59 protein-coding genes, 1 tRNA gene and 2 pseudogenes (1 of these 62 cut by a window edge) are annotated in these 54,133 nt (G+C 70.1%); 27 read left to right on the forward strand and 35 right to left on the reverse strand.

All coding sequences use genetic code 11. The features are described from left to right. From N5096_RS01630 to N5096_RS01645, 4 genes are all read left to right on the forward strand, one after another. A partial coding sequence (locus N5096_RS01630) for a hypothetical protein (protein ID WP_267662599.1) occupies positions 1-328 on the forward strand: 328 nt, incomplete at its 5' end. A 115-nt stretch (positions 329-443) separates the two neighbouring features. Next, on the forward strand, positions 444-1,292 hold the full coding sequence (locus N5096_RS01635) for a TatD family hydrolase (protein WP_267662600.1): 849 nt from the start codon (positions 444-446) through the stop codon (positions 1,290-1,292). Between the two features lie 171 nt (positions 1,293-1,463). Next, complete coding sequence (locus tag N5096_RS01640; RefSeq protein WP_267662601.1) at positions 1,464-2,045, forward strand: DUF2150 family protein; 582 nt, start codon at positions 1,464-1,466, stop codon at positions 2,043-2,045. Positions 2,046-2,182: 137 nt separating this feature from the next. Beyond that, on the forward strand, positions 2,183-2,665 hold the full coding sequence (locus N5096_RS01645; protein WP_267662602.1) for a DUF456 domain-containing protein: 483 nt from the start codon (positions 2,183-2,185) through the stop codon (positions 2,663-2,665). Positions 2,666-2,752: 87 nt separating this feature from the next. Here the strand turns inward: N5096_RS01645 and N5096_RS01650 are convergent, their stop codons facing one another. From N5096_RS01650 to N5096_RS01670, 5 genes are all read right to left on the reverse strand, one after another. Next, entirely contained in the window at positions 2,753-3,568 is an 816-nt protein-coding gene (locus N5096_RS01650; protein ID WP_267662603.1) for a DUF63 family protein, read from the reverse strand. Next, the gene (locus N5096_RS01655) at positions 3,568-4,017 is read right to left on the reverse strand and encodes a universal stress protein (RefSeq protein WP_267662604.1); all 450 of its coding nucleotides are present in this window, start codon (positions 4,015-4,017) and stop codon (positions 3,568-3,570) included. The genes N5096_RS01650 and N5096_RS01655 overlap by 1 nt, the downstream gene beginning before the upstream one ends. A gap of 108 nt (positions 4,018-4,125) precedes the next feature. After that, entirely contained in the window at positions 4,126-5,046 is a 921-nt protein-coding gene (locus N5096_RS01660; RefSeq protein ID WP_267662605.1) for a DNA adenine methylase, read from the reverse strand. A gap of 44 nt (positions 5,047-5,090) precedes the next feature. Further along, the gene (locus tag N5096_RS01665; RefSeq protein ID WP_267662606.1) at positions 5,091-5,393 is read right to left on the reverse strand and encodes a hypothetical protein; all 303 of its coding nucleotides are present in this window, start codon (positions 5,391-5,393) and stop codon (positions 5,091-5,093) included. A gap of 114 nt (positions 5,394-5,507) precedes the next feature. Then, entirely contained in the window at positions 5,508-5,912 is a 405-nt protein-coding gene (locus N5096_RS01670; protein ID WP_267662607.1) for an abortive infection protein, read from the reverse strand. Between the two features lie 241 nt (positions 5,913-6,153). Between N5096_RS01670 and N5096_RS01675 the strand changes: the two genes are divergently transcribed. Beyond that, the gene (locus N5096_RS01675) at positions 6,154-6,432 is read left to right on the forward strand and encodes a hypothetical protein (RefSeq protein WP_309243295.1); all 279 of its coding nucleotides are present in this window, start codon (positions 6,154-6,156) and stop codon (positions 6,430-6,432) included. Positions 6,433-6,548: 116 nt separating this feature from the next. Here N5096_RS01675 and N5096_RS01680 read toward each other — a convergent pair whose 3' ends face one another. Beyond that, entirely contained in the window at positions 6,549-7,586 is a 1,038-nt protein-coding gene (locus N5096_RS01680; RefSeq protein ID WP_267662608.1) for an NAD(P)/FAD-dependent oxidoreductase, read from the reverse strand. Positions 7,587-7,672: 86 nt separating this feature from the next. Next, on the reverse strand, positions 7,673-8,206 hold the full coding sequence (locus N5096_RS01685; protein ID WP_267662609.1) for a universal stress protein: 534 nt from the start codon (positions 8,204-8,206) through the stop codon (positions 7,673-7,675). Positions 8,207-8,732: 526 nt separating this feature from the next. Between N5096_RS01685 and N5096_RS01690 the strand changes: the two genes are divergently transcribed. The 3 genes from N5096_RS01690 (at position 8,733) to N5096_RS01700 (ending at position 11,142) form a co-directional block, all read left to right on the forward strand. Beyond that, on the forward strand, positions 8,733-9,365 hold the full coding sequence (locus N5096_RS01690) for an L-lactate permease (protein ID WP_267662610.1): 633 nt from the start codon (positions 8,733-8,735) through the stop codon (positions 9,363-9,365). A gap of 1 nt (position 9,366) precedes the next feature. Beyond that, entirely contained in the window at positions 9,367-9,549 is a 183-nt protein-coding gene (locus N5096_RS01695) for a hypothetical protein (RefSeq protein ID WP_267662611.1), read from the forward strand. 201 nt (positions 9,550-9,750) lie between these two features. Continuing rightward, positions 9,751-11,142, forward strand: coding sequence for an MFS transporter (locus tag N5096_RS01700; RefSeq protein WP_267662612.1), 1,392 nt, complete (start codon positions 9,751-9,753; stop codon positions 11,140-11,142). 21 nt (positions 11,143-11,163) lie between these two features. Here the strand turns inward: N5096_RS01700 and N5096_RS01705 are convergent, their stop codons facing one another. Further along, positions 11,164-11,790 (reverse strand): methyltransferase domain-containing protein, encoded by a 627-nt coding sequence (locus tag N5096_RS01705; protein WP_267662613.1) that lies wholly within the window; start codon positions 11,788-11,790, stop codon positions 11,164-11,166. Between the two features lie 115 nt (positions 11,791-11,905). After that, entirely contained in the window at positions 11,906-12,745 is an 840-nt protein-coding gene (locus N5096_RS01710; RefSeq protein WP_267662614.1) for a DUF7260 family protein, read from the reverse strand. Positions 12,746-12,912: 167 nt separating this feature from the next. Here N5096_RS01710 and N5096_RS01715 point away from each other — a divergent pair, with 167 nt between their 5' ends. After that, positions 12,913-13,656 (forward strand): competence/damage-inducible protein A, encoded by a 744-nt coding sequence (locus N5096_RS01715; RefSeq protein WP_267662615.1) that lies wholly within the window; start codon positions 12,913-12,915, stop codon positions 13,654-13,656. A gap of 40 nt (positions 13,657-13,696) precedes the next feature. On the opposite strand, the gene N5096_RS01720 is transcribed toward N5096_RS01715, so the two are convergent. The 3 genes from N5096_RS01720 to N5096_RS01730 form a co-directional block, all read right to left on the reverse strand. Next, positions 13,697-14,764, reverse strand: coding sequence for a hypothetical protein (locus tag N5096_RS01720; RefSeq protein WP_267662617.1), 1,068 nt, complete (start codon positions 14,762-14,764; stop codon positions 13,697-13,699). After that, the gene (locus tag N5096_RS01725) at positions 14,761-15,744 is read right to left on the reverse strand and encodes a S49 family peptidase (RefSeq protein ID WP_267662618.1); all 984 of its coding nucleotides are present in this window, start codon (positions 15,742-15,744) and stop codon (positions 14,761-14,763) included. Before N5096_RS01725 ends, N5096_RS01720 begins: the two co-directional genes overlap by 4 nt. A gap of 150 nt (positions 15,745-15,894) precedes the next feature. Continuing rightward, positions 15,895-16,680, reverse strand: a complete 786-nt coding sequence (locus tag N5096_RS01730; RefSeq protein WP_267662619.1) for a TSUP family transporter — start codon at positions 16,678-16,680, stop codon at positions 15,895-15,897. Positions 16,681-16,833: 153 nt separating this feature from the next. Here N5096_RS01730 and N5096_RS01735 point away from each other — a divergent pair, with 153 nt between their 5' ends. The 3 genes from N5096_RS01735 to N5096_RS01745 all read left to right on the forward strand — a co-directional run bounded on the left by N5096_RS01735 (position 16,834) and on the right by N5096_RS01745 (position 20,770). Then, entirely contained in the window at positions 16,834-18,294 is a 1,461-nt protein-coding gene (locus N5096_RS01735; protein WP_267662697.1) for a dihydrolipoyl dehydrogenase, read from the forward strand. Positions 18,295-18,441: 147 nt separating this feature from the next. Continuing rightward, positions 18,442-20,157, forward strand: a complete 1,716-nt coding sequence (locus N5096_RS01740) for a hypothetical protein (protein WP_267662620.1) — start codon at positions 18,442-18,444, stop codon at positions 20,155-20,157. Between the two features lie 256 nt (positions 20,158-20,413). Continuing rightward, entirely contained in the window at positions 20,414-20,770 is a 357-nt protein-coding gene (locus N5096_RS01745; protein WP_267662621.1) for a DsrE family protein, read from the forward strand. 43 nt (positions 20,771-20,813) lie between these two features. On the opposite strand, the gene N5096_RS01750 is transcribed toward N5096_RS01745, so the two are convergent. The 6 genes from N5096_RS01750 to N5096_RS01775 form a co-directional block, all read right to left on the reverse strand. Further along, positions 20,814-21,533, reverse strand: a complete 720-nt coding sequence (locus tag N5096_RS01750; RefSeq protein WP_267662622.1) for an SDR family NAD(P)-dependent oxidoreductase — start codon at positions 21,531-21,533, stop codon at positions 20,814-20,816. 75 nt (positions 21,534-21,608) lie between these two features. Further along, positions 21,609-21,914: a DUF7999 family protein gene (locus tag N5096_RS01755; RefSeq protein WP_267662623.1), complete on the reverse strand. Its 306-nt coding sequence runs from the start codon at positions 21,912-21,914 to the stop codon at positions 21,609-21,611. 121 nt (positions 21,915-22,035) lie between these two features. After that, positions 22,036-23,529, reverse strand: coding sequence for a carotenoid oxygenase family protein (locus N5096_RS01760; protein WP_267662624.1), 1,494 nt, complete (start codon positions 23,527-23,529; stop codon positions 22,036-22,038). 51 nt (positions 23,530-23,580) lie between these two features. After that, positions 23,581-24,009 (reverse strand): dCTP deaminase/dUTPase family protein, encoded by a 429-nt coding sequence (locus tag N5096_RS01765; protein WP_267662625.1) that lies wholly within the window; start codon positions 24,007-24,009, stop codon positions 23,581-23,583. Positions 24,010-24,019: 10 nt separating this feature from the next. Next, the gene (locus N5096_RS01770) at positions 24,020-24,232 is read right to left on the reverse strand and encodes a hypothetical protein (RefSeq protein ID WP_267662626.1); all 213 of its coding nucleotides are present in this window, start codon (positions 24,230-24,232) and stop codon (positions 24,020-24,022) included. Next, positions 24,196-24,270 (reverse strand) — tRNA-Val (locus N5096_RS01775). The genes N5096_RS01770 and N5096_RS01775 overlap by 37 nt, the downstream gene beginning before the upstream one ends. A gap of 206 nt (positions 24,271-24,476) precedes the next feature. Between N5096_RS01775 and N5096_RS01780 the strand changes: the two genes are divergently transcribed. Next, positions 24,477-25,613, forward strand: coding sequence for a M24 family metallopeptidase (locus tag N5096_RS01780; protein ID WP_267662627.1), 1,137 nt, complete (start codon positions 24,477-24,479; stop codon positions 25,611-25,613). Between the two features lie 18 nt (positions 25,614-25,631). Here N5096_RS01780 and N5096_RS01785 read toward each other — a convergent pair whose 3' ends face one another. From N5096_RS01785 to N5096_RS01815, 7 genes are all read right to left on the reverse strand, one after another. Further along, the gene (locus N5096_RS01785; protein WP_267662628.1) at positions 25,632-27,017 is read right to left on the reverse strand and encodes an NAD(P)/FAD-dependent oxidoreductase; all 1,386 of its coding nucleotides are present in this window, start codon (positions 27,015-27,017) and stop codon (positions 25,632-25,634) included. 31 nt (positions 27,018-27,048) lie between these two features. Then, entirely contained in the window at positions 27,049-27,945 is an 897-nt protein-coding gene (locus N5096_RS01790) for a glycerophosphodiester phosphodiesterase (RefSeq protein ID WP_267662629.1), read from the reverse strand. Next, entirely contained in the window at positions 27,942-28,070 is a 129-nt protein-coding gene (locus N5096_RS01795) for a hypothetical protein (RefSeq protein ID WP_267662630.1), read from the reverse strand. Before N5096_RS01795 ends, N5096_RS01790 begins: the two co-directional genes overlap by 4 nt. Positions 28,071-28,083: 13 nt before the next feature. Next, on the reverse strand, positions 28,084-28,740 hold the full coding sequence (locus N5096_RS01800) for an AIM24 family protein (protein ID WP_267662631.1): 657 nt from the start codon (positions 28,738-28,740) through the stop codon (positions 28,084-28,086). 95 nt (positions 28,741-28,835) lie between these two features. After that, positions 28,836-29,501, reverse strand: a complete 666-nt coding sequence (locus N5096_RS01805) for a cytochrome c biogenesis CcdA family protein (RefSeq protein WP_267662632.1) — start codon at positions 29,499-29,501, stop codon at positions 28,836-28,838. A 16-nt stretch (positions 29,502-29,517) separates the two neighbouring features. Continuing rightward, the gene (locus tag N5096_RS01810; protein WP_267662633.1) at positions 29,518-30,060 is read right to left on the reverse strand and encodes a TlpA family protein disulfide reductase; all 543 of its coding nucleotides are present in this window, start codon (positions 30,058-30,060) and stop codon (positions 29,518-29,520) included. Next, positions 30,057-30,749 (reverse strand): SCO family protein, encoded by a 693-nt coding sequence (locus N5096_RS01815; RefSeq protein ID WP_267662634.1) that lies wholly within the window; start codon positions 30,747-30,749, stop codon positions 30,057-30,059. Before N5096_RS01815 ends, N5096_RS01810 begins: the two co-directional genes overlap by 4 nt. Positions 30,750-30,957: 208 nt before the next feature. On the opposite strand from N5096_RS01815, the gene N5096_RS01820 reads away from it, so the two are divergent. The 3 genes from N5096_RS01820 (at position 30,958) to N5096_RS01830 (ending at position 35,626) form a co-directional block, all read left to right on the forward strand. Continuing rightward, a complete protein-coding gene (locus N5096_RS01820) occupies positions 30,958-31,164 on the forward strand; it encodes a cold-shock protein (RefSeq protein ID WP_004595330.1) in 207 nt (68 codons plus the stop codon). Between the two features lie 214 nt (positions 31,165-31,378). Continuing rightward, positions 31,379-32,086 (forward strand): DNA repair and recombination protein RadB, encoded by a 708-nt coding sequence (gene radB / locus N5096_RS01825; protein ID WP_267662635.1) that lies wholly within the window; start codon positions 31,379-31,381, stop codon positions 32,084-32,086. Positions 32,087-32,251: 165 nt separating this feature from the next. Beyond that, positions 32,252-35,626 (forward strand): S8 family serine peptidase, encoded by a 3,375-nt coding sequence (locus tag N5096_RS01830; RefSeq protein ID WP_267662636.1) that lies wholly within the window; start codon positions 32,252-32,254, stop codon positions 35,624-35,626. A gap of 61 nt (positions 35,627-35,687) precedes the next feature. On the opposite strand, the gene N5096_RS01835 is transcribed toward N5096_RS01830, so the two are convergent. Then, positions 35,688-36,827 carry a CBS domain-containing protein gene (locus tag N5096_RS01835; RefSeq protein ID WP_267662637.1) on the reverse strand — a complete coding sequence of 380 codons (1,140 nt, stop codon included), beginning with the start codon at positions 36,825-36,827 and terminating at the stop codon, positions 35,688-35,690. Positions 36,828-37,191: 364 nt separating this feature from the next. Between N5096_RS01835 and N5096_RS01840 the strand changes: the two genes are divergently transcribed. The 4 genes from N5096_RS01840 to N5096_RS01855 all read left to right on the forward strand — a co-directional run bounded on the left by N5096_RS01840 (position 37,192) and on the right by N5096_RS01855 (position 41,541). After that, positions 37,192-37,881 carry an HAD family hydrolase gene (locus N5096_RS01840; protein ID WP_267662638.1) on the forward strand — a complete coding sequence of 230 codons (690 nt, stop codon included), beginning with the start codon at positions 37,192-37,194 and terminating at the stop codon, positions 37,879-37,881. Between the two features lie 463 nt (positions 37,882-38,344). Further along, on the forward strand, positions 38,345-39,604 hold the full coding sequence (locus N5096_RS01845) for an MFS transporter (protein WP_267662639.1): 1,260 nt from the start codon (positions 38,345-38,347) through the stop codon (positions 39,602-39,604). A gap of 98 nt (positions 39,605-39,702) precedes the next feature. Then, positions 39,703-40,482, forward strand: coding sequence for an aldo/keto reductase (locus N5096_RS01850; RefSeq protein WP_267662640.1), 780 nt, complete (start codon positions 39,703-39,705; stop codon positions 40,480-40,482). A gap of 105 nt (positions 40,483-40,587) precedes the next feature. After that, positions 40,588-41,541, forward strand: a complete 954-nt coding sequence (locus tag N5096_RS01855) for a bifunctional methylenetetrahydrofolate dehydrogenase/methenyltetrahydrofolate cyclohydrolase (protein WP_267662641.1) — start codon at positions 40,588-40,590, stop codon at positions 41,539-41,541. Between the two features lie 501 nt (positions 41,542-42,042). On the opposite strand, the gene N5096_RS01860 is transcribed toward N5096_RS01855, so the two are convergent. Continuing rightward, on the reverse strand, positions 42,043-43,467 hold the full coding sequence (locus N5096_RS01860; protein ID WP_267662642.1) for a bifunctional metallophosphatase/5'-nucleotidase: 1,425 nt from the start codon (positions 43,465-43,467) through the stop codon (positions 42,043-42,045). Positions 43,468-43,723: 256 nt separating this feature from the next. Between N5096_RS01860 and rpl7ae the strand changes: the two genes are divergently transcribed. From rpl7ae to ndk, 4 genes are read left to right on the forward strand one after another with little or no spacing between them, the layout of a single operon-like run. Then, a complete protein-coding gene (gene rpl7ae, locus N5096_RS01865; protein ID WP_123112610.1) occupies positions 43,724-44,086 on the forward strand; it encodes a 50S ribosomal protein L7Ae in 363 nt (120 codons plus the stop codon). Positions 44,087-44,092: 6 nt separating this feature from the next. Then, entirely contained in the window at positions 44,093-44,317 is a 225-nt protein-coding gene (locus N5096_RS01870; protein ID WP_267662643.1) for a 30S ribosomal protein S28e, read from the forward strand. Between the two features lie 3 nt (positions 44,318-44,320). Continuing rightward, positions 44,321-44,509 (forward strand): 50S ribosomal protein L24e, encoded by a 189-nt coding sequence (locus N5096_RS01875; protein WP_267662644.1) that lies wholly within the window; start codon positions 44,321-44,323, stop codon positions 44,507-44,509. Beyond that, entirely contained in the window at positions 44,510-44,989 is a 480-nt protein-coding gene (gene ndk, locus N5096_RS01880; RefSeq protein ID WP_267662645.1) for a nucleoside-diphosphate kinase, read from the forward strand. A 199-nt stretch (positions 44,990-45,188) separates the two neighbouring features. Here the strand turns inward: ndk and N5096_RS01885 are convergent, their stop codons facing one another. Next, positions 45,189-45,446, reverse strand: coding sequence for a hypothetical protein (locus N5096_RS01885; RefSeq protein WP_267662646.1), 258 nt, complete (start codon positions 45,444-45,446; stop codon positions 45,189-45,191). Between the two features lie 186 nt (positions 45,447-45,632). On the opposite strand from N5096_RS01885, the gene N5096_RS01890 reads away from it, so the two are divergent. Then, on the forward strand, positions 45,633-46,829 hold the full coding sequence (locus N5096_RS01890) for an alpha-hydroxy-acid oxidizing protein (RefSeq protein ID WP_379789809.1): 1,197 nt from the start codon (positions 45,633-45,635) through the stop codon (positions 46,827-46,829). Positions 46,830-46,887: 58 nt separating this feature from the next. On the opposite strand, the gene N5096_RS01895 is transcribed toward N5096_RS01890, so the two are convergent. Continuing rightward, positions 46,888-47,643 carry a DUF2064 domain-containing protein gene (locus tag N5096_RS01895; RefSeq protein WP_267662648.1) on the reverse strand — a complete coding sequence of 252 codons (756 nt, stop codon included), beginning with the start codon at positions 47,641-47,643 and terminating at the stop codon, positions 46,888-46,890. 75 nt (positions 47,644-47,718) lie between these two features. Beyond that, entirely contained in the window at positions 47,719-48,306 is a 588-nt protein-coding gene (locus N5096_RS01900; protein WP_267662650.1) for an NUDIX hydrolase, read from the reverse strand. Between the two features lie 140 nt (positions 48,307-48,446). Between N5096_RS01900 and N5096_RS01905 the strand changes: the two genes are divergently transcribed. After that, positions 48,447-49,856, forward strand: a complete 1,410-nt coding sequence (locus N5096_RS01905) for an ATP-binding protein (RefSeq protein ID WP_267662651.1) — start codon at positions 48,447-48,449, stop codon at positions 49,854-49,856. A gap of 62 nt (positions 49,857-49,918) precedes the next feature. Here N5096_RS01905 and N5096_RS01910 read toward each other — a convergent pair. The 3 genes and pseudogenes from N5096_RS01910 to N5096_RS01920 form a co-directional block, all read right to left on the reverse strand. Next, positions 49,919-50,338 (reverse strand): annotated as a pseudogene (locus N5096_RS01910) (zinc ribbon domain-containing protein); the annotation flags it as partial. A 64-nt stretch (positions 50,339-50,402) separates the two neighbouring features. Next, positions 50,403-50,822, reverse strand: coding sequence for a metal-dependent hydrolase (locus N5096_RS01915; RefSeq protein WP_267662652.1), 420 nt, complete (start codon positions 50,820-50,822; stop codon positions 50,403-50,405). A gap of 163 nt (positions 50,823-50,985) precedes the next feature. Beyond that, positions 50,986-51,618, reverse strand: a complete 633-nt coding sequence (locus tag N5096_RS01920; protein ID WP_267662653.1) for a class I SAM-dependent methyltransferase — start codon at positions 51,616-51,618, stop codon at positions 50,986-50,988. Between the two features lie 82 nt (positions 51,619-51,700). Between N5096_RS01920 and N5096_RS01925 the strand changes: the two genes are divergently transcribed. Beyond that, complete coding sequence (locus N5096_RS01925) at positions 51,701-52,360, forward strand: GNAT family N-acetyltransferase (RefSeq protein WP_267662654.1); 660 nt, start codon at positions 51,701-51,703, stop codon at positions 52,358-52,360. Between the two features lie 41 nt (positions 52,361-52,401). Here the strand turns inward: N5096_RS01925 and N5096_RS01930 are convergent. Both N5096_RS01930 and N5096_RS01935 read right to left on the reverse strand, forming a co-directional pair. Next, positions 52,402-53,489: pseudogene (locus N5096_RS01930) on the reverse strand (AI-2E family transporter). A 98-nt stretch (positions 53,490-53,587) separates the two neighbouring features. Further along, positions 53,588-54,133 carry the 3' portion of a DUF6149 family protein gene (locus tag N5096_RS01935; RefSeq protein WP_267662656.1) on the reverse strand. 51 nt of this gene lie beyond the right edge of the window, so only the last 546 of its 597 coding nucleotides appear in the window; the start codon falls outside the window, past its right edge; the stop codon is at positions 53,588-53,590.

Consider the following 54,133-nt stretch of genomic DNA (forward strand, 5'->3'; position numbering starts at 1 on the left):
ACTCAACACCGTCTTGCTCAACTATCCGCATAAACACCGCCTCGACGCGCCGCTAAACTACAACGGATGGACCACCGACAGGGCGAGAGCGAAGCTCTCTTGCAACCGGCGCGTAGCGCCGGTGACGAGGCTGGGGAGGCGTGAGGTGCTGTGCGGAGCGGTGTGGGGTGGGACTCAAAGGGGCAGTCGCGAGGGCGAAGCACGGCGCAGCAAGTACCGCAGCGAGGAAGCGAACGCGACCGAGCGAGGAACACGGCAAGCCGCGCGAGCCGTCGCGACTGGGGCTTTGGAGGCGTTCACCGTCGATTCACAGTTACCGATCGCGTAGCACCGAGCGACTGGGGCTTTGGAAGTGTTCTCCCCGTCACTGACAGTAACGATTTATGAACAGACTCGATCCCGCGTTCGTTGTTTATAAGCACCAGCCACCACGTCTCTCACGTATGACCGACGACCTCGACACGCCGGTGCTCGACGACCACCTCCACCTCGACCCGCGTCACGGCCGCGGGGTCGACGCCGTCGAGGACTTCGTCAGGCTCGGCGGCACCCACCTGCTCGTGGTGAACAAGCCCTCGTGGCACCTCGGCGTCGAGCCCGACGAGCCCGCCGACTTCCGGCCCGTCTTCGAGGAGACGCTCGACGCGGTCGACGCCGCGAACGAGGTCCTCCCCGGCCGCGCGTGGCCCGTCCTCGGCGTCCATCCCGGTCTGATCAGCCGGCTGGTCGACGAGCGCGGCTTCTCCCCGGGGGACGCCCGGGACCTGATGTGCGGCGGGCTGGAGGTCGCGAGCGAGTTCGTCGCCGACGAGCGGGCGCTCGCGCTGAAGTCCGGGCGCCCGCACTACGACGTGAGCGACGCGGTCTGGGACGGCTCGAACGCCGTCACCCGGCGCGCGTTCGAGCTGGGCGCCGCGCTCGACTGCGCCGTCCAACTCCACACGGAGGCGAGCGAGGACCTGAGCGATCTGGCCGCCGTCGCCGAGGAGTCCGGGCTCGACCCGACGAACGTCGTGAAACACTACGCCGAAGGCCGGCTCGCGGGCCCCACACCGAGCGTGATGAGCGAAAAGGACCGGCTCGAGCGCGCCGCGGAGTCCGGCGAGCCGTTCCTGATGGAGACCGACTTCGTCGACGACCCCGAGAAGCCGGGGATGGTGCTCGGCCCGAAGACGGTCCCGCGCCGCGTCCGCTGGCTGCTGGAGGAGGGGTACGAGGACGCGGTCCGGCGCGCGCACGTCGAGACGCCCGAGGCGGTGTACGGGATCGACACCGAGGCGACGCTGGAGTAGCGTCGCCACCGTTCGCGAGCCGGCGGCGCGACCGGCGAACGCCCGACCGCATCACCTCGCGTTCGACCCGCCCTATCCGATCCCCGAATCCCGCCGTCGAGCGGGTGAGACGCCCTCTCTCGCGGCGATCGATAGGAAAGGCATTTGAGTAGTCCGGGCGACGTACGGGACATGACCGACGATGACGCCGTCGAAGCGTTCTATACCGACGACCGCTGGCAAAATTGGCTCGACCGGCTGCAGGAGGAGGAGCTCGACCCCGAGAACGAGGACTCGGCGCGGCTCCTCTTGAACCTCCAAGACGACGCGGCGATCGCCGTGGTGAAGGTGCTCGCGGCGCTCGACGACGAGCGCATCGGCGAGGACCGCGCGGTCGAGGAGATCCGCGACATCCGCGACATCGTCCTCGCCGACGTCGACTTCGACGACGAGGACAAGGTGATGCTGATCGACGGCGTCCAGACCTCGCTCGTCCCCGTCTTCTACGCGGCCGAGGAGTACGTCGTCGGCGGCGTCGTCGAGGGCGACGTGACCGAGTTCGTGCACGCGGCCGCCGACGCCGAGGCCGAGGACGACCTCGATGCCGCGCTCGGCTACGTCGTGCAGGCCGGCACGCGCGTCATCGACGGCGAACTGCTCGACATCGAGGTCGTCGAGGAGCTGGAGTACGGGCTCGTCTCCGAGTGGGTGAACGGGCTCGACTCCCTGCAGTCCGCGATCGAGGACCCGGAAGTCGTCGAGGAAGAGGACTGAGGCCGCGGTCGGTTCGGGTTCCGCTTCTTCTGTTTCGTTTCCGTCCGGCCAGCCGTCGGGCCACCGAAGGGCCGCGCTGACCGCGGACGGGCGCCTCCGGGGTGAACTGTTATCAACGCGCGCGCCGTGGACGCGATATGGCGCTCCCCGCGGCCGAGATCGCGGTCGGGATGCTCGTCGTCTGGACGGCCAGCTCGTTCGTCCCGTTCGTCCCGAGCGGCGTCCTCGCCGCGCTGACCGTCCTCGGATACGCGTCCACCACCGGGGTCACCGAGCCGGGCCTCGCCGCCCTGACCGCGCTCGTTCTCGTCTCGCTTTCGGCCTCCGCGGCGGAACTGCTGTCGGGGATGGTCTCCGGGAGGATCGGCGGCGCGTCGACGCGGACGGTCGGTCTCGGTACGGTGGTCGGAATCGCGTTGGTGTTCGTGTTGGGTCCGGTCGGCTTCGTCGTCGGGCTGGGCGGAACCGTCTTCGTCGCGGGGCTCTTCGAGAACGCTGACGACCCCCGCGCCGCCGCCCGACAGTCGGCCTACGCGGTGATCGGGGCGCTCGCCAGCTCGGTCATACAGGCGGTCATGCTGGCCAGCGTCACCGTCGCGTTCGCGCTCTCCGTGCTGTGACTCCGACGGGGAGGCGTCCGACGGCGGCTCGACGACGGCCCTCGATCGCGATACGCGCGAGGAGCCCGTCCGCCGATTCCCGGTCCGTCACGCGGCGACGGTGAACAACAGGAGGTTGTGCGCGGCCGGCCCGAGGCCGACCCCGGCGACGAAGCCGAGCAGGAGGTACCCCTCCGCCGGTCGGTCCCGGACGTACTCCGCGAACAGCCAGACCACCGCGCTCGCCACCGCGAGCTTCACCAGCAGGAACACCCACCCCTCGCCGAGCACGGGGACCGACGGGATCCACTCGAAGCCCAGGAGGATCCGGGAGAGGGGCGTTCGCTCGCCGAAGCCGAGCTGGGTGGTCCCGACCGCGGTCGAGACGCCGTCGAGGGCGTGCCCGAACACCGCGAGCGCGCCCGCGCCGCCGGTGATCGCGGCCTCGGGACGCAGCCGTGTCAGTCCGACCCAGACGGCGGCGGCGATCGGGACCGTGAGCGCGAGCGCGACCGCGGACCACCGAGCGCCGACCGCGGAGGGCCCGGTCGCGAGCGCGGCCGCGACGACCGGGACGAGGAGGAGCGCGCCCGCACCGGCGAGGGCCGTCGGGATGCGTTCGGGGGACAGCGCCGCGCTCCCGAGCCACGCCGCGCCCGCGAGCGTCCCCACCGTGAGGTAGACGGTCGGGGAGCCGGCGAGCGGCGCGAGCGCGGCCGGGAGCGCGTCGACGACGTACAGCACGTGGGCCGCGGAGCCGAGCGCCATCCACGGCGCGAGCGCGAGCACGTGGCGACCGGCCACTCGCGGGGGTCGCCGGCGGAGGGCCACGCCGACCGCGCCGGCGGCGAGCAGGACGCCGACGAGGTACGGGAGCGGCGGGAGCGTCGTGCCCGTGGGGAGGAACGGGATCGCGCCGGCCATCAGACGGACAGGACCGGCTGGCTGGCGTAGAGGAGGACGTACTCGGCCGCCTTCCCGAGCACCTCGCCCGGGTCGCCCGTGACGGGCTCGCGCGGGACGACGATGAAGTCGGACTCCAGCGCCTCGGCCGTGTCGAGCACGACGCTGCCCGGGTGGACCGTCTTCACCGTCATCGAGAACCCGGCCGCGATGGAGTTGCTGTGCGGTACTCCGGCCGCCTCCGCGCGCCGCGCGACGGAGTCCGTGAACGCCTCCGTGTCGTCGGCGACGTCCTCCTCGTCGACCGCGCCGTGGTCGATGGCGCGGACCACGTCCTCGTCTAACACGTACAGGGCGTGGACGCTCGCGCCGTACTCGGCGGCGACCGTGATCGCGTAGTCGACCGCCTCGTGAGACTCCTCGCTCCCGTCGACGGGAACGAGAACGAGGTCGATGTCGAGATCGGTCATACGCGTGTCGTCGGCGGGGGAGTTCAAAAAGCCCTCCCCATACGGTCGGCGACGGAACCGGTCGGCCGACACCGCCTGAGAGCGTCGGCCGCCGCCGTCGGTCCGCACTCAGAAGCCCGAGAGCTCGCGCTGCCCCGCCGAGCCCCGGTCCTCCGGCGGCACGTTCGTCGCGACGATCTCGTCGACGGCGTCCCGGCTGTCGGGGTCGCTGTTGATCGCCCGGGTCGCGTCCTCCGTCTCGACGCGGAAGCCCGCGTCGGCGTACGGTTCGTACATGACGCCGCTGTTGCTCAACACGACTCGGACGCCCGCCTCGTCCAGCTCGCTCGCGACGTCGAGCAGCCGGCGCTGGTCCTCGCGGTCGAAGCCGTCGGCGCTGTACTCGTTGAAGCTCGCGGTCGCGCTCATCGGCTCGTAGGGCGGATCGAAGTAGACGAGGTCGCCGGGATCGGCGGCGTCGAGAACGTACGCGAAGTCGTCGTTGCGTATCGCCGCCTCCGCGAGTACGTCGCTCGCGCGACGGATCCGGTCGCGCTGGACCCAGTCCGGGTTCGCGTACCGACCCGCGGGGACGTTGAACCCGCCGTCGGCGTTCTCGCGGTAGAGCCCGTTGTAGCAGGTCCGGTTGAGGTACAACAGGAGCGCCGCCTCCTCCAAGGGGTCGAACGCGCCCTCGTAGGGGCGCCTGTTGAACCGCGCGCGCTGCTGGTAGTAGTAGCTCTCCACGTCGCGGCCGCGTGCCGTCTCCTCGTGGTACGGCAGCGACGGGTCCGGGTCGGCGTCCGGGTCGTCGAACGCCTCAAGCCGCTCTATCAGCGCCTCCGGCTCGTCGCGCACCCGCTCGTAGAAGCCGATCAGCCGCGGGTTCGCGTCGTTGATCGCCGCGTCCGCGGGCTCTAAGTCGAAGAAGAGCGCGCCGCCCCCGACGAACGGCTCGTGGTAGCGCCCGTACGAGGCCGGGAACCGAGCGTACAGCTCGTCAAGCAGCTGGCGCTTGCCGCCGGCCCACTTCAGGATCGGCTCGGCCATGTGACGTCTGCAGTCCCCCGCGGCGGCGTATAAACGTCTCGGGCTCAGTCGTCGGCCTGCTCGCCGTCGGGGACGGGGAGGTCGGCGACGTGAGCGGCGGCCTCGTCGAAGTTCGGCCCCGGCGAAATCGTCCCCGCCTCGCGGTCCCACTCGATGTACCCGGCCTCCTCCAACGCGGGGAGGTGGATCTCGCGGAGCTCGTCGTCGATCTCGTCCGCCCGGCCGCGGACGCGGAGGTCGGCGACCGTCTCGACCGCTCCGTCGGTGAGCGCGGCGACCGTTCGCCGCGCCTCCGAGGTCTCGAGCGTCGCCGTCCGCGTAGCGGGCGTCCCACGTGTCTTCGACATGGCTGTTCGTAACCGTGAAAAAATGTGCGACAACATAAAACCAGGCAAAAGCGAGCCGTAAAGAACGGGCGGAGCGGCGAGCGAACCGACACGCGGGCGGGCGGTCAGCCGGAGCTACCGAACCCGCAGGGTCCGGTGCAGGGTGTAGCCGGCGATCACGAGGAACACGAACGGAAGCCCCGTGAGCGGGTGAGCCAGCAGCGAGCCCGCCGCGAGGACGAGGTACCCTTTGTCGGGCGGCGACCACGCGGTCCGGTCCCGCATCGCCGCCAGCTCGGTCGCGAAGGCGTAGAGGAACCCGCCGGCGACCGGGACCCACAGCGCCGCCGCCAGGGTCGTCCCGAGCGACGTCCCCGTAACCTCGCCGACTGAGCGGGGGAGCCACCCGACCCCGGCCGCGTACTCCGGATCGACGAGCCCGCGGGCGGCGATCGACGCCGGCAGGTACAGCGCCCCGACCGCGACCGTCGTCCAGAAGGGGACGTTCGAGCGCGACCGCGAGCGCGGCGAGGAGCCCATGCGGGACCGCGGGGCCCCGGCGGGAGAAACCCTCCGGTTCGGCCGCGGACGCCGCGCGCCGCTCTCGCCGGCTCGGCGAAACGTCCAATTTCCCGAAAGGTGTACGAACGAATACCATGGTACTGTTTATACCGCATTAACAACCGTTTTAGACGTTCTGCGCGCGTGGTCCGTGGTACCACTGCTCAAAAAGCATACGCAAACTGAAAGGTTTTTACTCCCGGCAGACGTACCGCTGGGTATGCAACCGATGAACGACGGATACACGGCGCGAGCAGTCGCGGCCGGGTCCGACAGCCCCCCCAACGGCGGCCTCGGCGTGTCGCTCGCGTTCCTGGCGCTGATCATGCTCCCGCTGCTGGCGGCCTCCCACCCGCTCGCCTCCGCGGGCCTGCTCGCCGGGGGCGTCGCCCTCGTCGCGCTGGGCCGCTCGCTCGCCCGCCACGTCGACCGCGGAACCGTTCGGACGATCAGCTTCCCCGGCCTCGGCACGGTGGAGTACCGCTTCACGCAGGGCTGACTCGGCCGACTCGCGTCGTCGCCGCTCGGACCGGCGGGCGCCGAATTAAAATCCCCCGAGAGAGGGGTCGAAACGACCGGATTCTCTTAATTGCTGACTGCCGCGACGAGCGTCGCCTACAGCCCGTAGACGACGCGCTCGCCCGTATCGAGCCCGTTCGCGATGGCGGCGTGGAGTCGCCCCTCGCCGGCGACCCAATCGCCGAGGAGGTACAGGTCGTCTTCGCGCGCGGAGTCGATCGGGCCGCGGTCGACACCGTTCTCCGGGAGCGCGTACCGCCACCCCTGGTGGTCGGTCCACGCCGGGTCCGCCAGCCGCTCGTCTCCCACGATCGAGGCGGCGTGTTCGGCGAGGTCAGCGACGTTCGCGGCCGGGTCGTCGTCGTAGCGCTCGGCGGACCAGTCGGGGGCCGCCTGGACGACCAGCAGCGTCTCGCCGTCCGGGACGTGTCCCGCCTTGCACTCCTCGCGGGAGATCCAGCCGACGGGGTGCTCCTTGTCGGTGTTGACCAGGGCGTAGTAGGGGACGTCGACGGCGAAGGGGTAGTGCAGCACCGCGCTCCACACCGACCGGTACGCCACCTCGCCCACGGCGTCGACGAGCGACTCGCGGACCGGCGACTCCCACTCGGCGTCCCGGAGGAGCGCGGCGCTCTGCGGCGCCGGCGGGTTCATGAGGAGGACGTCGAACGGCCCCCACGTCTCCCCGTCGGCGTCGTCGAGCTCCCACCGCTCGCCGACCCGTCGCACGGTCTCGACGCGGGTTCGGCGGTGGACCGTCGCGTCGGTCCGGCCGAACAGCCGCTTGGCGACCTGGGTGAGCCCACGTCGATAGCTCCACTTGTGCTCGTCGGCGTCGCGGCCGGGGGACACCTCCCCGTCGACGTCGAAGGTGTACACCGGCTCGGCGGCGTCGACGAGCCCCTCGTCGTCGAGCGTCTCGGTGACAAGCTCGACGACGCGCTCGTCGTCGGACTTCAGGTAGTTCGCGCCGTAGTCGTACGTCAGGTCGTCGTGCCGACGGGTCGCCGCGCGGCCGCAGAGGCCCCCCGACTTCTCCAGTACGGTCACGTCCGCGTCGGGCGCCGTCTCGTCGACGACGAACGCCGCGGCCGCCGCGCCCGCGCCGGCGCCGACGATGCCGATTTCGGTCATACCCGTTGTAGGCGACGCGACCACTTAACCGGTCGTCTCGCGGGCCGCCGGCCCCCGCGGAACGCCGCCGCGTTTCAAAAGCGAGGTCAGTCGTCGGCGCCGACGACCAGCACCGGCGCGTCGGCGCCGCGCTGGACCCGAATCGGAAGCGTCTCCGGGTGGACGAGCCGGTCGAGTCCGGTGCGGCGCGCGGAGCCGACCACGATCAGGTCCGCGTCGTGCGCGTCGGCGAAGTCGAGGACCTCCTCGTGGGGCGTGCCGTACCGGAACTGCTTCTCCACGTCGACGCCGGCCGCCTCGCCGCGGGCCGCCGCGTCCTCCACGAGCGTCTCGCCCGTGCGCTCGCGGCGCTCGACGACTATGTCCCAGTGCTCGCCGGTGTCGACGACGTACAGCGCGTCGACGGTCGCGCCGTGGGCGGCGGCGACGTCGAGCCCCGCGTCGACCGCGGCGCGGCCGGCCTCGTCGTCGCCGGTGACGACGAGTACGCGCTCGAAGACCGACCCGCCCCCTAACGCCCCAGCGGCGCTCGGGGCGGGGCCCTCGTCGGTCGCGACCGGGTCGGCGGTGTCGGCGGCGTCGATGGCGTCGATCTCGGTGGTGTCGGTTTCGGCGGACATGATGGATCTGTCGGCGTCGCCCGTCTGCGGGCGCCGACCGTGTACGGTATCACGTTGGAGCGCCCGCCTCTTAACGATTTTCGACAGTATAGACGATTATCATTATCTATCGAGTAGCGAATCTGCGGAGGAGTTGCGATCTCCGGCGATCCCTCCCGATTTTATTTCACAGACGACAATCCAAACGGGTCCGATCCGAGGGTACCCCGTGCGCCGCGTTCCGAGACCGCTCCGATGGCGACGCTGTCCGCTTCTTCCCGCTCGTTCACTTCTCGTTCGTTTCGTTATAACTCGTCTAATTGCACGTGTAATAGGCGTTTTTACACTCGTTACGCGGATCATGTCGTCGAATCCATATTATAAATACGCTTTTACTATTCTACTGAAACCCGATCGTGTCGACAACATATGGTGGAAGAAACCTACGAATCGGAGTCAAATGCGATGAGAAACGAAACGAGTCGGAACGAGGCCGTCACCTCCTCGTCCGAGACGCGGCCGAAGGCCGTGCTTCAGGGGGAAATCCGTGCTACCAGTTAACCCGATCTACGCCGGGCTGGCGGCGTTGCCGCTGTTGTTGCTGCTGTTCACGCTCGTTGTGCTGCGGTGGCGCGCCCACGAGGCTGCGTCGGTCGGCTACTACGAGGGGGCCGCGGCGCGCGCCGACGCGGACCGGTCCGGCTTCACGCGCGCGGTCCTCGCGACCGCGGTCCCGGCGTCGATCGCGGTGATCTCCTTCCTCGTCATGGCGAAGCTGATGGACCACAGCGGGCAGGTGCTCGTCCTCGCGGAGGGGACCGCGAGCGTCGCGACGCCGAGCTCCTACGGGTTCCTCTCGCCGCTCATCGGCTCCCTCGGCGCGTTCATGACGTCGAGCAACACCGCGTCGAACATCCTGTTCGGCGGGCTCCAACAGCAGACCGCCGCCCAGCTCGGCGGTATCTCGGAGGCGCTGATCCTCGGCGGGCAGAGCGCCGGCGGCGCCATCGGCAACGCGATCTCACCGGGCAACGTCATCCTCGGCACGACCGCGGCCGGGATCGTCGGCCGCGAGGGCGACGTCCTCCGGGTGACCATCCCGTGGGTCGCCGCCGTCGGCGCGCTCGTCGGGCTCGCCATCGTCCTCCTGAACGCCGCGGGGCTCCTAGGGGTGGCCTGAGATGGACGTCATAGACCGGTACACCCTGGCGTTCGGCCTGATGGCGCTGTCGCTCCCCCTGGTGAGCTACGGCGCGTCGGCCGAGGTCGCGGCCCTCTGGGCGGTCGGCCTCGCGATGCTGGCCGTCGGGGGGCTGATCCCGCCGGCGGTGCGGTTCACCGCGGCGGACCCGGACGCGCTCTGAGGGCCCTCCGCCCGGACCCGGCGCCGTCTCGGATCCGACCGGGGTCGACGAGGCAAGAACGACCCCAACGACGCGTTTTAATCGGCGAGTCCGAACAGTACCGGTACGGACGCGAGCGCCGCGGCGGGCCCGTCCCCGCGGCGCGACCCGAGGCACACGACATGACACGGAACACCACCACGCGGTCGACGGACGGCAACGATGGGTGACGGGGACGGCGGCGACGCCGGGGAAACCCGAGGGCCCGGCGAGAGCGATCCGGTCGGAGAGGGCGCTCCCGCGACCGACGCCCCCGAACTCGACGAGGCGGAGGGCGGCGTCGACTACGCCGGCCGGGCGTCGTCAGTCCTCGGCTTCTCCCGCTGGTGGCAGATCGTCGCCGCCGCGGGGATGATGGCGGCCGTGAGCCCGTACCAGTACGTCTGGTCGTCGATCCAGCAGCCGCTGGCCGCGAGCCTCGACATCGCGCTGCCGGCGCTCGGCGCGGTGTTCTCCTTTTACGTCGTCTTCCAGTCGCTCTCGCAGTTCCCCGCCGGCAAGTGGCGCGACAGCCGCGGGCCGGGCGCGCTCACCTTCGTCGCGGCGCTGCTCGCGGGCGGCGGGTACATCGGGCTCGCGTACGCGACGGCGGTCTGGCAGCTGTACCTGCTGTACTCGCTGGGCGCGATCGGCGTGGGGATCGTGTACACGGTCGCGGTGAACACCGCGGTCAAGTGGTTCCCCGACCGCACGGGGCTCACGACCGGTATCGGCACGATGGCGTTCGCCGCCGGGAGCGCCCTCGTGGTGCCGTACGTGCGGGCGAACGCGACTGTGGCGGCGTACGGCGATGTGCTCCGGAACGTGGGGATCGCCATCCTCGTCGTCACGCTCGCCGGGGCGTACCTCCTCCGGGACCCGCCGGACGAGTGGCTCGGGCTGGCGGACCGGGACGACGACGACACCGGCGACGAGGGGCTCGCGGCCTCGCTCCGGGGGCGAGCGTACACGACCCGCGAGATGCTCTCGACGTGGCAGTTCTGGCTGTTGTACGCGATGTTCGTCGCGATGGCCGGCGCCGACCTGATCGTCATCGCCAACGTCGTGCGGTTCGCTGAGCAGTTCGGACTCGCGGCGGTGGTCGCGACCGCGGCGGCGACGCTCCTGCCTGTCGCCGCTGGCGTCTCCCGGATGATCCTCGGGGAGGCGTCCGACCGCTTCGAGCGCAAGAAGGTGATGGCCGCCTCCTTCGTGCTCGCCGGGGGCTTCCGGCTCGCGCTGATCGGCGCCGGGCGCGCCGAGGCCGGGATCGCGTTCGTCGCGCTGGTGATGGCGGCGATGTTCTTCTCCTCGCCGCTGTTCGTCTACTTCCCGTCGGTGATCGCCGACTACTACGGCGCCAAGAACTCCTCGGGCAACTACGCGGTCCTCTACACCGCGAAGGTCGGCGGCGGCGTCTTCGCGGGGACGGTCACCGGCTACCTCGTCGCGACGCTGGGCTGGGTCCCGACGTTCGCGCTCGGCGGCGGCCTCGCGATCGCCGCCGGGCTGGCGGCGCTCCTCCTCCGCCCCCCGAGCGGCTCCGGGGTGGAGACGCCGACGCCGGCGGAGTGACCGCCGAAACGGGCGACCGGGTCACTCGGCGCCGTCGCTCGCGGGCCTCCGCCCCACGACGGCGTAGAACGGGTCGCTCCCGGGGCGCTCCGCGATCCCCTCGGCGACCGCGAGACCGCCGGCTTTTAAATAGCGCTCGACGAGGTCGGCGCGCTCGTCCATCGACGCGAGCCGCCACGCGCGGACGGCCTTCGTCGGGAACAGCCGATTCGAGAAGCTCACGACGACGACCCCGCCGGGGGCGAGGACGCGCTCGAACTCGGCGAACACCGCGCCCGGGTACTGCAGATACTGGACCGACAGGGCACAGCAGACGGCGTCGAAGGCGCCGTCGGCGAAGGGGAGCGCTCGGTCGGCGTTGAGGTCCCGAACGACGAACTCGTCGAGCCGGTCGTTCGCCGCGAGCTCGGCCTCGTTGAGCCCGTGGCCGACGACGCGGTCGAAGCCGGTCGGCGGGAGGTGCGAGACCCAACTGCTCATCGCGTCGAGGACGCGGTCGCCCGGGTCGAGGATCTCGTCGTACAGCGCCGTCAGCCGGGCGAGGAACGCGTCGTCGGCGTGGGTGACGAACCGCGGGTCCTGATAAAACGTCTCGTCGGGTCGGTCGTCGCGCTTCCGTCGGTCGCGGTCGGAGAGGACGGTCGTCACGGGATTCGTGATCGGGGCGCGGAGCCCAAGAGCCCGTCGACGGCGGCGGCCGCGCGGCCGGTCGACCGGCCGCCGCGGGGGTCACCGCACGTTCGCCTTTTAAATACGGCGTCGGTTACCCGACGCGCGCCATCGCGCGCTCGGTCCGTCGCGTGAGCCCGTCGAGCCGGTCCCCGACCGCTCCGACCGCGGCGAGGACGGGGTACGTCGCGGAGACGTTCTGGTAGAGGTACGTCGGGAGATCGACGACGTCGTCGTCGAGCCGGAGTTCGCGGCCGTGCTCCGCGATCGCGCGCTGGCGGCGCGCCGCGATCCGGTCACAGTCTTCCACGAGGACGCCGGCGCGGGCGCGACAGGCGTCGAGCGCGCCGAACCCGCCCTCCGGAACCGTCGCGTCGAGCGTCTCGATCTCGCGCCGGACCGCCCCGAGCCGGGAGCTCGCCCGGTCGAGCGACTCCGTCTCGACCCGGAGCCGCTCCACGAGCCGGTCGCGCTCCTCGATCGCGTCATCGACCGCGTCGAACAGGGCCCGCCCGTACTCGGGGTGGTAACCCGAGCCCCGGGTGAGCGCGTACGCCAGCTCGGGGCCGAGCTCCGCGGCGACGCTGCGCTCGTAGGTGTCGTCGTACTCCTCCTCGTAGTGCGGCACGGACATCACGGTCTCGGCGTACGCGTCCCTGACGGCGACCAGTCCCGAGCCGGGGGGTGTCGCGGGACCCCCGGCCCTCGCGTCGGCCGGGGTACCGGAACCGCTCGGGGAAGCCGTGACGTCCGCTACCCCCGCCGTTGCGGGTGACCCGCCCGGCGAGACCGCCTCGGTCGGGACCGACTCGACCCGGCCGCGGAACGCCCGGAACGCCTCGCGCTCGTCGGCGGTGCGGCGCCGCTCGACCCGGACGGCCTCCCGGGCCTCGTCGATGACCGACCGGTCCGCCTCGTCGGCAGTCGTTGGCATACCCCATCCCTCGCGGGACGCCCTGGTAAACGCTTATATGAGCGGTATCGGGCGGTCACGAGCGCTCAATAGCGCTCCCGAGACGCCGGGCGCCTCCCTCCGCGGCCGGTCGGACCGGAGCCGGCGACGGGAAACGTACATCCGTCGGCCGGTCCAAGGGAGCGCCGATGGAAGTCGCGCTGATCACGGTCGGCGACGAGCTGCTCTCGGGCGACACGGTGAACACGAACGCGAACTGGCTCGCCGCCGAGCTGAGCGACCGCGGCGTCACGGTGGCGCGGATCCTCTCCGTGCCCGACGACCGGGCGGCGATCGCCGAACACGTGCGCGAGTACGCCGCGGCGTTCGACGCCGCGATCGTCACGGGGGGGATCGGTAGCACCCCGGACGACGTGACGATGGAGGCGGTCGCGGACGCGTTCGACCGCGAGATGGTCGCCACCGACCTCACGCGGGAGTCGGTCGAGCAGCGGCTCGCCGCGATCCGCGAGCGCGTCCCCGACCGCGAGTTCGACGTCGACGTCGAGGCGGAGGCGGCGGTCCCCGAGGGGAGCCGCCCGCTGGTGACCGAGGCCGGGCTCGCGCCCGGCTGCGTCATCGAGGGCGTGTACGTGATGCCGGGCATTCCGGACGAGCTGAAGGCCGTCTTCGCGACCGTCGCCGACGAGTTCGCGGGCGACCGGCGGTCGCGGTTCCTCTACACGGTGGAGCCCGAGTCGAACATCGTGCCCGCCCTGGAGGAGGCGATGGAGCGCTTCGACGTCGCCGTCGGCTGTTACCCCGACCGCGAGGCCGACCACAACCGCCTGAAGCTGACCGCGACCGACGGCGACGCGCTCGACGACGCGGCGACGTGGCTGCTGGCGAACGTCGACGCGAGCGAGACGCCGGTGCGCCGGAACTGGGAGTGATAAAAAAGCGACGCGAGGTCGACCGCGCGGCCGATTCGGCTCAGCCGGTCGTCTCGTTCCCCGAGGGCTGTTGCGGCTCGGAGGGCTGTCCGGGTTCGGTGGGTCCGGTCGGGCCGGTCGGCGACTGCTGACCGCCCGGTCCCGGCGGCGTCCGGTCGTTCGTCACGAGGAAGTCGGCGAGGTTCCCGATCAGCGCGTCGTTGTCGGCGCGCGCGGCGTTCTCGGGCGAGAGGAAGTCGCTGTCGCCCACCATCACCACGCCGTCGGTCCGAACGAGCAGCGGCGCCTCGGTCGACGCGCGGGTCGTCGACAGCTCGCTCCCCTCGACGGGGCGGAGCACGTCGCTACCGGCGATCGTCGTCCCGACCGGCGTCGCCGACGGCAGGACGGCGCGGTCGACGCCCTCGGTCAGCGCGGCGTCGGATTCCTCGGTCGGCTCCGCGTAGACGCGCTGGTAGTTCAGGTCGTTCTCCTCCATGTTGTACACGTAGCCGGGCTCCGTGGTGACGTCGAGCGTCGCATCGAGCCCGACCGCCCCGGGCTGATCGAACGCCGCGTCGGGCTCAGTCGCTACGACCACGTGGCCGCCCGACTCGGCGAACGACTCGATCTCGTCGAGCTCGGCCTCGTCGTAGTCGGTCCGGAACGTCACGAACGCATCCGCCTCGGCGAGCCGCTCGCCGAGCTGGGTCGGCCCCTGCTCTGCGCCGGGAGGCACCGCCCGACGCTGCTGCTCCGGGTCCGGCACGTAGACGTCGACGTCGTGGCCGTTCTCGATGAGGGCGTTCGCCAGCGGCCGGACGTCGCGGTCGGCGACGCTCGGCCCGCCGAAGCCGAGCAGGGCGAGCGGGCTCACCGGAACGGCGCCGGTCGGCTCGACGCCGGGGTCGACGAGCACCGTCTGGGACCGCGTCGCGGTCTCCATCTCGACGTCCGCCTGCCCCGGCGTGTCGTTCGCGACCGCGTCGCCGTCGACGTAGTGTTCGTTCTGGATCTCGGGCGCGGGGGCGGCGCCGTCGGCGGTCACGAAGCCCGTGAGCGCCGCGCCGCCGGTGATCGTCGCCAGCGTTACGACGAAGGCGGCGGCCAGCGTCCGGACGTCGCTCACGCGCCGACACCTCCGGTGAGCCGCGCCGTCTCGTTGCCAGTCGCACCCGTGTCGGCCGCCGACCCGCCGCGGTCGAGGTCGCTCTCGGAGAAGCGCTCGACCGTGTCGACGTGCGGGACGGCTTCCAGGTGGACGTAGGTGAGCCCCATCGGCTCGACCTCGCCGTAGCCGGGGTCGTTCGCGTGGACCGCGACGACTTGGGTGTCGGTGCGGAGCAGGATCGGGAAGCCGATGTCGGGTCCGGTCTCCCGGGTGTCGACCTCGTACTCGCCGAGGTTCTCCTCGGTCGCGGCGGCGTGGATCGCCTCGTTGAGCGAGCCGATCTCGTCGGCGTAGCCGTTCTGCACCGCCTCGGTGCCGAGGTACACGTCGGCCTGCGCGACCTCCTCGCGCGGCATCTGGAACTCGTCGCCGCGCTCCGCCATCATCGCGTCGACGAAGGTGTCCGCGAGGGTCTGCTGTTCGGCCCACGCCTGGATCTCGTTGCCGCCGGCCTTGTCCGGGCCGCTGGGGCCCTGAACCGGCGCGGTCGTCTGCGGCGCGGGGGCGTTCAGCCCGATGCTACCGACCGTCGAGGTCGGGAGCACGTAGATCTCGTCCGCGGGCGCCATGGCGTAGTAGCCGCCGGAGGCGCTGATCGACTGCACGCTCGCGATCACGGTCATCTGTTCGCTCGTCCGCTGGACTGCTTTATACATCCGCTCGGAGGCGACGGGGGCGCCGCCCGGGGTGTCCAGCTTGAGAACGACCGCACCGACGGAGTCGTTGGCGCGGATGTCCGCGAGTTCGCTCTCGACGTCGTCCGCGAGGGCCGAAGTGACGGGACCTTCGATCTCGACGACGGCGACGGTATCGTCCGGGTCGTTGGTCGCCGCGTACACGCTGGGCGCGAGCACGGCGCCGACCACCGCCGCGGCCACCACGACGACGGCGAGCTGCTGCCGCGACGTGAGGACCGTGGAGGGCTGGTTGGTTGACATGACCGGGTAGACCCAGCGGCAATCAATTGATAAAAATTACGAAAACGAACGCCGCGAAACCGCCACAAGGCGGCAACCCTTACTTAAACCGGTCGGGCCCGTGATCAGCCTGCCACGAGACGGGATACCGATGGCGGGTCGCCACCCGCCTCAGAGGACGCCCGCGCCGCCGAGCACCAGTCGGACGCCGATGACCGCCAGCAGACCGAGGACCACGCCGCGGCGCAGCCGGTCGCTCACGCGACCGCGGAGCCGCTTCCCGAAGGCGACGCCGGCGACCGCGGGGACCGCGGCGGCGACCGACGCGAGGGCGAATCCCACGTCCGGGTAAAGCCCGAGCGCGCCCGCGGCGACGACGCGCAGGCCGTTGATGCCGACGAACACGAGCGCGACGACGCCGACGAACAGCCCGTGCGAGAGGTCAAAGCTCCGGACGAACGCGACGAGCTGCACGCCGACGTTCGTCGCCCCGAAGAGGACGCCGGAGACGCCGCCGACGACCGCCATGACGAGCGGCGTATCGGCGAGGTCCCGATCGCTCACACGCGGCAGCGCCGGGAGGGGGACGGCGCGCTGGTTCGTCGCCACGAAGCCCAGCGAGACGAGCCCGAGGAGGACCCGGACCGGCCCGGCCGGGAGCCGGTCGAGCAGCGCCATGCCGAGGATCGTCCCGACGAGGGCGGCGACGAGCAGGGGCGCGAAACGGGTCCCGCACGTGCGGAGCTCCTCGCGGGTGAGCTCCCCGACGAGCGCGACGTTCACGGCGAACATCGGGAGGATCATGAACGCGACGGCGGTCGCGGGGTCAACGAGGGTCGCGAGGACCATCGTCCCGACGACGGCGAAGCCGAACCCCGCCACCCCGTTAACTGCGCCCGCGACCGCGACGACGAGGGCGACCGCCGCTATCAGCTCGGCCGAGAGCGCGAGAGTCACACCGCCTGGACGGGACATTCATATATAAATCACCGTCTGCCGTGCGGTGCGAGGGCACGTTCGGATCCGGGTCGCCCGCGGGTCCTCCGCGGTCGTGTGCGGCTCGCGCCACCGGGACCGGTGTTGATGGGGATGGCCGACGTCGTCGGCGCCATGCAGGAGTTCGACTTCATGGTGATCGGGTCGGGGTCGGGATTGGACGTGGCGAACGCGATGGCCGGCCGGGGGAACTCGGTCGCGGTCGTCGAGGAGGGACGGCTCGGCGGGACGTGTCTCAACCGCGGCTGTATCCCCTCGAAACAGCTCCTCTACCACGCCGACGTCATGGAGACGATCGAGGGCGCGGACGCGTTCGAGATCGACGCCGAGGTGCGCGACGTCGACTTCGCGGAGATCGTCCGGAAAGTGAACGACGACGTGTCGGGCAGCTCCGAGTCGATCCGAAAGGGGCTCATGTCCTCTGACGCCCACGACCTGTTCTCGGGAACCGGGCGATTCGTCGACGACCGCACGGTCGAAATCGTCGACGGTGACGACGAGGGCGCGACGCTCCGGGCGGACACCATCCTCGTCGCCACCGGCACGCGCCCCTCGATCCCCTCGATCGACGGGATCGAGGACGTGGAGTATCTCACGAGCACCGAGGCGCTCCGGCTCGAATCGCCGCCGGACCGCCTCGTCATCGTCGGCGGCGGGTACATCGCGGCCGAGCTCGGTCACTTCTTCGGAACCTTCGGCAGCGACGTGACGATCGTCGGCCGGCGCGAGCACCTCCTCCCAGAGGCCGACGCAGAGGTCGGCGAGGCGTTTACCGACCGCTACGCCGACCGGTTCGACGTGTACGCGGGATACGAGGCCGTCGCGGTCGACGAGGTCCACGGCGAGGTTACCGTCGAGGCCCGGCCGTACCCCGAGGCCGACGCGGTGCGGGCGGGCGGCGAGACGGTCGGCGCGCCCGAGGAGGCCGAGGACGTGACCGTCTCGGGCGACGCGCTCTTGGTCGCGGCGGGCCGCCAACCGAACACGGACGCGCTGAACCTCGACGCGACCGGCGTGAAGACGGATGACGCCGGCTTCGTCGAGACCGACGAGTACCTCCGGACGGACGCCGAGGGCGTGTGGGCGCTCGGCGACGTGGTCGGCGAGTACCTGCTGAAACACAGCGCGAACCACGAGGCGAAGGCCGTCGTCCGGAACCTGCTCGGCGACGAGCCGGAGCCGGTCGACTACTCGGCGATGCCGTTCGCCGTCTTCGCCTCGCCCGAGGTCGCCGGCGTCGGGGCGCGCGAGCGGGACCTCCGCGAGGCCGACGCCGAGTACGCCACCGGGACCTACGCGTACGACGACACGGCCCGCGGCAGCGCGATGCACGCCGAGGGGTTCGTGAAGGTCCTCATCGATCTGGACGGGAACATCGAGGGCTGCCATATCATCGGCCCCGAGGCGTCGAACCTGATCGAGGAGGTCGTCGTCGCGATGACCGCCGGCTCGGGGACCGTCGAGGACGTCCGGGACACGGTCCACATCCACCCCGCGCTCTCCGAGGTCGTCGACCGGGCCTTCTCCGGGCAGTTCTCGCGCAGCGGCGGTCACGACCACGGCCACCAACACTGAGTGGTCCCGTGGACGCCGAGCGGTACCGCGGACACTGAGGCGGTCGCCGCGTTCGATCGGCATCACCGAGCGCCCGCGAGGTCCCGCGAGAGCATCGCTCGAAGGCGAGCGTTTACGTCGGCCCGCGCCAACGCCGAACCAACACACATGGTATCCAGCGACACACGCTCGGTCGGCGAGCTCGAACAGCGCGTCGAGGCGTTCGACGCGGCGACGCCGGCCGAGTTGGAGGCGGACGACCGGGCGCGGCTGACCGACGCGCTCGTCGCGCTCGGCGACGCCTACGGCGACCGCGGCGAGTTCGACGCGGAGGCCGAGATGATCGCACGGCTGGACCGACTGCGCGGCGCCGGGGACGGCGGCGACGTCGACGTCCACCTCGCGAACGCCCTCGCGAACGCGACGAGCGTGCGGGGCCGCGACGACGTCTACGAGACCGCGATCGACCCCGATCGGATCGAGGAGTACCGGGAGCGGATCGAGGAGCTGTACGGCCGCCGCCCGGAGCCAGCGATCGCGGCGCCGCTGGCTCGGGCGACGGCCGAGACGGTCCATGCGAACGGGAAAGGCGGTCGCCGGGATCGGATCGGACCGCTGGTGAAGCGGCTCGAAGCCGTGTATGACGCCCACTCCGAGCCGGATATCGCCGCCCCGCTGCTGCGGGCGTACGCCCACGCGGAGCTGTATCTCGGCGACGACGGCGCTGAGGGCGGCGACGCCGACGACGCGGCCCTCGGACGCGATGACTCGGACCCAGGAACCGCGCCGGCCGAGCATGATGCCGGAGGCGACCGCGTGGAGCGCGCGGAGGAGCTGTTCCGGGTCCACCCGGACGGGGAGGTCGCGGCGGGGCTGGCCGGCGTCCTCGCCGCGCGCACGAACGCGGACGCCGAGCGGACGGACGTGGCGACGATCGAGGAGCGGATCGGTCGGATCGAGGCGCTCGCCGACCGGTACCCGGCACAGGAGGAGGCGATCGTCCGCTGGCTCCCGGTCGCGACGGCGAACGCCGCGCGCGCAAGCTTCGAAGCCGCGGACGTCAGCCGGGTCGAGCACTGGGCGAGCGAGACCGTCGACCGCCACGAACGGCTCTCAACCCCGTCGAGCGCGACGTGGGCGGCGGTGGCGACGTTCTTCTCCGCGCGGGCGTCCTTCTTCGACGGCGACGTGGAGGCGGGCGAGGCGAAGCTCGAACGCCTCGAGGCGCTCGAGGAGCGGTACGACAACCCCGTCTTCGCGCACTGGCTCGGCCGGGCGATGTTCGACGCGGCCCGGAGCTACGTGGAGACGGACCGCCCGGAGCCCGCGCGGGAGATGGTCGACGACCTGTCCGAGTTCGCGGTCGGCCACGAGGACCGCGAGGAGATCGAGGCGGGGCTGGAGGCGCTCCGTTCGCACGCGCCGCACCTGTTCGACGACTCGGGCGACTCGGTGGACGGGACTGGCGACTCGGTGGACGAGACTGGCGACTCGGTGGACGAGACTACCGGGCGGCTCGACGCCTCGGGCGCCGCGACCGAGACGCCGCCGCGGGAAGCCCGCGCGGACGCCGCCGGGCCCGCTGGCACAGACTCGGCCGAGCCCGCGGCTCCGGAGGGCCTCGACGCGCCCGAGGCCGCCGGCTTGACGGGTCGGGGAGGGGAAGACGCGACCGGCGACGACGCCGACTCCGACCTCCCCGGCTGCGGGAACTGCGGCGAGGACGGCTGCGGGAACTGCGGGAGCGGCAACGATTTAAAATCCCCGGCGTCCGGCCCGGTGCTCGCCGCCGCGGGGGCGGCCGTCGTCCTCGTCGGCCTCTCCGTCGCGTACACGCTCTACCGGGCCCAGCGCGTCCTCCGGGACGCGATCGGGCCGTCGTGACGAGGGGCAAAGACGTCTCGCGGCTCGGCGTCGAGCCGGAACGCATGGCCGACCCTCCGAGCGTTTCCCCCCGTCGCGTCCTGACGGCGTCCGCCGGCGGCGGCGCGCTGGCCGCGCTCGTTCGACGCGAGCGACTGTCCGTGACCGTCCCGGGACCGACCCGACCGACAGTGGCACGTGATCGCATGCCGCATCGGCGCCGCGGACACACACCAGCGGGCGGGTTTAGTACGAGTGACGTTTATAAGGGACCACGATGGCAAAAGCAGCAATCGTGATTCTTGCCGGCAACGAATCGCACTCTGACTACGGCCGCCTCGCGAACGCGCTGGAGGCCGCGAAGGAGTTCGCCGAGAACGACGACGACGAGCTCGAACTCATCTTCGACGGCGCTGGGACCCAGTGGATCCCGGAGCTCGAAGAGGAGGAGAGCGACTACCACGAACTCTACCAGGCGGTCCGCGACGACGCCGCGGTCTGCGACTACTGCTCGGGCGCGTTCGGCGTCGAAGACGCCGTCGCCGACTCGGGACTCGTCACCCTCGCCGAGTACGACGGGCACCCGAGCGTTCGCTCGCTCGTTGACGACGACTACGAGATCATCACGTTCTAAGCCGGTCGCGGTTTTAAACCCCCTGAACCGTCGGTCCTCGGTCTCAGATAAACTCGGAGGGGTTCGGGCCGTTCGTGACGTGGACCTCAAACGGCTGCGTACCGACGTCGTCGCGCTCCACGAGGTGCCAGTAGGTCTCGGCGAGCTCGTCGGGATCGAGGAGCGTCTCCCCCTCGCGATCCGGGTCGCGCTCGCGGGCGCCGGGCGAGTCGATCTGGCCGTCGATCACGACGTGCGCGACGTGGACGCCCTCGGGACCGAACTCCTGTGCGATGTCCATCGCCATCCCCCGGGCGGCGAACTTCGCGGCCGTGAACCCGACGGCGCCGCCGCGGCTCCGCACCGCCGAGGTCGCGCCGGTGAAGATCACCGTGCCGCCGCCGGTCCCAAGCATGTCGCCGACCGCTTCCTGCGAGCAGACGAACGCGCCGCGGCCGTTGACGGCCCACGCCTCCTCGAACGCCTCGACGTCCGTGTCCATCAGCCCGGTCCACGACGCGGCGCTCGCGTGGTTGACGAGGACGTCGACCGGCCCGAACGCCTCTCGCACCGCCTCGAAGCCGTCTCGGATCGCCTCTGCGTCGGTCAGGTCCGTCGTGACCGCCAACCCCTCCCCAGGGTCGGGGAGGTCGGCGGCGAGCTCTTCGATGTAGTCAGTCGAGCGGGCGAACAGGGCCACCCGACACCCCTCCGCCGCGAGTTTCCGCGCGAGCGACTCCCCGAGCCCCGGGCCGACGCCGGCGACGACTGCCGTGCGAGTCATACCCGCGTTACGAACCGCCGGGTGAAAACTGTGTGTTTGGCGGAGGAAGTGGCGTCGCTCAGGGCCGCGTCGGCTTCAGGGCTCCCGCCCGTCGACGGGTCGCTCCGTCGAGGGCGGGGCCACCCGTTCGAGCGGGTGGCCGCGGGACGTCGCCCCGTCGAGCCTGACGATCTGCCACCCGTCGCCGCGACACCGGACCGGTTCGAGGACGGCCGTGACGGTGTCACCGCGGCCGAGTTCCCCGAGCCGCTCGCGGGCCGTCTCGCTCGCGTCGACGACCTGGTATGTCCGGCCGTCGGCGCCGTACAGCAACACCGCTCCGTCGCGATTCGGTTCCGCCGCGAGCGTGCACCGTCGCCGAATCTCGTCTGTGGCCCCCATCGCCGACACGTACGCGTAACGCTGGAATAAAACGAACTATGAGGCCGCTGTACGGCGACGGAGGGCTATTGAGCGCTACCGAGGCCGAGGTCAGACGCGGCCGCGACTGCCCGGACCGAGTTCACTCGCTCGCCGCGGCCGCCCGGAGCTCCGGGAAGTACCGGCCGTGGAAGTCGAACGGGAGCGCGTGCGGCAGCGTCGCTCGGGCGCGCTCCGCGAGCGTCTCGCCGTCGAGGACGAGCAGGCGCGAGCGGTCGGCGTCGACGTCGAGCGCGACCGTGAGCACGACGCCGTCGTCCTCGCGCTCGCCGTCGGGCGCCGGGACGAATATCGGCTCGCCGAAGTAGTCGCCGCCCTCGTCGAAGGTCTCCGTCGTCCCCGTCTCCGCGTCCAGTTTCACGACCCGCCGCGCCCACTCGGTCACCGGCGTGTCCATGCCCATCGCGTAGACGTATCGGTGTTCGCGACACCACCGCGCGGGCGACGCGGTCGGTAGCGCGCTGCCGGCGTCGGACAGCGTCTCACGCGACACCGACGCGTCGCCGGGGGCGTATCTGCTCGCGCCGCCGGGAGCCCCGAGGTCGACGGTGAACCGCTCGATCCGGCCGACCATGGTGCCCATCTCCCCGGCGCGGACGTTCTCCAAGTAGAGCGAGTCGATCGCGGTCGCGTCCGGGATCGTCTCCAAGTCGAAGACGATCTCAGTCCCGCCGCCCCGCTCGAAGGCGTTGACGTGGTGGAAACCGAAGAGGGGGTCCGCGGTCGGCTCCGCGACCACGTCGCCCGTCGTCCGGTCCACCACGACGACCCGGGTCCCGCGCTCCGGCTCCCACTCGAACTGCTCGATGAACGGGGGCTGTCGCCCCGGCTTCAGGAACCGGCGCGGGTCGAGCCGGAGCGGGAACTCCGTCAGCACGACGTACCGCGGCGTGAGCGCGAAGCTGTGCATATACGCCGGCCGGTCGGTCTCGACGCTGCCGACGTGGCGCCGGTCCCCGTCAGGGGTCCACGCGGTGACGTGATACCGACTGGTGCGCCCGAAATCGGTGTCGACGGTGACGAGCGCGCCGGTCGCCGGGTCGCGCTTGAAGTGGGCACAGGAGAGCTGGCCGCTGGGCGCGTCGCCGTCGCGGTCGACGTGACCCGTCGTCGTGAGCGTGCTCGGGTCGAACTCGACGCCGCGCGGCGACTCGGTCAGCGCCACGTACGCGTCACCGATCCGCTCGGCGACGATGTTCGCGTTGTCGTACGGCTCGGCGAGGAACGTCGACAGCCGCGAGCGGAGCGTCGTCTCGCCGGTCGCGAACCCGCCCTCGAACTCGCCGCTCGTCGCCGCCTCGTACGCGTCGGTCCGCAGGAACCGGTTGCGGTAGTGGACGGCGTCGCCGTCGCCGCCCGCTGCCCTCCCGCCGCCGTCCCCCGGATCGAAGGTGAACCGGTACAGCATCGCCAGCCCGTCGAACCAGTGGTCCACGTCGCTCCCGTCCGGGAACGAGAACGCCCCGGGGCCGTTCCGGACCAGGCTCCCGCGGAGCCACGGGGGTAGGCCCCCCTCGACCGAGATCGACGCGGCGGTCTCCTCGCGGATCGAGTGGAACCCGATGTGCGAATCCATGGCATCTTTTGGGGACGCGGCGGGCTAAGGTCTGACGGCGACCCGGACGACTCACGCCGGATCGGCGTCGACGACGGTCGAGATCCGGGCGTTCTCCTTGAGCCGGATCCCGGCGCCGCCGACCGACAACGGAACCCGCGGGAGCGCCGTGACGCGGAGTGTGGGGTGAAAGGCACCCCGCTCCAGCAGGGCGTCCCGCGTCTGGACGGTGAACCGCAGGTCGGCCTCGGCGATCGACTCGTTGTAGTCGACGAGGTACGTCCCCGGGTCGAGCGACCACCACTCGTACTCGTCGTCCGGGGACCGCTTCTCGCGCTCGTGCGGCTCGGTGGCGGCGGCCTCGAGCTCGCCCCCGCCGAAGTCGACGCGCCCCGGACCGGTCACCTCGTAGACCTCGGCGACCGTCAGGTCGACGCTGCTCCCCTCGCTCTGCGTCGGTTCGTGGACGAGTCCGTCGATGTGGGTCGAGTACGGAGACATTCGCGGACCGCTACCGGCCGGAGCGACCTAAAAGCCCGTGCCGACGGTCGGCGCTCCGAGCCGGCCGACCGGCGCCGGCCTGCCACACGTACAGCGCGTCGACGACGTACTCGGGCGCGGCCGCGAGCACCGCAAGCACCGCGATCGCGAACGCCGACCGCTTGAAGGCCGGAGAAGTCGAGAAAATGGGTTGGGGCGGATTTGAACCGCCGGCCTCCTCCATGTCAAGGAGGTGTCATAACCGGACTAGACTACCAACCCGAGGGGGCTTACTGACGCGTCTCGTCGTATCCGGGGGATGTAATTGAACCTTTCGTTTCGACCGGCGACGGCGCGGTGCGGTCCCGCGATTGCCCGCCGGGCTCGCACGGGGATGACGCGCCGCGTGGCGGGCTCCCTCCGGTCGCGACGTGCTCGCCGCGGTCGGCTTTCGACCGCTTTTACTGGATCGGGGAGAGTCGGTTGGTATGGTCGACCTCGCCGCCCGCACCGACAGGCTCGACGCGTACCTCGACGAGCGCGGGCTCGAAGCGGTCTGGTTCGCCAAGCCGAACGGGTTCGCGTGGCTCACCGGCGGCGACAACGCCGTCGACGACGACGCCGACGTCGGCGTCGCCGCGGCCGGCTACGACGGCGCGCTCCGCGCGATCACGGACAACGTCGAGGCGGAGCGACTCGCGGACGAGGAGCTCCCCGACGCGGCCGCCGTCGAGTCCTTTCCGTGGCACGCCCACTCGCTGGCCGACGCCGTCGCGGAGCGCTCCCCCGCCCCGGCCGCCGCCGACTTCGACGTGCCGGGCTTCGAGCGCGCCGACGCGAGTCGGCTTCGCCAGCCCCTCACCGACGACGACGTCGAGCGCTACCGCGAGCTCGGCCGGGAGGCCGCGGCGGCGGTCGAGACCGTCTGCCGCAACCTCGAGCCCGAGGACCCCGAGTACGAGGTCGCCGCCGGGATCGACATCTCGCTCGCCTCGCGCGACGTCGACACCCCCGTTGTGCTCGTCGGGGGCGCGGAGCGCGCGCAGCGGTTCCGCCACTACACCCCGAGCGACGCGACCCTCGGCGACTACGCGCTTGTCTCCGTCACGGCCGAGCGCGCGGGGCTCTACGCCTCCCTGACGCGGACCGTCGCCTTCGACGCGCCCGACTGGCTGGAGGAGCGTCACCGCGCCGCGGCCCGCGTCGAGGCGACCGCGCTCGCGGCGACCGAAGCCGCGGCCGCTGGCGAGCTGACGGGCGAGGTCGACGGCGCGGACGCCGCCCCCGACACCGCCGGCGACGTCTTCGAGGCGATCCGCGAGGCGTACGCCGCGGTCGGCTTCGCCGACGAGTGGGAGAACCACCACCAGGGCGGGGCCGCCGGGTTCGCGGGCCGCGAGTGGTTCGCGGCGCCCGGGAGCGACGAGCCGGTCCGGCGGCCGATGGGCTACGCGTGGAATCCGACCGTGCGGGGGACGAAAAGCGAGGACACGCACCTCGTCGCCCCCGACTTCACCGAGACGCTGACGAAGACGGGCCAGTGGCCGACCCACGAGGTCGAGCCGGTCGACGTCGACGGGATCTCGACTGAGCCGCGAGAGCTGTCGGCGCCGGTCATCCGGTAGTCGACGGCGTGAGGCCGATCAGTACACGTACTCGCTCTCGTCGATGCCGACGTAGTCCCGCTTGACGCGCCGCTTGTTCCACTTGTAGCCGAGCAGCAGCTTCGCCGACTCCCACCCGGAGCGGTACGGCTGCGAGAGCAGCCCGTCACCCCCGGCCGCCAGCATGCCGTCGGCGGCGCCGATGATCCGGTTCCAGTCGTCCGGCCCATAGTCGGCGACCATGTCGGCCATCGTCACGTTGCGGACGGCCTCGTCGCCGATCGCCTCCTTCCAGCGACGGTTGTAGGCGGCCATGTCGCCCGCGGCGGCCAGCTCGCCGGCGATGGCGCCGGTGCGGACCGCGACGTGGTCGCCGCCCTCGTGGAAGGCGGAGGTCGTCCCCATCGCCCCGCCGACGACCGCGACCCCGGCTTCCGTCGGCGAGTCGATCGGGCGCGTCGAGGAGATGGGGTACGTCTCCGTCCCGTCCCGCTTGCCCGCGTCCTCAACGATCGGGAAGTCCGCCTCGACGTCGTACTCGTCGCCGTACTGCCACTCCAAGAGGCGACGAATGTACTCGCCGCCCTGCGGGATCGACTCGTCGTCCGGGTCGAGCAGGGCGTACGCGTCGCGGTCGAACTCGTCGATGTCGAGCCCGATCGGCATCGTCAGCCCGACCCGGCAGACGCGGTCGTCGTTCGGGAATATCCACGGGTACGCGGTCTCGCCGGGCATCACGCCCCACCAGAAGACGAGCGCGTCGTTCACCGCCTCGTACACCGCTTCGGGCACGCGACGGTACTCCTGGTACGCGATGTGGTTCGCCGTCCGAGAGGCGAGCCGCTCTGAGGCGGCCGCGTCTGCGGGGAGGTACTCGTCAAGCACGCGGTTGGTCACGGTGCGCTGGGGACCGTCCGCGAGCACGACGAAGTCGGCCCCGACCGGCTCCCCGCCGGCGAGTTCGAGCGTGTGCCGGGGGGCGCCGTCGCTCGGGTCGACGGAGAGGTCGGTGTCGACGCCGCGGACGGACACGCCGGTCCGGTACTCCGCCCCGGCGTCCTCCGCGCGGTCACGGAGCCAGTCGTCGAAGCGGGCGCGCTGGAAGGTGTAGCCGAACGTGTCGTACGAGGAGTCGATGCCCGTGGCGGTGAGCGTCGCCGCCTCGTCGGGACCGCGGAACTCCGCTCGGGTCAGCTCCCGCTGGACGACGCCGTCGTCGAACTCGTCGGGGTGGATCCCCATGATGTCGACCCAGTAGTCCAAGATCCCGGCCGCGTCCGTCGAGTCGGGACCGAGCCGGTCGCGGTCGGCTCGCGGCACTCCTTTCTCGAGGACGAGGGCGTCGGCGCCGCGGGTCGCGGCCGCGTGCGCTGCGGAGGCGCCGGCCGGACCGCCACCCACGATTGCGACGTCTACGCGTTCCATATCCCGTGAGGTCGCCGTCCGGCTATTAAATTCACGGTCCGGGACCGGGCGGCTCTCCGCCGCGTAGCAGCGCGGAGTGGTCCGCGATGACGCCGTCGACGCCCGCCGCCGCGAGCCGGTCGGCCTGATACCGCGTCTCGACTGTCCAGACGTTCACCGCGCGGCCCTCGTCGTGCGCGGCCGCGACGAGGTCGGTCTCGCCGGCCGCCGCGGCGCCGCCGAACCGCTCGGCGTCGAACAGCGGCGTGCCCCGGACCGCGTCGATCGGGGGGTGAACCGCGGTCGCGTCGTGCTCGCGGGCGATCGCGAGCCCGTCCGCGATCGACTCGGCGAACAGCGGGGCGACCGGCAGCGACGACAGCTCTCGGACCGCCGCGAGCGCTCCCTCGCAGAACGACGAGAACAGGAGGTCGTTCTCGCACCCCTCGGCGACGTCGAGCACGCTCTCGACGAACGGCCGCCAGACGGCGGTCCTGGCCGCGAGCGCGTCGCCCGCGAGCTTCTCGTCGGGGTGGAGGTGCCGCCGGCCGGGGTTCTTGAGCTCGACGTTCACGCCGACGTCCGAGGGGACCGCGCCGAGCGCGTCGGCGAGGAGCGGGACGGTCTCCCCGCTGTCGAGCACCTCGGCGCCGGTGACGGTCGCGGTGTCGGTCTCCCAGACGACGCCCGTCGCGTCCGTGAGCCCGCCGTCGTCGCGGCCGGAGAGCTGCGAGTCGTGAATAACGACGACGTCGCCGTCGGCGGTGGGCATGACGTCGATCTCGACCCAGTCGGCCCGTCGCCCGCCAGAGTCGTCCGAGCCGCCGGGGTCCTCCGCTCCCGCGGCTCCGGCGGCCCGCTCGACCGCCAGCACGGTGTTCTCGGGGTTCTCGCCGGCGAACCCGCGGTGGGCGATCAGGGTCGGATCGGGGTCGCCGAGGCCCGTCATATCGCGTCGAGCGCGGCGTCGACGACGACGCCGACCGCCTCGGTGACGGCGGACTTGGCCCGCTCGAGCGGGCCGGTCGACTCCTCGCCGTCGTCACGGGCCCGATCGTCGGTTTCCTCGGCCATCGTCGAACCGCCGTCAGACGTGCTCCTCGTACGGCTGCACGACGACGAAGCCGTCGGGGCCGTCGAAGCGCATCTGGTACCGCTCCCCGGACTCCTGGCCGATCATGTCCGAGAGGCTGCGATTGACCTCGACGCTCGGGGAGGTACCGCCCCAGGCGACTGTCGCGCTCGGGTCCGTTGACACGGGCGGCTCCAAGGCGATCGGGTCGCCGTGGGTGGTGAGCGCGACGTAGCCCGGCCCCTCGAGGTAGACGTTGCTGAAGCCGCCGGCGAACGAGCCGGCGAGGCTGTCGATCGTGCTGATCTCGTAGGAGAGCGCCTCCTCGAAGGCGAGCACGTCCTCGCCGTTGACCGTGATCGACTCGCCGGCGTCGAGCTCGACGACCTGCACCTTCTTGCCGCCGTCGGCGAAGTAGACGTGGCCTCGCCCTTCGACGGCCATGATCGGGGTCCCTTCGCCGGTGGCCGCCTCCTTGAGGAAGCCCGTGATCCCGCCCTCCGCGGACGCCTTCCCGGTGAACGAGACGTCGCCGGTGTACGCGACCATCGACCCGGCCTTCGCCATCACGGTGCCGTCGACCTCGACGTCGAGGGTGTAGCTGTTCTCTCGCTGGAACGGTTCCGCGCTCTCCGTCGGCGCGTTCTCGGTGGTGAACTGATCGAGATTCATATTGCGGGGACCGAACGCGTCGGTTCGGCTACGGCCCGATTCCGCGCCATCGAATATGAATGTAGGGTCCGTGGCCGCCGTTTCTCGTCGAGCGTTCAGTAGACCACGAGCGAGAGGTACAGCTGGCCGACGCCGGCGGCAACCATCACCGCGCCGGCGACCCGCTTCAGGGTCCCAGCGTGGGCCATCACGCGGTTCGCGTTGCCGATGAGCCCCACGCCAGTCGCCACGGTCGTCGCGGCCATCAGGATCGCGACAGTACACCCGTAGACAGCGATGAGGACGAGGGCGGCGTCGCCCGGGAGCGCGATAGCGCGCGCGACGATGGCGAGGAAGATGGGGGCGACGCAGCCCGCGCCGGCGAGCGCGTACCCCGCACCGAACACTCCGAACCCCAAGACGCTCGACCGCCGCTTCGGGAGCGAGACCGAGAACGAGGGCGCCCGCCCGACGAGGACGAGCAGCCCGAAGGCGACGAGCAGCCCGCCGACGAGCGTCTCGAAGACGGCGATGCCCGACAGCGTCGACTGCCCGACCCTGACCGTCGCGCCCGCGAGCGCCGCGAACGTGGCTAACACGCCGAGCGCGGCCGCGAGGCCGCGCACCCCCGCTCCGGCCACCGAGGCCTCGTCGGCGTCGACGGAGTTCACGTAGAAGCCGACGTACCCCGGCAGCAGCGGGTACGCGCACGGCGAGAAGAACGTCGCGACTCCCGCGGTCAGGGCGAACGGGACGTTGGTCGCGAGCGAGACGTCGGTCATCGGTCGATCCCTCCCGTCATCGGTCGAGCGCCGTCTCGATTCCCTCCACGAACTCTTCCGTCGTGTGGGTCCCGGACGTCGCCCACCGGACGCGTCCCGTCGCGTCGACGGCGCGCGCGCTCGGGTAGCCGCCGACGTTGAGCCGAGCCGCGAGCTCGGCGGTCACGTCCGCGGCGACGAGCCAGTCGCCGTCGTGCTCGGTCCACCAGTCGGCGACCGTCTCCTCGCTGACCGCGCCGCCGACGTCCTCTGGCGTGACCGAGACGAACAGCACCTCGTCACCGAGCCGGTCGTGCGCCTCGACGAGGTCGGGCATCTGCTCGATGCAGGGCTTACACCACGTCGCGAAGAAGTCGATGAACGTCGGGCGGTCGAGGGCCGGGAGCGTCACCTCGCCGTCGCGGCTCCCCGGCGCGTCGACCGTGTCGAGCGTCACCGGGTCGACCGGCTCGGGGGCGTCGCCGCCGGGCGCGGCGGGGACGTTCCCCGTCGCGACGGCGCCGGCGCCTCCGAGAGCCCCGACGCTGGCGATCCCGGCGAGGAGGTGGCGGCGCCTCACGCGGTGATCACCCGATCGAAGTCGTCCACGAGCGCCTCGATGTCCGTGTTCGTTCCGCCGGGGTACGCCCGTTCGACGATCCCCTGCTCGTTGACGAGCAGAATGAGACCGTAGTGCGGGAACGTGTACTCCGTCTCGTACTGGTCGGGGTCAGTCTTCTCGATCTTCAGCCCGAAGTTGTCCATCATCAGTTCCTTGCCCGCCTCGTAGCTCTCAGGGCGGAGGAAGTGCCAGTTGCCCGCGTCGAGGTCGACGCCCTGCTGACCGGCGTACTCGCGGAGAGCCTCGGCGGTGTCGCGCTGGGGATCGAACGTGAGCGGGAGGAACGCAGCCCGGTCGCCGTATCCCTGCTCGGCGGCGTACTCCTGCGCGCGCCGAAGCCGGAGGATCAGCGCCGGACAGACGCCCTTGGGGCAGTTCGTGTAGAAGGAGGTCCAGAGGAACGCGCGGTCTCCCTCGAACTGTCCGGTCGACACCTCCTCGCCCGTGATCGGATCCGGGACGGTGAACTCGGGCATCTCGTCGCCGTAGCTCGGGTGGACGGCCTCGCTGAGGTCCTGCTCCGGCGGTCCGAGCACCGCGCCCTCGGCCCCCGAGTCGCCGAGGACGCCGAGACAGCCGGCGGTGCCGACGGCCGCGCCGACGCCGGTCCCGGCCGCGAGCGACCGCAGGTAGGTGCGACGGTCCATAGTTCTGTTCGGATCTACGTGGGCGCTCGTAAATGAACCTCGCGACTGGTCGCATCGCGTGGCGACGGGCGCACGAGCACCGGACCGCCGTCGTTGGGAGCGATCCCGACGTGAATCCGCCGGAATCGAACCCGATCGACGCCGGAACGGTCATGGTACCACGACCCTCGCAAGCGTTATCCCCGGAACGCCCGTCTGTTTGGCTGCAATGGCAAACGGTAAGGTTGACTTCTTCAACGACACTGGCGGCTACGGTTTCATTTCGACTGACGACGGCGATCTCGACGACGACGAGGACGTGTTCTTCCACATGGAAGACGTCGGCGGCCCGGACCTCGAGGAGGGCCAAGAGGTCGAATTCGACATCGAGTCGTCCCCCAAGGGACCCCGCGCGACGAACCTCGTCCGCAACTAACGATTCTACCGCGGACGCCGCGTCCGCACGCATTACCGGACTTCGTCGCCGGTCGGCCGGACCGGCGACCGTTCCGTTCTTTCACGCTTATTCCACCCCGACGAGCGACGCGCTCGGTCACGCACCGACACTCGCTGGCGGGCGACTGCCGGCCGTCGGCCGCGATCCGCCGCGATCGACCATTTAAATACGGGCGCGGGCAAGGCGTCAGATAGTGAGCGATCCGATCCCGACCGGCTGTCGGCCGGTCGACGACCTGTTGGGCGGCGGATTCGAGCGCGGAGTCGTCACGCAGGTGTACGGCCCGCCCGCAGCCGGGAAGACGAACCTCGCGCTGGCCGCGGCCGTCGAGGTCGCCGGCGGGGGCGACCGGGCCCTCTACATTGACACTGAGGGGCTCTCCATCGACCGGTTCGAGCAGCTGGCCGCGGGACGCGCTGACGACCCCGACGTCGACGACACGGTCGAGGAGATCGCGTCGCGGCTGGTGATCTCCGAGGCGTACGACTTCGACGACCAGCGGGAGGCGGTCCGCGACGCCGAGGAGCTCGCCGCGGAGGTCGATCTGATCGTGTTGGACTCCGCGACGGGCTTCTACCGACTTGAGCGCGCGGGCGACACCGAGGGCGGCGAGTCGCTCCGGAAGGTCGCCAAGCAGGTGACGCATCTCCTCTCGTTGGCCCGCCGCCACGATCTGGCCGTCGTGATCACGAACCAGGTGTTCACCGACCCCGACTCCGACCGCGACCGCGCGCTCGGGGGCAACACGCTGAATCACTGGACCGGCGCAATCGTCCGCGTCGACCGCTTCCGTGGCGGGAACCGGCGAGCCACGCTGGAGAAACACCGTTCGAAGCCCGCCGGCGACTCCGCCACCTTCCGGATCGTCGCCGACGGGCTGGCGGAGGGCGGAGACGCGTAGTCTCCGCGTTGTGCCGGAGCGTTCATCGCTTTCTCCGGAGCCCGACGAACGACCGAGCGCGTCGACTCGGACGAGCGACCGCCCCGCTGCTGGCCGTTGTCGGCCCCCGTTTCGAGGGTCACCTCGAGCGGGAGAGTTAAGCCCCTTCTTCCGACCTAACACGTAATGAGCGATCGGGCGAGTCGGCTCGGACGAGCGACCGTCCTGCTCGTAGTTGCGTGCGTCCTCGTTTCGGGGGTTGCCCCGGCGGTGATGGCCGGCGGTCTCGGCGGCGCGGGACCCGGTGAGGGCGACGCCGTCTCGTCACAGCCGTCCGACGCGGTCGCGACGGCCAGCGGTTCCGGGGCGCCCGACGCCGTCGGTACCGGGCTGCGATCGGCGACCGGCACCGTCGAGGTCGTCGTGCGCTTCGAGGGCGACGCCGAGTTCGGACCACGGGCCGCCAGCAACGGGGAAGGAATGTCGACTGCCGACCTCAAGTCGAGCGCCGAGAGCGCGCAGGGCGACTTCGAGCGCTTCGCAGAGCGGAAGCCCGGCGTCACGGTCGAGCGGAGCTTCTGGCTCGCGAACGCGATGCTCGTCACGGTCGACACCGAGAGCGTCGCGGTCGAACGCCTCCTCGACGTGCGCGGCGTCGAACGCGTCCACGAGAACTTCCGGGTCGAACTCGACTCAGCGGCGGGAGCTGGCGGCGGAGGCGGCGACAGTGAAACTGCGGTCGGCGCTCCCAGTCCTGTCGCCGGTCCCACAGCCGGGGCCGTCTCGGCGAGCTCGACGTCGGCGAACGCGACATACGGCGTCGAGATGGTCCGGGCGCCCGAAGTCTGGGAGGAGTTCGACACGAGGGGCGCGGGCGCGACGGTCGCGGTACTGGACACCGGGATCGATCCGAATCATCCGGACCTCACCGTGAGCGGGTGGGCGGAGTACGATGCGGAGGGAAACCTGGTGAGTGACGATGTCTCAGATGCGTCTGACGTCAACGGCCACGGCACCCACGTCGCGGGGACCGTCGCCGGCGGGAACGCGAGCGGGACGGCGATCGGTGTCGCCCCGGAGGCGGACCTGTACGGCGTGAAGGTGTTGGGCGACGACGGGACCGGCAGCTTCGCGCAGGTCGTCGCGGGAATGGAGTACGCAACGGACAACACGAGCGCGGACGTGCTTCAGATGAGCCTCGGCGCTCAGGGGTACGAGAGCGGATTCATCGAGCCGGTCCAGAACGCTCGGAGTACCGGGAAGGTCGTGGTCGCCTCGGCCGGAAACAGCGGGAGCGGGGCGTCGAGCTCGCCCGGGAACGTGTACGATTCGTTCGCCGTGGGTGCCGTCGACGCCAACCGCGACGTCGCCTCTTTCTCCGGGGGCGAGACGCTGAACACGAGCGCGGACTGGAACGACACGAACGGGACGGCGGAGTGGCCGGCGGAGTACGTCGTTCCCGACGCGTCGGCGCCGGGCGTAGACGTCAACTCCTCACTATCGGGCGGCGGATACGGATTGAAGGACGGAACCTCCATGGCCGCGCCCCACGTCTCCGGCGTGGCGGCGCTGGTGCTCTCGTCGACGTCGCGGAACGTCTCCGACGATGAGCTCTACGACGCGATCAGGAGTACCGCGAACCACCCGAAGAACAATTCTACCGCCGACACCCGGTACGGAACCGGGATCGTCGACGCCTACGCGGCCGTCTCGTCGACGGAGCCGTCCTACGACGTGTCCGATCTCGGCTCGCCCCCGATCGTCGAGCGGAACGGGACGATCGACGCCACGGCAACCGTGACGAACGCGGGGCGGATACCCGGCGAGAACCGCACCGTCGAACTCCGACTGACAGATCCGGCGAACGAGAGCGACGTACGCGAACTGGCCGCGACGAACGTCTCACTCGGCGTCGATAACGCCACGACCGTCGCGCTCGACGGGACCGTTCCGAGCGACTTCGGAACCGGCGAGACGGCAGTCGCGCTCGCCACGCCCGAGGGGACGGTTAACGCGACGGCCCGAGTCGCCGACGCGGTCGGCACGGTGAACGGCACCGTCACCGACGCGGAGACGAACGCGACCCTCTCCGCCGTCGACGTGGTTGTCCGAAACGGCACCGAGACGGTCGCAGAGACGACGACCGGCGAGAGCGGAAGCTACGACGTCGACGTCCCGGCGACCAGTCTCACCGCCACCGCGAGCAACGCGACGTACGCGCCCGCCAACGAGACGGTCGATCTGAACGGTTCCGGCGACGCCGCCACCGCGAACTTCTCGCTGACGCTCCGAAACGGGACGCTCGCCGGGTTCGTGAACGCGAGCGACGACCTCGGCCGCCCGTCGAACGCGACGGTGACTGTCACGAACGAGACGAACGCGACCGTCGCCGCTGTCGACGCGGCGGATGACGGGTCGTACGCGATCGATCTCCGACCCGGGTCGTACGACGTCACCGCGGAGGCGCCTGACTTCCTCCCAGACGCGCGAGCCGGCCTGACGGTCGATCCGAACGCGACTACGGATCCGGAACTCGTACTCGATCCGAAAGCGGCGACGCTCTCCGGAACGGTGACGAACGAGAGCAGCGGCGACCCGGTCGCCGGCGCGACGGTGACCGCCGGATCGGCCTCGACCGACACCGGAACCGATGGGAACTACTCGGTCACGGTCGATCGCGGCGATCGGACGCTGGCAGTCTCGGCGGCCGGCTACAACGAGTCGTCGCGGACGCTCGACCTCGCGGCGAACGAGTCGCGCGAGGCGGACGTCCCGCTGACCCCGACGGCGGTGTTCGCGGTTGCCTCGATCTCCGGGCCGAACGAGATCGAACAGGGGTCGAGCGGCGAGTTCACGATCGAGGTCCGCAACGACGGCAGAGCGGCCGGGACCGTCACCGCGATCGCAGCCGTCTCGCCGAGCGGAACGGTCGACCCGGCGTCGCAGTCGTTCTCGGGCGTCGCGGTCGGTGCGACTCGATCGGCGACTGTGATGGTCTCGCTCGGGGACGGCGCGTCGACCGAGAAGCACGAGTTCACCGCCTCGATCGAGAGCGGCGACGACGCTCAAACGCGTTCGTTCGACGCGGTCAGTGGCGGAGATAACGATGATGAGAACACGGACGACGGGGGCAGTGGCGGCGGCGGGGGAGCCGGAGGCGGCGGAGGAACTGGGGGCGGCGGCTCCACCGTCTCAGACGGCGAAGCGGAGACGACGGAACCGACCAACGAGACGGACGACCCCACGAACGAGACGACGGAACCGACCAACGAGACGACGGAACCGACCAACGAGACGGACGACATCGCGAACGGGACGGCGGAGCCGACCGACGAGGGAGAGCCAGTCGACGACGAGCCGACGGCTGACGACGCGGACGGGTCTGACGAGAGCGACGGTGTGAGCGGATCCGACGGCGTCGAAGCAGACGAAAACGGCGACACGGCTGCGCCCGACGACGACACCTCCGACGACGAGGCGCCGGGCTTCGGGGTGATCGCGGGCGTCGCCGCGTTGCTGTCAGCGGCGCTGGTCGCGCGGCTGCGCGGAGGAACCGGCTGAGACCGGGCCGACGAGTTAAATATAAAAAGCGATCCGAACCGCCGAGCGTCGTCCTACCGGCTCACAGCTGGCCGAGCTTGCGGAGCAGCTGGCCGCGGTACTCCTCGTCCGCGTTGACGCCTTTGATCTCTAAGACGTTGCGCTCCAGCTTGTCGAGCGCGACGTGGAAGGCGTGTTCGGCGCCGTACCCCTCGCCGGAGCCGCCGACCTGACCCTCGTTGGTTCGGAGGCGGATCTGACACTGGATCAGGGGCGTGCCGCGGAGCTTCTCCTTGTGTGCGTGGAGGCGGACGTGCGCGTGGATGACGCGCATGTCCGCGTACTTGTTCACGACCTGTTCGATGGACTCGATGATGTGCTCCCGCGAGGTGGTGTCCAGCAGGTCGACGTTGGTGATCTGGACGTCCATCGAGTCCTCCTCGGTGAACGTGAGCGCGCGGAGGACGTCGGTCTTCGTCACCATCCCGGCGACGGTGTCGGCCCCGTCCGGCGTGACGACGAGCCCCGAGATGTCGTTGTCGAACATGCGCTGGACGACGCCCTGCGCGGTCTCGTCGGCGGTCGCGGTGACGACGGGACTCGACATGATGTCGTAGACGGGGATGTCGAGCATCCGGTCGATGTCGCCGGCCCGGTCGCCGCTCCCCTGTCGCTCGTGGTCCCGGACGACGAACTCGACGATGTCGTTGGTGGTGACGACGCCGACCAGCTGGCCGTCCTCGTCGAGGGCCGGGAGCCGGGAGATCCCGTTCTCGCGGAGGAGGTTGATCGCGCGGCCGACGGTGTCCTTGTCGTTGATCCCGATGACGTCCTCCGTCGCGATCTGCCCGACGGTGATCGCGTCGAGGCTGTCGAGGACGGCCTCGAGGATCTGGTCGACCGTGACGATGCCGTAGAGCTTCTCGCCCTCGTAGACGGGAGCGATCTTCACGTCGCCCTCGACGAGGAGGCGGGCCGTCTCCCGCACGTCCTCGTGGCGGTCGACGGAGGGCGCGGGCTTCATGACGGCCGACACCTTCGTGTCGTCCTCCATGCGCGAGCGCATGAGCTGTTTCTCTCCGACTACGCCGGCGTACTCGCCGTCCTCGGTGACGACGATCCCCTTCGGATTCTCGCGCTCGAAGATGGACCGGACCTTGGCGAGTCGCTCATCGACGTCGACCTCGACGTACTCCGGCACCGCGATATCAACAATATTCATGGTCCAGCCTGCGAGTTCGTCGCGCCGGGTATTGAAAGTGCGGGAGGCGTCTCCGCCGATGGGATCGCCGTCGTCGCAGCGAACGCCCCTGATCCCGGTTGCGTTCGGGCGACGAAAAGGGGGCGCGAGACCCCCCACGGCGCCGACCACGACCGGCCCCCTACACGTCGCGGTTCCGCTCCCGATTCCGTGCGTCGGCCTGACCGGCGGGACGCTCGTCCGGACAGTCGATATCGTACGCAGGCCGCTCGGCGCGTGAGGCCGCGCAGACCGCCGCCGGGTCGGAACGGGGAGTCGCAACGAGGGGCCAGAGCCGCGTTGTGCCGGTGAAAGCTTTTTGACGGCTACCCACGGAGGGGGACTCGTGTACGACGCCGTCGTTCTCGACAAAGACGGGGTGCTCGTCGGGCGGACGCCGTTCGACACGCTCCGCGAGGCCGCCTGGGACGCGTTCGTGAGCCTCGGCGTCGAGGACCCCGACCTGGCCCACGTCGACGACGTCGCCGTCGGCGTCGACCCCGCGACGCTGACCGACATCTGCGAGCGCTACGGGCTGGAGCCGGCAGAGTTCTGGCGCGTCCGCGACGAGATGGCCGCGACCGCCCAGGTCGACGCGGCCCGGAAGGGGCGGAAGACGCCGTACGAGGACGTCGACGCGCTCCGATTTATCGACGCCCCCCTCGGCGTGGTCTCCTCGAACCAGCAGGCGACCGTCGACGCCGTGCTGGACCTCTTCGACCTCGCCGGGCGGTTCGAGGTCGCGTACGGCCGAGACCCGTCGATCGCCAGCCTCTCGCGGAAGAAGCCCTCGCCGTACTACCTCGAACGCGCCCTGGAGGACCTCGGCGCCGAGACCGCGCTGTTCGTCGGCGACAACGAGTCCGACGTGCGCGCCGCCGACAACGCCGGCATCGACTCGGCGTTCGTCCGGCGCCCGCACCGCCGCTCCGCGGAGCTCTCCTGCCAGCCGACCTACGAGATCGACGACCTCCACGACCTCGTGAGCATCTGCGGGCGGGCGCCCGTGAACCCGGACTCGGGCGACCGCGTCTGAGCCGTCAGCGTCGGCGGGGGACGAACGGAACCGCGAATCGACGGAGCGGCGCAATCGTATTACCGATCACCCCTTGACATCCTCCCCGCGCTGAAGCGCGAGGATTCCCACGGCACCGCACCGCTGGGTTGGGATGTTTACGGTTTGTAGCGACCTTAGAAGGCGGCTACTGGCTGTGCCAACCAGCCGTTACTCCTATCCCGGCATGGGATTCAGAGATACTTTTGCTGACTACACTCCGAGTTCCACAGCAAAAAGGGGTGCTTTCTGTGTGGAATCGGGGAATCCCGATATTGTCCGATTAAGCGGGCGGGCAGGCCGCCTCGGCTAACTGGTAGTACAACAATAGATTAGTTAAAACATCCGACCGGGGCGGTGGTCGTGGTTGATGTAGAATACTGTCGGATTCATCCCCGCGCTAAAGCACGGGGCTTTCTCCTTGATTCTCCGTAACGCTCCACGGATGACGGACGAGACGAGGGCGACGACCGACGCGGGGTCGCGATCGTCGGCTCCGGGACCCGGACGGGCGACGCTGTGGGTCATCCTCGCGTCGGCGACGCTGACCGTGATGGCGGGCGCGATCCTCGGGCCAATCGTCCCCGCCATCCAGTCGAACCTCGGCGTCTCGGAGTCGCTCGCGGGCCTCATCATCACGACGCACGGCGCGCTCATCGTCGCCGTCAGCCCGGTCGCCGGCTGGGTCATCGACCGCGTCGGTCCCCGGCGCCCGTTCGTCGCGGGGCTCCTGTTGTACGGGGCGGGGGGCGGTGCCGGCCTCGTCGTCGACTCGTTCGCCCCGCTACTCGCCTCGCGCGCCGTGCTCGGCATCGGCGTCGCGTTCGTGTACGTCGGCGTCACGGTGCTGATCTACGACTGCTACGAGGGGCGGCGGATGAGCCGGGCGCTCGGGCTGCGGTCCAGCGCGAACAGCGTCGGCGCGGTCGTCTGGCCGCTCGTCGGCGGCGGCCTGGGGACGCTCTCGTGGCAGGCGCCCTTCGGCGTGTACCTGATCGCGGTCCCGCTGGGGGTGGTCGCGGCCGCGACGGTCCCCGAGACGGGGCGGTCGGCAGCCGGGGAGAGCGACGGGCACGGAGCCGACGGTCCAGACGCGACGGACGACGGGGACGAGGACGGCGCGGACGGGGTCACCGGCGTCCTCGCCGCCCTCCGACGCCGGCCCGGGCTGCTCTCGGTGTACCTGCTGTACTTCGCGGCGAACGCTCTGTTGTACGCCATCGTCGTCTTCTACCCGGGGCTGCTGGAGGGGATCGGGCTCACGTCGTCGCTGTCGATCAGCCTCTACCTCGCCGCCAACGGGGCGGCCGGCGGGACCTCGGCCGCGCTGTACGACCGGCTCGTCGAGCGGACCGGCCGCCACGCGCTCGTCGGCGCCGCGGTCGCGCTCTGGGTCGTCGCGTTCGCGTTCGCCGCGGCCGCCGACTCCGCGCTGACCGCGGTGCCGGCGGTCGTCGCGTTCGGGCTCGGGCAGGGGCTCGTCTTCCCCGCGTCGTTCGCGTGGATCGAGGCGCTCGCGCCGGCCGCGAGGCAGGGCCAGTACAGCTCGTACCTCGCCTCGGCGGGATACACCGGCCAGTTCGTATCGCCGGTGCTGTTCGGCCCGCTCGTCCCCGCGTTCGGGGTGCGCGGCGTGTTCGTCGCGGCCGCGGCGCTCTCGGCGGCCGGGGGCGTCGCGTTCGCCGTCGCGCTGACTCGGCGATAGGAAGCGAACCGACGGGGGTGGCCGGGGCGGCGAAACGGCGAGAATGGCCGCTGTGCGGAGACAGGCCTTTTTACTCTCGGCCGGCCGGACGCTCGGTCATGGACCTCCCGCCCGTCGGTCTCGGCACGATGGGGATCGAAGACCCGGACCCGGTTGCTACGGCGCTCTCGGTCGGCTACCGCCACCTCGACACCGCGCGGATATACGACAACGAGGGCGTCGTCGGCGAGGGGCTCGCCGCCGGCCTCGCCGCGAGCGACAGCCCGAGCCGCGAGGACGTGACCGTCGCGACGAAGCTGTGGATCGACGACCTCGCACAGGCCGAAGTCGGGCCGGCCGCCCGCGAGAGCGCCGACCGGCTCGGCGTCGAGAGGCTCGACCTCCTCTACGTCCACCGCCCGCGGGGCGATTACGACCCGGAGGCGACGCTGCCCGCGCTGGACCGGCTGGTCGAGCGGGGGCTCGTCAGGAACGTCGGCGTCTCCAACTTCGAGATCGAGCAGTTGGACCGCGCGATCGACGTCCTCGACGCGCCGCTCGCGGCCCACCAGACCGAGCTTCACCCGCTCTTTTATAAGCCGGCGCTGCTGGAGCACGCCCGCGAGCACGGGTACACCGTTGTCGCCTACTCGCCGCTGGCCGGCGGGCGGGTGCGCGAGATCGACGCCGTGGTCGCGGTCGCGGAGGCGCACGACGCCGCGCCCGAGGCGGTCGCCATCGCGTGGGCGACCGGGAAGGAGCCGGTTGTGACGATCCCGAAGGCGTCGAGCGCGGACCACCTCCGCGCAAATCTCGCGGCCGCGGAGCTGGAACTGAGTTCGGAGGAGATCGCCGCGATCGACGCCGTCGGTCGCGAGGAGGAGCTGTTCCCGGAGTAGCCCCCGGCGCAGACTATGCAGGGTTGTGTATAATATCGGCTGTGCGTTCGTCGAGATCGACACGATCCCGCGTCACTTTTGTACCGCCTCGTCCTCGAGACGGGTATGACCGAGAGTTCGGACGGCGCAGACGACGCCGACACCGATGCCGCCGACGACGCGGACGCGACGACGATCATCGACGGCGAGGCCGTCGCGGCCGACGTGCGCGCCGACGTGACCGCGCACGTCGAGGAGCTGGAGGCCGCGGGCGTGACCCCCGGGCTCGCGACCGTGCTGATGAGCGACGACCCCGCGAGCGAGACGTACGTCTCGATGAAGCAGCGCGACTGCGAGGAGGTCGGCATCGAGAGCGTTCACGTCGAGATCGACGCCGACGCCCCGGCCGCGGAGCTGTACGAGACGATTGACGAGCTCAACGAGCGCGACGACGTCCACGGAATCTTAGTCCAACTCCCCGTCCCCGACCACGTCGACAAGCGGAGCGTTCTCCGGCGCATCGCCCCCGAGAAGGACGTGGACGGCTTCCACCCGGAGAACGTCGGCCGGCTCGTCGCCGGCGACGCTCGGTTTAAGCCCTGCACGCCCCACGGCGTCCAGAAGCTCCTCGCGGCGTACGGCGTGGAGACCGAGGGCGCGGACGCGGTCGTGGTCGGCCGGTCGGACATCGTCGGGAAGCCGATGGCGAACCTCCTGATCCAGAAAGACCCGGTCGGGAACGCGACGACGACGGTCTGCCACTCCCGAACGGAGGACTTAGAGGCGAGGGTCGGCGGTGCCGACATCGTGATCGCCGCCGCCGGCATCCCGGAGTTCATCGACGGATCGATGCTGAAGCCGGGTGCGGCCGTGATCGACGTGGGGATCAATCGCGTGGACGCGGAGACGGAGAAGGGGTACGAGCTCGTCGGCGACGTGGAGTACGAGTCGGCGAAGGAGGTCGCGGGGGCGATTACGCCGGTCCCCGGCGGCGTGGGCCCGATGACGCGCGCGATGCTCCTTTATAATACGGTCAAGGCGGCCGGCCTCCGGCACGACGTCGACGTAGAATTGGAGTGAGACCGAGACGAGCAGACGGCGAACTCGATCGGTCCTCTCGTGGTTGCCATTTATAAATCGTTGGACTGCCAGTTATAAATGGCTGACAGCGGATCGGCGTCCAGATCGTCCAGAGCCTCAGCCGCTCGCTTATAAATAGTTGATCGCGGACTGGCAGTGAACACCTCCAAAGCCCCAGCCGCGAGGGCGGCGCACGCTTGCTGTGCGCTTCGGTCGCTCGCGTTGCTCGCTCCCTGCAGTGCTTACGTCGCCTGCGTCGCCCTCGCGGCTGCCCCTTTGATTCCCACCCCGTACAGCACCGCCCCGCACCTCACACCTCCCCAGCCTCGCGGTTCGCGCTCTCCGAGCGCTCACCGCGTCCAGCGAGGGACCTCCGGTCCCTCTGGCAGCCGGCGCGTAGCGCCGGCGACCTCGCGCGTGCGACTCGCGGGCGATGGCCCGCTCGTCGGCACGCGCCACCGCGGTTCGTTTATAAGCAATCGTCCGTCGTCGCGGTCTCAGTCAGTCGTCGGCCACGGCGGTCCGGTTTCGGATCTCGATGCGCCCCTCGATCTCGGGGTCGATCCCGTGTTCGCGGGCGTAGGCGGCGAGCACCTCGTACTGGATGTCGGCCTCGTCGATCCGGTGGCGCTGCGCGAGCGTGGGGTACTCGTGTTCGGAGTGGAGGAGGTACTCCGAGACGGCGACGGTGTACCGCGCCTCGGGGTCGATCGGCTCGCCGCCGACCGCGGCTTCGAGGACGAGTTCGGCGTCGGCGTCCCAGACGACCTCGGCGTTGGAGACGTGCCCGTGCCACCAGTCGTCCTCGCCGAAGTCGACGTCGGGCGCGGCCATCTCGCGGAGCACGTCGTGGAGCTCCGCGCCCGTCACCGACGCGAGCGTCACGGGCTCCTCGAACGGGATCAGGCTGATCAGGTCCGCCTTCGTCACCGCGCCGACCCACGGGTCCCCCTGTCGGAGCCCGCCGGCGTTCGAGAGCCCGACGTCGGCGTCGTGAGCCCACCGGAACGCGTCCGCGACGAAGTTACCGACGCGGCACTCGCCGCCGTGAACGACCTCGCCCGTGCGCTCGATCGGCTCGTCGACGACGTCGACGGTCTCGTCGAGGTCGGCCGCGGCCATCCGCTCCGCGAGCGCGTCGGCCAGCCCCGGAACGGGCGTCGCGCCGTCGGGCTCGTGGAGGGTCGCGGCTGGAACGGAAGAGTCCAGGTCGACCTCGGCGACCGTCTCGCCGTTGACGCCGGGACGGACGACCCGGGTGCCGGCGACGACGTCGTTCCGCCGACTGTGGACGTGGCCGCCGAGGACCGCGTCGACGTCCAGCTCGCGGGCGAGGTCGTCGTCGCCCGCGCCGAGATGCGAGAGGACGACGGCGTGGTCGAGCGCGGTAGGGCCGTCGGCCCCTTCACCCTCCCCGCGCTCGGCGACCGCGGTCCGCATCTCGGCGAGCGCGTCGCGCGCCGCCTCGACCGGGTCGTCGAAGGAGAGCTCGGCGGCCATCGGGTTCAGCGAGTCGGTCGCGGGGTCGGTGACGCCGACGAAGCCCACCGTGGCGCCGTCGATCTCGAGGGTCGCCCGCGGGACGACGCCCTCGTCGCGGCCGAAGGGCTCCCCCGCCTCGTCGCGGACGTTCGCGGAGACGAACGTCGCGGGCGCGTCGGCGACGAGGCCGCGTAAGGCGTCCGGCCCGTAGTCGAACTCGTGGTTGCCGAACGTGTCGAGGGCGGTGTCGGTGGCCTCGTAGAAGTCGATGACCTGCCGCCCGCTCGCGACCAGCGAGAGGACGCCCGGCGCGGTCGTGTCGCCGGTGGCGACGACCGCGGCGTCGGGGCCCGAGAGCGCCCGGATCCGGCCGGCGAGGCGCGCCGCCCGCTCGGGCGAGTCGAAGACGTTCTCGATGTCTGAGTAGTGAACGAGACGGACCATTCGATGTCCGAGGTGAGGGGCGAGCGAGGCTTAAAAAACGCGGAGTCCGGCGACGGCAGGGAGGGCGCCCGGGTGCGCGAGGCCGATTTCCGCCCCGTGACTCCCGCTCGCACACGCGGGGGACATTGAAAGCGCTTTTATGGACGTCCGGACTACGTCGGGTCACAGCCTCTGTGGGGTTGATGATGTGCCGTTCCGTTAGGGATCGACCACGGAACGGGCACGCGAGCCCGCGCGGAGGATAGGTGAACAACATATGCCCGTTTACGTAGACTACGAAACCCCGGCCGACCTCGCCGAGCGATCGCTCGAGGCGCTCGAGGTTGCCCGAGACACAGGTACCGTGAAGAAAGGAACCAACGAGACCACCAAGGCCGTCGAGCGCGGCAACGCCGATCTCGTCATCGTCGCGGAGGACGTCTCCCCCGAGGAGATCGTCATGCACCTCCCCGAGCTCGCCGACGAGAAGGGGATCCCGGTCGTCTTCGTCGACACGCAGGACGACGTCGGCCACGCCGCCGGCCTCGAGGTCGGCTCGGCCGCCGCCGCGGTCGTCGACGCCGGCGACGCCGACGACGACGTCGAGGACATCGGTGAGAAGGTCGCGGAGCTTCGATAACCACCCATGAGCGCAGAAGAGAGTATCGACGGCTCGACGACCGCGGAGGTCATCGAGGTCGTCGGCAAGACCGGGATGCACGGCGAGGCCATGCAGGTCAAGTGCCGCATCCAGGAGGGATCGAACCAGGGACGGATCATCACCCGGAACGTCCTGGGCCCCGTCCGCATGGGCGACGTGCTCCAGCTCCGGGAGACCCAGCGCGACGCCGACTCCATCGGAGGGCGATAACCAATGGTCGAGACACGCACCTGCGACTACACCGGCGAGGATATCGAGCCCGGCACGGGCACGATGTACGTCAAGACGAACGGACAGATCCTCCACTTCGTCGACTCGAAGGCGGAGAAGAACTACCTGCTCGGCCGCGAGGCGCGCGACCTCGAGTGGACCGAAGAGGGTCGCGAGCACGGAGGCGAGTAGATGAGCCACCACGACGAGCGCACCTTCGTGATGGTCAAGCCCGACGGGGTCCAGCGCGGTCTCATCGGTGAGATCGTCTCCCGGTTCGAGGAGCGCGGCCTGAAGCTCGTCGGCGGCAAGTTCATGCAGATCGACGAGGACCTCGCCCACGATCACTACGGCGAGCACGAGGACAAGCCGTTCTTCGACGGCCTCGTCGAGTTCATCACCTCCGGCCCCGTCTTCGCGATGGTGTGGGAGGGCGCGGACGCGACCCGACAGGTCCGCGCGATGGTCGGCGAGACCGACCCCGCCGAGTCCGCCCCGGGCACGATCCGCGGCGACTTCGGCCTGGACCTCGGCCACAACGTGATCCACGCGTCGGACCACGAGGACGAGGGCGCCAACGAGCGCGAGATCGACCTCTTCTTCGACGAGGGGGAGCTCGTCGACTACGGCCTCGACACCGCCGCGTGGGTGTACGAGGACGAGCAGCACTAAGCCCGCAAAGCGATTTTTCTCCGTCGCTGGACGCCCGCGGGGACCGGAGAGCCGTCGCTCCGTCGACACACCGCGTTTCCGGTGAAAAAACGCCGTCAATACGGCCGAGTCGGGGGATTCGCCGTCAGCGCGACTAGCGTTATAGTTGCGTCGTGAGTAAAAGTTCGGGTTGAGAACGGTGGAATATCCAAACCTGCTATCAATAGTGGACTGAGGAATGAGTTGTCGGATTCATCCCGCGCCTAAAGGCGCGGGTATTCTCCTTGTTCTCTATAATGCGGACCGGCGGGAACCCGGACTCCGCGTCAGTGAATTGACTCGCCGTCTCGCACTCCACAGGCGGATACGCCCGTTCGAATCGCGTCAGCACCACCGGCTCAACGACGACCACGCCGGGCTCCGGGTCGACCGTCTCGGCCGTCGGTTCTATCGACGCCGTCTCTCCCGACAACGTCATCAACGTCATCTCCGGCGTGCAGCGCGGCGCGGTCCTACTGAGCCTCGTCGAGGGGGCTCCCGCGATATGCAGCTATGATGAGACGCCGTCCTCGCCGCAAATTCCCAGCGCTGAAATCAGTTTTGGTGGGGCACTATACTTGTTTATATTCATAATTCATAATGTGCGTTAGCCGTATACAATAGTATGTCCGATGCCAATCGGTTCGGTGCAGAGCGTGTCAACAAAATCTACCGAGAGGGGATGCTCGAGGAAACTACGCAAGACATTCCCGTTTCGTTTGAAGACCTTCGCGAGGAGGCTCACGACGCCATGAGCGAGGAGGGCCGTGCGTACGTTCACGGCGGCGCCGGAAGTGAGGAAACGTTCGAACGCAACAAGGACTTCTCGGAGTGGCGTATCGTTCCGCGCATGCTTCGCGGGGTCGAAGAGCGGGACCTATCCGTTGACTTCCTCGGTCAGACGCATTCGTACCCACTAATGTTAACGCCGCTTGGCGTCCAGTCGCTCCTCCACGACGAGGCCGAACTCGGTACCGCCGCGGGCGCGGCGGACCTCGACGTGCCGCTGACTCTCAGTTCGCTTTCATCGAGGACGATGGAAGACGTCTCCGAGGCACTGGGTGACACGCCGAAGCTGTTCCAGTTTTATTGGTCATCGAACCAAGCGATTGCGAAGAGCTTCTTAGACCGCGCCGAGCGGGCGGGGTACGACGCTATCGTGGTCACCGTCGACGCCCCGATCCTCGGGTGGCGTGAGCGACTTATCGAGCGAGGCTACTACCCGTTCCTCGAAGGCGAAGGGGTCGCCAACTACTTTTCCGACCCCGAGTTCCGGTCCCAACTCGACGACCCGCCAGAAGACGACCCCGAGGTCGCAGTCGAACACTTCCTCGATATTTTCGGTGATTCGAGCCTCACGTGGGAGGACCTGCAGTTCGTCCACGACAACACCGACCTTCCGGTCGTGATCAAAGGGGTTCTCGACCCGCGTGACGCTCGTCTCGCCATTCAACACGGCGCAGACGCCATCGGCGTCTCGACCCACGGCGGTCGCCAGGTTGATGGTTCCATTACGGCGTTCGAGGCGCTGCCAGCCGTCGCCGAAGAGGTCGACGGTGAGGTGCCGATCACCTTCGACAGCGGTGTGCGTCGCGCGTCCGACGCGTACAAAGCGCTCGCGCTCGGCGCCGACTCCGTTCTGCTTGGCCGCCCGTACGCATACGGTCTCGCGGTCGACGGTGCGAACGGAGTTCGGACGGTTCTCAAAAACTTCATCGCGGAGTTCGACCTGACGATGGGGCTAGCCGGTAATCGGAATGTCGAAGATATCGGCCGCGACTCAGTCACGCACGAGACCGAACTGTACGAGACGGGTCGGTAGAAGGCCGCTTTCTACGCGGTGACGTTCTCGATAAATGCCCAAGGCACAGGCGGGCGTTTCAGTCTCGCACCACCCGCATCTCGCCGTCCTCGACGACCACGTCCAGCCCGTGTTCGTGGACGAACGCGGCGGTGTAGTCTGGGACGACGCGCTGCGCGGCGAACCGCGCGCGCAACAGCGGGACGGCGTCGAGCAGGTCGTCGCCCTCGACCATCGACGGTGAGGACTCCAGGAACTCCACGTCGAGGTCGGCGTCGTGGCCGCGCGACGCCAGCGTCGTCAGGGCCGGGGCCTCGAACGCGCCGTCGAAGTCGATCGGCGCGGTGAAGCCGGCGTAGTAGGTGCGCCCGCGGGAGGAGGGGCCGAGCACGACCTCGTTCGTTCGGAGCTTCATCGCCGCCGAGTCGATGACGGTGCGCGAGAGCAGCGGTGCCTGCGGGGTGACGACGGCGACGGAGTCGGCGCCCTCCTCGCGGAGCAGGTGCGTCACGGTGTTGCCGGCGCGCGCGCCGAACGACGACCCGACCTGTCGCTCGAAGCGGGCGTCCTCGGTGCCGCCGAGGGTGTCGGCGACGAGCGTGCGCAGCTCGGCCTCGGGCGGGGTGTCGGTGCGGTGCTCGGCGGGGAGGTCGCCGTCGACCGGGTAGTTGACGAGGAGCTCGGCGCCGGAGCGATCGACCGCGAGGGCGGCGTCGCGGAACAACGCCTCGTACAGGTCGGCGGCCTCGGCGGTCGAGAGCGGCGTCGACTCCGCGATCCCGGTCGCGACGAGCCCCTCTCGGGGCGGTTTCGCCATGACGACGACGACGGTCATACCCGAACGAGTCGCCCGCGCGCCTTCAACGCGCCGCTTCGGACCGGCGCTCGGGGCGAAACCGGGGACGGGCGCTCAGGAGAAGTCGCGCCGCATCGCGATCTCGAACCACGGGCAGAGCCGAAGCTGGCGGTACAGCTCCGGGTTCGCGTGGAGGTGCTGGTAGTCGGCCCACAGCATGCCGCCGATCTCCGCCTCGTCGGGGTCGAGCGAGGTGTCGTCGAGGGTGACCTTCAGCACCGAGCAGACCTCCCATTCGACGCCTTCGTTCGGGTAGTAACGCTTGTACTCGAACTTGTCCGTCACGCGGAGGTCGTCGTACTGGTCCGGCGTGATCCCCAGCTCCTCCTCAAGGCGCTGCGCGGTCGCGTCCGCCTGCGTCTGCCCGTCGACGGGGTGGGAGGCGACGGTGCCGTCCCAGTGGCCGTCCCAGAGCCGCTTGGCCGGCGCGCGCTGGGCCAGCAGAATTCGGTCGTCCGCGTCGTACACGAGGCACGTGAACGCTCGGTGGCGGATCCCGTCGCCGGTGTGGGCGTCGAGCCGGTTCACTGTCCCCTGCTCCGCGTCGTCGGGGTCGACGGCGATCACGTCCTGGAGCGCGTTCTCGTGGTCCTCGCCGGTGTCGGCCTCCCCGGCGGGGTCGCCGGCCTCCTCTGAGCTCATGGGAATTAGGTCGAACACCAGGGCTAATAAGCGTTCGATACGTCGGCAGCGCGTCGCCGGACGCGTCCGAGCGGCGAAACGCGCCCCGTGACGGACGCGGTTCGACGCGCTTAACCGCGTCCCGCGGCTACGTCGCGCGGATGAGTGACCCGGCGCTCGACGTCGTCGAGTTCGTGCTGACGACGCACCTCTACACGGAGAACCGCGACCTCGACGAGAACGATCTCCCCCCGCGCTTCCGCCAAGTGTTCTGGTCGGACGCCGCCGCCGAAGACGCGCCCGGGGGCGTCGAGCGACCCCTCAAGGCGACGAGCGAGACGACGCGCACCGCGACGGGCGCCGAGCACCCGTGGGACGCCGTCTCCGACCTCCTCTTCACCCAGCGCACCGAGTTCTCCGGCGAGATATCCCTGACGCAGCCGGCGATGGCGCTGGAGTGGTACCGGGACCACGCCGACGCCGACCGGGTCGCCGAGAACCCGACGATCGTCGCCGCGCTCGAGAACGCCGAGGACCTCGACGCGCCCGTCACCCACGAGGAGGCGCGCGACAGCGTCCGGCCGATCCAGGCCGACCGCGTCTGGATCGACGCCCTGCTCGAGGAGTATTTCGACGACGACGAGGACGGCGAGATGCTCGACCTCGTCAACGTGCAGGCCCCCGAGGAGATCGAGACGACGCTCGCCGACCTCGTGCTCACCGGCGATCAGGAGGGCGAGATCCAGAAGATCGTGAAGGCGATCGAGCACCGCGAGTACCTCGCGAGCATCGGGCTCCGCGAGATCGGGAAGCTGCTGTTCGTCGGCCCGCCGGGGACCGGCAAGACCACGGTCTCGCGGGCGCTCGCTCATCAGCTGGGCATTCCGCTCGTCGAGGTGAAGATGTCGATGATCACGAGCCAGTACCTCGGCGAGACGGCCAAGAACGTCGAGAAGACGTTCGAGGTCGCCAAGCGCCTCTCGCCGTGTATCCTCTTCATCGACGAGTTCGACTCGGTCGCGAAGACCCGCCGCTCCGACGAGCACGCCGCCCTGAAGCGCGCGGTCAACACCCTCCTCAAGTCGATCGACGAGGTGTCGCTCGTGCGCGACGAGGTCCTCCTCATCGGCGCGACGAACCACCCCGACCAGCTCGACGCGGCCGCCTGGCGCCGCTTCGACGAGATCGTCAACTTCCCCAAGCCGGACCGGGACATGCGCGCGGACATCCTCCGGGTCGTCACCCGCGAGATGCAGATCGCCGACTTCGACCCCGATGAGGTCGCCGATCGGACCAGCGGGCTCACGGGCTCCGACCTCCGGATGGTGCTGCGCGAGGCCGTCCTCGGCGCGCTCACGGAAGATCGGATGACGATCACTCAGGAGGACGTGATGGAGGCCGTCGAGGACTTCGAGGAGCGAGACAACCTCAAGAACATGGACATGATCGACGGGGAGGGCGCCGAGGTGCTCGGCGAGACGGACTCCGGCGAGCAGGACCACACCCACGACGACGCGGCCGACGAGGGGGCCGCCCACGACCACGGCGCGCACAGCCACTCACACGACTGAGCCGCGACGGATTGACATCCTCCCCGCGCTAAAGCGCGATGATTCCTCCGTTGGGGGTTCGGCTACCGACCCACGGAGGCAACTTGCGGGTTTGTGCGCACTTCTTTGGGAGTTTCATGAGGGTGTGGTTTCCCCGACCAGTCGTGGTCGTCCCACTCGAATCGCACGGGCCGTGCCATCGGCCTGATTTCGCTATCGCTGTTTTCCCGAAGGAACGTCTCTGACGCCGTGAGGTCGGCGTGCCCCTCGAAGCCACATGGACGCGTCAGCGTATTCTCGTGGCGAACCGTCTCCTCGTGGTCGCCACACTCGGGACATGTCTGACTCGTCCACGCTTCCGACTCGGCTTCGAGAGAGATACCGTACTCCTCACAGACACACGCGAGACGGTGGATGAACTTCTTGAACGCCCAGAAGTTGTGCGTCTTCTCGTTCACCCTGACCGACCAGTGCGTTTCCAGCACGTCGGTAACCATTTTAACCGGGTAGCGAGTGCGGATTGCCTCGGCCGCGGTCTACACCCCGAGCGACCGCGTTGCGCCGGCCTCACTTCGGAAGAAGTTGGTACCGGTGACCCATCAGGGTGGTCAGATACGCGACCGCGACGTGAGCCACCACCATCACCGAGAGGAACCCGACGTTGATCCACGCGGCGTTGTACCAGACGAGGTCGATACCGAGAGGCTGGCTGTACACGGGCCAGAGGGGTTCTATCGCCCTCGAGAGGTCGGGCGCCGAGAGGATGTCGGCGAAGACGTGGCTGAGTCCCCCGGCCAGAAATCCCGCAGTCAAGAACGCGAACGGACCGGACGCGTCGAACCGCTCGCTCTCGATCCGGTCGTCGATCCGATCGCTGAACGCCCCGGCGAGGACCGCACCGACGACGCTCGCGACCGTCACGAACACGACCGTGTGCGCCACGCCGTGGTGGTGTACCGCATGGAAGAACCACCGACTGAGCCACAAGTCGATGTCCGGGAACAGCGAGCCGACGACCGCCAGGCCGACGAATCCGACGCTGGCCCCGTCGTCCCAGAGGAACCACGCCGGGAGAGAGAAGCCCGAACGCGACGTGACCCGTGATGTCTACCATCGTCTCTGCGCGTTCGACGGCGGCGACCGCTCCGACTTATCGGCGGGCGGCGTCACCGTCAGCTCCGACGGCGGCCGCGTCGTCACCACCGGACAGACCCGCGACGCCGGCGAGCGTGTAGCCGAAGCCGCGGTCGACGATCCGGGGGTCGAGGCCGGCGTCGTCGAACGCGCTCGCGAGGTCTGACGGCGTCCGGAACCGCGATGTCATCCCGATCGCGTGTTCCGCGGCGACGAGGGCGCGCCCCAGCGGGTGCGCGGGGTCGAACTCCCGGACCACGAGCGCGCCCCCCGGCGCGAGGACCCGCCCGGCCTCTCGGATCGCGGCCTCCTGATCGGGCAGGTGGTGGAACGCGTCGACGACCGTTATCGCGTCGACCGACACGTCGCGGAACGGGAGCCGCCCCGCGTCGCCGGCGACGCCCGAGAGCCCCCGCTCGTCGCGAGCGCGACCGAGCATCCCGAGGGAGACATCGACGACCGTTCTCTCCGGCCCGGTCAGCGCGGCGGCGGCCCGGCCCGACCCGCCGCCGACGTCGAGCAGGCGATCGATCGACCGCGTCGCGTGGTCGAGCCCCGCGGCCAGCGCCTCGCCGTTCGCCGGCGGCATGACGCGGTCGTACAGGGGGGCCATCCGGTCGAAGAAGCGGACGTCGCCGAAGCCGTGCATAGTCGCTCTCGACGCCGACGGTATTTAAATAGTCGCGGCGGCGCGCCGCTCTACATTTATATAGGCGGGACGTAGCGCGGCCATGGAGTACGCGCTCGTCGGCGCTCCGGGCTCGGGGGCGACCCTGCGGCTCGACTACCGGGCGTTCGCCTACGCCGGCAAGTTCGTCGTCGGCGCGCCCGGGAAGGCGGTGTTGCGGACGCCGGACGGCTCGCCGGCGGTCCCGGGGTGGGAGCCGGACGAGCCCCTCCCGCCGACCGTCGACGCGAGCGAGTTCGACGACGACGTGGTGGCCGCCGTCTCCTTCTCGCCGGACCGGACCGACCCGGCCTGCTGTCGGCTCCGATACGTCACCGTACACGTCGCGCGCCGGGGCGAGGGGCTCGGCCCGCGCCTGATCGATCGGGCCGTCTCGCGGCTCGCGGCCGACGGCTACGACCGGGTTCGGATCGCCGTGAACAACCCGTTCGCCTACGCGGCGCTTTATAAATGCGGCTTCGCGTACACCGGCGAGCGGACCGGGATCGCGGAGCTGGAGCTTGAGCGTCCGGCGAGCGAACCGGCCCCTGAGAGCGATGTCGACGGAGAGGGTGACGTCGACGGCCACGAGCGTGACGTCGACGGCGAGGACGACCGGTACCGCGCCGGGCTCCGGGCGTTCCGCGAAGACGACCGCGAGCTCGACCCCCGCGAGCGGGCATTTATCAGCGAACGGCTCGAAGAGGAACGGGAGTCCGGCTGACGGTGGTCGTCATCGCGGTCGGTCGCCCCCGACTCCGGGGCTCAGATCGCGTCGTAGTCCTCCCGGAACGTCTCCAGCGTCGCCGCGAGCACGCCGATGACGATGGGCCCGACGAACAGTCCAGTGAACCCGACCGAGTGAACTGCTTCGGGGTCAAGCCCCGAGGCACTCGCCTTGCTTATCTGTAGATCCCGCCGAAGACGCCGAGGAGGATCACCGCGGGGTTCAGGTGCGCCTGCTGGTCGATGACCAGCGGCCGGGCGTAGTTGTCCACCATCGCGATGACGAACACGCCGTACAGCGCGAGCAACGCCCCGGCCGTGGCCTGGTCGACGACGACGAGGTACGCCGCGGCCGGCCCCCAGACGAAGAACGCCCCGATCAGCGGGAGCAGCGCGAGCACGGCCATGACGAACGTCCAGAAGACGACGTTCGGGATCCCGGCCGCCCAGAGGCCGACGCCGGCGATCAGCGCCTGCAGCAGCGCCACGATGATGTGGCCGATCACCACCCCTCGGGTCATCGCGTCGACGCGGTCGACGAGGTCTGCGGTGACCGCCGAGGGGAGCGGGCTCGTCTCCCGGAGCCACCCCACGAACGCCGGCCCGTCGAGCAAGGCGTAGTAGACCAAAAAGAGGGCGAGCGAGAGCCCCACCGACGCGCGGATCGCGGTGCCGACGACCCCGCTCACTCCCCCGAACAGCGTGTTGACGAGGGTCTGTCCGGCCGTCGCCAGCACGTCGCCGACCTCGACGCGCTGTCCGGTGAGCGCCGCGATCTCCGCCTCTATCGCCGCGACGTCGATATCGGTGTTCCCCCGCGCGATCGCCGTGAGGTCCCGGACGAACACCCACGAGATGTACGCGAGCGGGAGGATGATGGCGACGATGGAGGCGACGATGAGCGAGACGCCGGAGAGCATCCGCCCGAGCCGACGCGACATCGACTCTCGCACGCGGCCAGACAACGCCGCTCGGATCCCCCGCGAGAGTCGCACGTGGAGGGGGTAGAGGACGTACGCGAAGATCGCCGACGCGATGACGTACTCGACGAACGGCAGGATGACGAACAGCGTTAGCAGCGCGACCGTGCCGATGAGGAGCAGGAGGAACGATTGGCCGCGATTCATGTCGGGGGCTCTCGCCGCCGAGATATAAACCTGCGCGGCTCTCGGGGGTGTGACCCGCTCACCACGCTACGCGCCGGTCCTACTACGCGCCGGTCGCGCTACGCGCTCGCCTCGTCCTCGTCGAGCCCGGGCGCCGCGGACGGGTCGACGTCCTCGGGCTCTTCCGTCTCGCCACCGACGACCGTGTCGCCCTCGTCGGTCTCGACGTACACGTCGTCCGCGAAGCCGGCGAGCGCGTTCTCGTACTCCGCGGTCTCCAGCCGCTCCGGGGTCCCGGGCGCCTCAGCGACGCCCTCGGCCGGCCGGAACTCGCCGAGCGGGTCGTCGATGGTGATCCCGTGTTCGGCGAAGAACGCTTCGTAGCGCCGGTAATGCTCCTCGAGCTCGTCTCCCGGTATCTCCATCATCTCCGTCCAGCCGCGGTTGAAGAAGTCGAAGTTGGCCTGCACGTGGGTGATCTCGCGGGCCTCGGCCTCCGTGAATCCCGCTTCGAGGGCGGCGACGTACGCGTCCATCGTCGCGTCGAAGAAGTCGTCGAGGTGCTCGCGGCGCTCCTCGCGGCGCTCCTCGTCGGCCTTGTTGAGGAAGATGCTCGTGTGGAGGTCTACCAGCTTGTCGTTCGCGACGTCGCCGACGACCGGCGT

Origin of the sequence: Halorubrum yunnanense (assembly GCF_026586675.1) — an archaeon.
GTDB lineage: Archaea > Halobacteriota > Halobacteria > Halobacteriales > Haloferacaceae > Halorubrum > Halorubrum yunnanense.

Coding starts and splice junctions, on each gene's coding strand:
- N5096_RS01635 (WP_267662600.1), top strand. CDS start 444: ATGACCGACGACCTCGACACGCCGGTGCTCGACGACCACCTCCACCTC.
- N5096_RS01640 (WP_267662601.1), top strand. CDS start 1,464: ATGACCGACGATGACGCCGTCGAAGCGTTCTATACCGACGACCGCTGG.
- N5096_RS01645 (WP_267662602.1), top strand. CDS start 2,183: ATGGCGCTCCCCGCGGCCGAGATCGCGGTCGGGATGCTCGTCGTCTGG.
- N5096_RS01650 (WP_267662603.1), bottom strand. CDS start 3,568: ATGGCCGGCGCGATCCCGTTCCTCCCCACGGGCACGACGCTCCCGCCG.
- N5096_RS01655 (WP_267662604.1), bottom strand. CDS start 4,017: ATGACCGATCTCGACATCGACCTCGTTCTCGTTCCCGTCGACGGGAGC.
- N5096_RS01660 (WP_267662605.1), bottom strand. CDS start 5,046: ATGGCCGAGCCGATCCTGAAGTGGGCCGGCGGCAAGCGCCAGCTGCTT.
- N5096_RS01665 (WP_267662606.1), bottom strand. CDS start 5,393: ATGTCGAAGACACGTGGGACGCCCGCTACGCGGACGGCGACGCTCGAG.
- N5096_RS01670 (WP_267662607.1), bottom strand. CDS start 5,912: ATGGGCTCCTCGCCGCGCTCGCGGTCGCGCTCGAACGTCCCCTTCTGG.
- N5096_RS01675 (WP_309243295.1), top strand. CDS start 6,154: ATGCAACCGATGAACGACGGATACACGGCGCGAGCAGTCGCGGCCGGG.
- N5096_RS01680 (WP_267662608.1), bottom strand. CDS start 7,586: ATGACCGAAATCGGCATCGTCGGCGCCGGCGCGGGCGCGGCGGCCGCG.
- N5096_RS01685 (WP_267662609.1), bottom strand. CDS start 8,206: ATGTCCGCCGAAACCGACACCACCGAGATCGACGCCATCGACGCCGCC.
- N5096_RS01695 (WP_267662611.1), top strand. CDS start 9,367: ATGGACGTCATAGACCGGTACACCCTGGCGTTCGGCCTGATGGCGCTG.
- N5096_RS01700 (WP_267662612.1), top strand. CDS start 9,751: ATGGGTGACGGGGACGGCGGCGACGCCGGGGAAACCCGAGGGCCCGGC.
- N5096_RS01710 (WP_267662614.1), bottom strand. CDS start 12,745: ATGCCAACGACTGCCGACGAGGCGGACCGGTCGGTCATCGACGAGGCC.
- N5096_RS01715 (WP_267662615.1), top strand. CDS start 12,913: ATGGAAGTCGCGCTGATCACGGTCGGCGACGAGCTGCTCTCGGGCGAC.
- N5096_RS01725 (WP_267662618.1), bottom strand. CDS start 15,744: ATGTCAACCAACCAGCCCTCCACGGTCCTCACGTCGCGGCAGCAGCTC.
- N5096_RS01735 (WP_267662697.1), top strand. CDS start 16,834: ATGCAGGAGTTCGACTTCATGGTGATCGGGTCGGGGTCGGGATTGGAC.
- N5096_RS01740 (WP_267662620.1), top strand. CDS start 18,442: ATGGTATCCAGCGACACACGCTCGGTCGGCGAGCTCGAACAGCGCGTC.
- N5096_RS01745 (WP_267662621.1), top strand. CDS start 20,414: ATGGCAAAAGCAGCAATCGTGATTCTTGCCGGCAACGAATCGCACTCT.
- N5096_RS01750 (WP_267662622.1), bottom strand. CDS start 21,533: ATGACTCGCACGGCAGTCGTCGCCGGCGTCGGCCCGGGGCTCGGGGAG.
- N5096_RS01755 (WP_267662623.1), bottom strand. CDS start 21,914: ATGGGGGCCACAGACGAGATTCGGCGACGGTGCACGCTCGCGGCGGAA.
- N5096_RS01760 (WP_267662624.1), bottom strand. CDS start 23,529: ATGGATTCGCACATCGGGTTCCACTCGATCCGCGAGGAGACCGCCGCG.
- N5096_RS01765 (WP_267662625.1), bottom strand. CDS start 24,009: ATGTCTCCGTACTCGACCCACATCGACGGACTCGTCCACGAACCGACG.
- N5096_RS01770 (WP_267662626.1), bottom strand. CDS start 24,232: ATGGAGGAGGCCGGCGGTTCAAATCCGCCCCAACCCATTTTCTCGACT.
- N5096_RS01780 (WP_267662627.1), top strand. CDS start 24,477: ATGGTCGACCTCGCCGCCCGCACCGACAGGCTCGACGCGTACCTCGAC.
- N5096_RS01785 (WP_267662628.1), bottom strand. CDS start 27,017: ATGGAACGCGTAGACGTCGCAATCGTGGGTGGCGGTCCGGCCGGCGCC.
- N5096_RS01790 (WP_267662629.1), bottom strand. CDS start 27,945: ATGACGGGCCTCGGCGACCCCGATCCGACCCTGATCGCCCACCGCGGG.
- N5096_RS01795 (WP_267662630.1), bottom strand. CDS start 28,070: ATGGCCGAGGAAACCGACGATCGGGCCCGTGACGACGGCGAGGAGTCG.
- N5096_RS01800 (WP_267662631.1), bottom strand. CDS start 28,740: ATGAATCTCGATCAGTTCACCACCGAGAACGCGCCGACGGAGAGCGCG.
- N5096_RS01805 (WP_267662632.1), bottom strand. CDS start 29,501: ATGACCGACGTCTCGCTCGCGACCAACGTCCCGTTCGCCCTGACCGCG.
- N5096_RS01815 (WP_267662634.1), bottom strand. CDS start 30,749: ATGGACCGTCGCACCTACCTGCGGTCGCTCGCGGCCGGGACCGGCGTC.
- N5096_RS01820 (WP_004595330.1), top strand. CDS start 30,958: ATGGCAAACGGTAAGGTTGACTTCTTCAACGACACTGGCGGCTACGGT.
- N5096_RS01830 (WP_267662636.1), top strand. CDS start 32,252: ATGAGCGATCGGGCGAGTCGGCTCGGACGAGCGACCGTCCTGCTCGTA.
- N5096_RS01835 (WP_267662637.1), bottom strand. CDS start 36,827: ATGAATATTGTTGATATCGCGGTGCCGGAGTACGTCGAGGTCGACGTC.
- N5096_RS01845 (WP_267662639.1), top strand. CDS start 38,345: ATGACGGACGAGACGAGGGCGACGACCGACGCGGGGTCGCGATCGTCG.
- N5096_RS01850 (WP_267662640.1), top strand. CDS start 39,703: ATGGACCTCCCGCCCGTCGGTCTCGGCACGATGGGGATCGAAGACCCG.
- N5096_RS01855 (WP_267662641.1), top strand. CDS start 40,588: ATGACCGAGAGTTCGGACGGCGCAGACGACGCCGACACCGATGCCGCC.
- N5096_RS01860 (WP_267662642.1), bottom strand. CDS start 43,467: ATGGTCCGTCTCGTTCACTACTCAGACATCGAGAACGTCTTCGACTCG.
- rpl7ae (WP_123112610.1), top strand. CDS start 43,724: ATGCCCGTTTACGTAGACTACGAAACCCCGGCCGACCTCGCCGAGCGA.
- N5096_RS01870 (WP_267662643.1), top strand. CDS start 44,093: ATGAGCGCAGAAGAGAGTATCGACGGCTCGACGACCGCGGAGGTCATC.
- N5096_RS01875 (WP_267662644.1), top strand. CDS start 44,321: ATGGTCGAGACACGCACCTGCGACTACACCGGCGAGGATATCGAGCCC.
- ndk (WP_267662645.1), top strand. CDS start 44,510: ATGAGCCACCACGACGAGCGCACCTTCGTGATGGTCAAGCCCGACGGG.
- N5096_RS01885 (WP_267662646.1), bottom strand. CDS start 45,446: ATGACGTTGTCGGGAGAGACGGCGTCGATAGAACCGACGGCCGAGACG.
- N5096_RS01890 (WP_379789809.1), top strand. CDS start 45,633: ATGTCCGATGCCAATCGGTTCGGTGCAGAGCGTGTCAACAAAATCTAC.
- N5096_RS01895 (WP_267662648.1), bottom strand. CDS start 47,643: ATGACCGTCGTCGTCGTCATGGCGAAACCGCCCCGAGAGGGGCTCGTC.
- N5096_RS01900 (WP_267662650.1), bottom strand. CDS start 48,306: ATGAGCTCAGAGGAGGCCGGCGACCCCGCCGGGGAGGCCGACACCGGC.
- N5096_RS01905 (WP_267662651.1), top strand. CDS start 48,447: ATGAGTGACCCGGCGCTCGACGTCGTCGAGTTCGTGCTGACGACGCAC.
- N5096_RS01920 (WP_267662653.1), bottom strand. CDS start 51,618: ATGCACGGCTTCGGCGACGTCCGCTTCTTCGACCGGATGGCCCCCCTG.
- N5096_RS01925 (WP_267662654.1), top strand. CDS start 51,701: ATGGAGTACGCGCTCGTCGGCGCTCCGGGCTCGGGGGCGACCCTGCGG.